The organism is Mesorhizobium sp. M0960, from assembly GCF_040319055.1.
Taxonomy (GTDB): domain Bacteria; phylum Pseudomonadota; class Alphaproteobacteria; order Rhizobiales; family Rhizobiaceae; genus Mesorhizobium.
This window is the reverse complement of record NZ_JAMYNN010000012.1, coordinates 114,422-170,332: the sequence shown is the minus strand read 5'-3', so window position 1 is coordinate 170,332 and position 55,911 is coordinate 114,422. Positions and strand designations below refer to the sequence as shown.

Below are 55,911 nucleotides of genomic sequence, written 5' to 3'. Positions count from 1 at the left end.
GCGTGGAGACCCAAATCATCTCGGGCCGTTCGTAACCCTGAATGAAAGGAGGTTGGGGAAAAACAAGAAAGCGTGTTCCAAGGCGCGAAGCCGCGGATCCAATACCCGACTGCCATCTTGCACTGGCGCCCATGCAGGCAGTCCCACCCCTCTCCTGAAAGGACAGTCTGAAGTATTCCTGTTAGATCAAAATCCATCCCGTTCCGCAAGAACAGACCCAATGTCGTCGTCCCACAGCCCGGCCGCGCCGAGGTCATAGGCCCAAGCTTCGGTCAGGGTGAAAGGCGGGGTCATCGGCGCATGCGCCAGAAGTTCAGGGCAGCATGCAAGTTTCGCCAGCAAGCCGGTTGCGTCTTCGCGTTTGCGGTCGATCGCCGATCGGGGGAGCCAGTCAGCAAGCCGATCCAGGGCCGTTGCGGATTTGCTGGGCAGAGAAGATCGCGCCTCCGCGAGCAGCCTCGGATAGCTGCGATCGACGAAGTGCGTGTCCCGCGCCAGCACTTCCAGAGATCGCCTTTCCACGGCGTTGATGATGCCTGCTCGCAATGCCCGCTTTAGCGTAAGGCGTATGTTGATAAGCGCTTCGCTCAGGGCCGCCGCGCCGAGTTCAGTAGGACACATCGCTACCGCGACTTCATCGTCGTCGGCGAGCGGCGTCAACGCGTACCATCGGTAGATGAAGCCATGGCCCTGCATGCCGAACGCCGCCAGTTCAGCGGCGCGGAGCGCGCCCATGCTTGCCGCCCCGAACACCGGAATTCCGTTTCCCAACGCCCACAGGATTTCCTTGTGACGAACTGCCGGTACCTTCCCGAACGAACCGTCGATGAGGATTATCGCTTTCGGTTGATAGGCTCTCATTGCGCGGACGATCGAACCCTGTTCGGCGGGCGGTAGATAAACGGCGTCGAGGATGGCTGCCGCTTGGGCACGCGGCAGTGTCGGTCCGAGGAAAATGACCGGCTTGTCCGCCATCCCTATCCTCCGATGAGGTCTTTGAGCGGAGGGGCGACGAGACGGACAATCTCGATATCGGGATCCGTGCTGCTATGGAGCGGCACGACAAGGGCCGCCTGCGCTCCGGCGCGCCTTAGCGATTTGAGAACGGCGTCGAGCTTGCTGGCGCCTGAGGTCGGTCCGACGCTATCGGCGGGAAGCGTGGTGGCGTTCCCTGGCACCCGGAACGAGCGTCGACGCGTGTCCAGGTCCACTCGGTCGTACCACTCGGGATAAGCGGCACGTGTAATATCTTCACGGGCACCGGCGAGCGCGGTTACCCGGGCCTGTGCCGCCTCCATCAGTGCCTTGGCCAAGGCGCCATCATGGGTAAAGTCGCACGCAAACCCCTCGCCCGGCAGCGGCGCAATCTCCTGATGCGCTTCCGATTCCATTACGGCGCAGCGAAAGACCGGCAAATCATGATCGCCTGGGACGAGCCATATTCCGGCAACGAGATCCGCGGCTGCGAGGCTTGCCAGAATTCGCGACGAACACGGACCGCCAATACGGGCGGGGTCGATACGAATTTCCGGAAAGGAACGTGGATACCGCTTGGCGCCTGCGATGCTCGCGCGCTCGATGATTTCTAGCGCTGCATGGGTGATCGCGGAAACTAGCGTTTGCCCGGCGGCGAGTCCGCGCGTGGATCGGGGAAACGCCACGGGATGCGGGGACGGAAGCGCGTAGATGGTATCGACCAGGGGGAGAGGAACTGGCAGCACCCGGCCGGTGAAAATATCATAACCGTCGGTCCACCGGAGTTGCAGTTGATCCCAGCCGGCGTCGAAGTCATGGACTCGGCAGCCGGCATAGAGGGCCCGAATCTCTTCTCCCAGAACGCGCGCGCTTGCGATCCTGATGCGCTCATGCGAGACCTGCTCCGCTGCCCATCCTTCGAGCGCTTCCATCAGTGCCCCGGCCGCTGCCTCTATGAGGGTTTCACCCTTGCCCTGGGAGACAGCGTTGGAGAGCGACAATGGCCGCACGGCTTGAGCAACCGCCACGCCGGCGCGATCAAGGCGGGTCAACGATCCGATCCGCGTTATGCCAAAACGTCTCCGGACGGAGAAAAGCCCGCGGGCGAGCTTCTCGGTGGCTGCGGAGTCTGTGCACTGGGCATCGCCAAGGGCGGAGAGTTCGCGGTCGAGCCTAAGACCGATCTCATTCGCAGGAATGGCAAGCGCCTGCGCAAAGCCGGTGTCGGACTTCACAGCCGGAGCCGATCGAGGTCCAGCCGCACGCGTGACGCCAGGGGTGCGGCCCGCTGTTCGGTGCTGACTTCGAGCGCTCGACGAAGGTCGGCCATCACCGCCTCCTGCGATTCGCCAAGGGTATGACGGAGCACACCGCGCTGCCGTAGCAACTCAGCAAGCCAGAACACTTGCCCACTGCTGGTCGAAGCCGCGATGATGCTATCCAGTATCGACAAGGCCTCGTCGTTGCGTCCAGCGCGTTCTAACAACTCCGAACGCATGCCCTCAAAAACGGGGGCACCCTCGTAGGTCGCGATCTCGCGCCAGCGTGTCAGCTCGGTTTCGAATGCCACTACGCCAGCTGCCGCGTCCCCGCTCATACCCTGCGCCCAGGCACGGAACAGCGCCGCCTTGGCGAGTACACCCGGCGTTGCCCGCCCGAGTTCTCCGATCCTTTCGGAGACCGCAATCACACCGGGATGGTCGTTTCGATATCGTTTCAGCTCGATCTCGAACTCCAGTGCATGCAACATGCTGTTCGGATGATTGATGTGCTCGGCCCATCGTTTGGCAGCGATTATACTTTCGGAAGCCCCATTGTCGTCGCCTACGAACCACAGGGAGAACGCACGTTCGCCCAGGCCGCAGACCTTGGCGTCATGACCTCCGTAACGGCCGCGGTTGAAACATGCGCGATCCTCGTCGTAAAGAACGAGACCCTGCTCGACGCATTTTAGGCAGTGCGAATGCAGCCCGGCATCAATGTTGGTCGCCCATGCGCAATGCAGCGACTGAAGCCGGACCTCAGGATCTGCAGAGCCTTCAAGGTCCTGCACGAGGATGTCGGATCTTGCGCGCTGTGTCTGGTAGTCGGGCGCAGTGAACCACCAACCCCAGTAAAGCGGGAACCATTCTGCACGATCCCGATCCTTAACCGTGGCGCACAGCGATACGCCGCGCTCATAGATCGCACGCGCTTGCTTGCTGCCTCTACCGAAAAGCGCTGCAACGACCGGCCCGCGAACTGTGAGGAGGCGAAGCAGCTGCTCATTCGACTCGGCATTCCTGCCGGCCTGAGCGAGTTGTTTCTCAGCGAAATCCAGCAGGTTTTCTGCCTCCTGCATTGCTGACCGAACATCGCAAGCCTCTGCCGCCTGAATAGCGTGGCGCGCCGCCTGCACAGGCTGTCCGGCCTGCCCGAAATGCCATGCCATCGTCTCGTCGGAGAGCGGCGGAACAACACCTGATTGAATGAGATTTACAACGCTTGTGTGGATTTCCTGCCGCTCGGATTTCAGGAGGCTTTCGTAGGCCGCTTCCTGGATCAGCACGTGGCGGAAGCGAATTTCCATACCGCCAGACTTCCGACGGACAATCCCGGCTTGGACAAGACCTTCGATTGCTTCGTCCAGAGGTATGGCAAGAGGCCCAAGTTCAAGCACACAAGCCAGCAGTTTCCGTCGGAACTGTCGCCCTAGGACGCTTGCGATTTGGGCGACACGTCTCAATGGCCCCAAGCTGGCGAGGCGGGCTGCGAGAAGATCCCGGAGATCCAGAATGCTATCCGCACGAAGCAACGCCTCCAATCCGGCCCGATCTGGCAAGCCAGCCTTCGCTCGTTCACGGATCCAAAGCGCCAGCTGTTCGGCAAACAGGGGCACGCCATCGCTCTTCTCGTAGATAAAGGCGACCAGTTCATCTGGTGGCGAATAATCCTCCCAGATCGTGCTGAGCAGCTCCGCGGTAGCTTGAGCAGTCAGGCCAGACAAGGCGACGGCAAGCACGTTTGGATCGCCGAAACCGTCCGGCGCGATAGCCTCGCGCGACGTTACTGCGGCAAGAATCGGCCGTGTTTCGATCCACCGGCTCAGCTTGGCGACAAGTGCTTTGGTGAGCGTGTCTGCCCAGTGAACGTCCTCGATTATCAGGAGGAGCGGTCCAAGAACGGACGGCGACGTCAGAAGTGACAGCATGGCCTCGACAACACGCGCCCTGATCTCCTCGTTCGAGAGATCGACCTGCCAGGCTTGGCCAGCGCCCCCCTCCGTCTCGCCCGCGACAAGGAATGTGATGATCTCGGCATTCAACGCGCCAAGTTCCGAGCCATGTGACCGCAGGTAGCGCGTGACCGCATCCCGATCCGGGTCGGCGTTGCCGGTCGCGTCTGCGATTGCCTTTCTGAGAGGTTCTAGAAACGGGTGCAGCGGTTCCGAATTGCCGCGCGGCTGACATTGAAACACCAGGGTCCGCACACCCTTAGCGGCAAGATCACGGCGGAACTCGGCGATCAGCCGGGATTTTCCGATCCCGGGGTCGCCATGGAGAAGAATGAACTGGCCATTGCCGTTTGCGGCTCTAACCCAACGCCGGCCACACAATTCAAGCTCGTCTTCGCGACCGATTAGCGGCGCGGAAACGCGCCGATACGCTGTGAAGCGGTCGAACTGCTGCCGGCGAGTTAATGGCCGCCACAAAAGTACCGGTTCGCCAAATCCTTTCAGGTGCCTTGGACCGATCTCCTCGAATTCGAACGCGCCCATGGTAAGCCGATAGGTGGCTTCTGCGACAGCAACACTGTTCGGCGCTGCTTCGGACTGGATGCGCGCAGCCAGTGCCGGCGCGACGCCAATAATCTCGGTGGCGCCCGGAAGGTTCGTTTTCGAAGCGTCAGCGATGACGACCACACCTGTGGTGATGCCGACCCTTACCTTGAGGCTGGATTCGGACTGTCTCGCCAGCTTCTCGCACCACTCGACAATTTCGATTGCCGACGCGACCGCACATTCGGCGGCATCTTCCCTGGACTCGGGAAAGCCGAAATAGGCGCAGCCGCCGTCGCCATGAACCCGCTCGAGGTAGCCATTGTAGTCGCTGATCAATGCAGCCGCTCCATTGTGGAGCGAACGTTGCATAGCGCCGAATTCTTCGGGGTCCAGCTGATTTAGCAGAGTGGTCGAACCAACAATGTCATAGTACAGCGCGGTCACATGCCTGCGCTCCCCTGCAAGCGACCCGGTCTGAACTCGTTCCCTGGTGGTCATCGGACGTCCTGCAACACGCTGAGAGAGCCACGCGGCTTTCTCGGATGTTATCGAAGCTCCATCGTGAGCACTAAGGCTTAGAATAGTCCCATTGGCAACGGCATAATGGGTTCCTAGCCCACCCGTCTGCTATCCGTTCGCAATCCAGTCGTGATCATCAACGCGGGCTTTCAGTTCGCTGCAACGACAGGAATGGGGTGCCTCTAGCCTAACAGGAGTGTCGGCTGGAGGAGCGCGCGTGCGGTCCACGTTTGGCGCAATCACGTCTCCAGCGCGCTCACTGGCAACGTCCGCTTCCGGGATAGGGCCGCGTCTCCGGAATGTCTTAGATTAGGCGCAAACCGGTCGTCCACAGCTCAAATCATGAAGTCGGCTTGGGGTCATGAGCGTGACTTCGGCCGCTGGCCAACGAAACTTCCGCCAAAGGGTCATCTTCCGCCATGCCACACCGATACCAAGTGTCGGATTTTTCCACTGGCCCACGCCCGCAAGGTCAAAGCGCTCCAGCATTCTTTGCGCGTCCAAGGCATGCGCGGCTCTGTAGACCAACGGCTTTGTCCCCCGAACTGTCCGCTTTGAACGCTTGAAGGGGCACTGTGGCTGTGCGATAGGCACTCCACAAAGTAGAGAACCTTGCGGAGAGCGCTGACATGGCGGGTGGACGGGGCCTTATGGCCGGCAAGCGCGGCCTTATCCTTGGCATCGCCAACAATCGCTCGATCGCTTACGGCATCGCCAAGGCCTGTGTCGACCATGGCGCCGAGATCGCGCTGACCTATCAGGGCGAGGCGTTCAAGAAACGCGTCGAGCCGCTTGCCGCGGAACTGGGCGCGCATGTCGCCGGCCATTGCGACGTGACCGACCCGGCCAGCCTTGATGCGGTGTTCGCCGATATCGCCAGCCATTGGGGCAAGCTCGATTTCCTCGTCCACGCCATCGCCTTTTCCGACAAGGACGAGCTGACCGGCCGCTATGTCGAGACGACGCGCGACAATTTCCTGCGCACCATGGATATTTCGGTCTATTCCTTCACCACCATCGCCAAACGTGCCGAGGCGCTGATGACCGACGGCGGCTCGCTGCTGACGCTGACCTATTACGGCGCGGAAAAGGTGATGCCGCACTACAACGTCATGGGTGTCGCCAAGGCGGCACTCGAAGCCAGCGTGCGCTATCTGGCCGTCGATCTCGGCGCCAAGAAGATCCGTGTCAACGCGATCTCCGCCGGCCCGATCAAGACGCTTGCCGCATCCGGCATCGGCGATTTCCGCTACATCCTGAAGTGGAACGAATACAATTCCCCGTTGAAGCAGACGGTGACGCAGGAGGAGGTTGGCGATTCCGGCGTCTATTTCCTGTCCGACCTTTCGCGCGGTGTCACCGGCGAGATCCATCATGTCGATTCCGGCTATCATGTCGTCGGCATGAAGGCGGTCGACGCGCCGGATATTTCTACCGTCAAGGACTGACGCCGCCGCCTGACCTCTTCCGGAAGACCTGATGTACCCGCTCGTCTATATCGTGCGCCACGGCCAGACGGCGTGGAACGCCGAGGCCCGGCTGCAGGGGCAGGCCGATACCGACCTCAACGAGCTTGGCCGCGAGCAGGCTAGCCGCAACGGGCGTAGGCTGGCCGAACTCATCGACAAGCCCGAAGATTTCGACTTTGTCGCCAGCCCGATGCGGCGCACGCGCGAGACGATGGAGCGCCTGCGCGCGGCGATGAAGCTCGATCCGCACGCCTATCGTACCGAGCCGCTACTCGTAGAATTGAGCTTTGGCGACTGGCAGGGTTTCACCTTTGCCGAACTCGAGGCGAACGATCCCGGTTCGACCAGGCACCGCCGCCTCGATAAATGGAATTTCCAGCCGCCCGGCGAAGGCGCCGAAAGCTATCAGATGCTGCTCGAACGGGTGAAGCCGTGGTTCGACGCTCTCGATCGCCAGACGGTCTGCGTGACCCATGGTGGCGTCATGCGCGCGCTGTTCCGCCTGGTGCTGGGGATGTCTGAACAAGAGGCGGTCAGCATGGAAGTGCCGCAGGACCGCCTGCTCAGGCTGGACGGCCGGCGCCTGGAGTGGCTTTGAGACCGATGAGGTAGCGTATGTTGAGACCAGGTCGGGCCGGCACCGACGCGCCCTACTCGGTCGATCCGGTGTCCGGCAGTTCCATGTCGGTGACGACGTTCTCGCCATTCGTCACGTCATACGCGAGGACGATGTCCATGCCCGGTTTCAGCGCATCGAGATCGGTTTCGGCGTTCAGCTTGTAGGACTTGCCGTCGTCCAGCGTCAGCGTCAGCGCGTCCTTGTCGACCTTCTTGATCAGGCCTTCGGTCTGGCCGGCGAAGGCGGCGGTGGAAATCAACAGCGTGGCGGCAACAGCGCCAATCAGGATACGCATCATCGTCCTCTTTAATCATTGCCGGTACAGCGGCTCGGTCCAACGGAACGGAACTGAGCAGAAACCAATCGAATGTGTCAAAACTAAATCCGCCGGATCACAGTTTGACCACTGTGGAAAACGCCAATAGAAGGCAAGCTGCAGCGCCGCGTCCTCCTGGGCGCGCAACGAACGCTGTAGCACTTTTGATTTTTTTTGCGCATGATCCTTTCCGAAAATCGCGCCGATTTTCGAGGTCATGCGCTAGGCCGGCTCCGACGCCGGCAGGGCTGGTTCCATGTCGCACAACACGTTCGGCCATCTCTTCCGCGTCACCACCTGGGGCGAAAGCCACGGGCCGGCGCTGGGCTGCGTCGTCGATGGCTGTCCGCCCGGCATCCGCTTCACTCGCGACGAGATCCAGGCCGAACTCGACAAGCGTCGCCCCGGCCAGTCACGTTTTGTGACCCAGCGTCGCGAACCTGACGAGGTCAAGGTCCTGTCCGGCTTTATTGTCGATGAGGACGGGGAGACGATGATCACCACCGGCACGCCGGTGTCGATGCTGATCGAGAATGTCGACCAGCGCTCCAAGGACTATGGCGACATCGCCCGCCAGTTCCGGCCGGGCCATGCCGACTACACTTACGAGGTCAAATACGGCCTGCGCGATTACCGCGGCGGCGGTCGCTCCTCGGCGCGTGAGACTGCGGCGCGAGTGGCGGCCGGGGCGCTTGCCCGCAAAATCGTGCCAGGCATGGTGGTGCGCGGCGCGCTGGTGTCGATGGGCGAAAGATCGATCGATCGCGCCAACTGGAACTGGAATTTCGTCGGTGACGCCGAAAACCCGTTCTTCACTCCCGATCCGGCGTCGGTCGCCGTCTTCACCAAATATCTGGACGGTATCCGCAAGGCGGGCTCCTCGGTCGGTGCGGTCATCGAGATCGTCGCCGACGGCGTGCCGGCGGGGCTTGGCGCGCCGATCTATGCCAAGCTCGACCAGGACATCGCCTCCGGCCTGATGTCTATCAACGCCGTCAAGGGCGTCGAGATCGGCAACGGTTTCGAGGCCGCCCGCATCACCGGCGAGGAGAATGCCGACGAGATGCGCATGGGCAATGACGGCAAACCGGTCTTCCTGTCCAACAATGCCGGCGGCATCCTCGGTGGCATCTCGACCGGCCAGGCGATCGTCGCGCGTTTCGCCGTCAAGCCGACCTCGTCGATCCTGATGCCGCGAAAGTCGATCGACAAGGACGGCAACGACGTCGAGATCATGACCAAGGGCCGGCACGATCCATGCGTCGGCATCCGCGCCGTGCCGATCGGCGAGGCGATGGTTGCCTGCGCCATTGCCGATCATTATCTGCGGCATCGGGGACAGACAGGGAGGGGAGTAGGGGAGTAGGGGAGTATGTTGGTGCACGCCAAGCAGCCAATTTTTTCCTTTTCCCTACTGCCGTACTGCCCTATTCCCCTACTCCCCTGCGAGTGAAGCGAGCGCTTATGCCTTACGACCAGAAGAAGATCGTTGAAGCCCTGCGCGCCTTCGAGCGCGGCGAGATCGTCGTCGTCATGGACGATGACGGGCGCGAGAACGAGGGCGACCTGATCGTCGCCGCCGTCCATTGCACGCCGGAAAAGATGGCGTTCATCGTCCGCAACACGTCAGGCATCGTCTGCACGCCGATGCCGCGCGAGGAAGCCAAGCGGCTCAACCTGTCGCCGATGGTGGCCGACAATGATTCTGCCCACACCACTGCCTTTACCGTCAGCGTCGACTTCAAGCACGGCACCACGACTGGCATTTCGGCGGACGACCGCACGCTGACGGTGCGCAATCTCGCCAATGACAATGTCGGCGCGTCCGATTTCGTGCGCCCCGGCCACATCTTTCCGCTGATCGCGCGCGAGGGCGGCGTACTGATGCGTTCGGGCCATACCGAAGCCGCTGTCGACCTTTGCAAGCTCGCCGGCCTGCCGCCGGTCGGCGTCATTTCCGAGCTGGTCAACGATGACGGCACCGTGATGCGCGGCCCGCAGGTGCAGGCCTTCGCCGAAAAGCACGGGTTGAAGCAGATCTCGGTTGCCGACCTCATCGCCTACCGGCAACGCAAGGAAACGCTGGTCGAACGCGTCGCCTGTTCCGACATCGAGACGCCCGGCGGCAAGGCGCAGGTCTTTACCTATACGCTGCCCTGGGATTCCATGCATCACGTGGCGGTCGTCTTCGGCGATATCCGCGACGGCGTCGAGGTGCCGGTGCGCCTTCATTCCGAGGACGTGGTGAGTGACGTCTTCGGCACCAGCCACAGGCTGGACGCCATCATGAAGGCGATGGGTGAGCGCAAGCGCGGCGTCATCGTCTATCTGCGCGAAGGGTCGGTCGGCGTCGCCCATCAGGAGCGCAAGCGGCCGGCTGCCGGCGACCGCGAGGACCATGAAGAGGCGCGCCGGCGCGAGAACGAATGGCGCGAGATCGGCCTCGGCGCGCAAATCCTCAAGGATCTCGGCATTTCCTCGATCAATCTGATCGCCTCGCGCGAGCGCCATTATGTCGGCCTCGAAGGTTTTGGCATCCACATCGCCAAGACCGAGATTCTTTAGACCGTTCTCACGATGCTGGTATGCGTCCGGCCCCCGCCTCGGGCCGGACGCACCGGAAGCTATTCCGCAGCGACCGCAGCAGCGTCGCAGGCTGCAATGTCGCAATCCGGCGCGGCAAGGCTGCGCTGGCCGGCAAGCACGATGACCAATGCGATTGTGCCCGACGCCACCGATACCCAGAACCCGTTCTGCGCGCCGAAAGCGTCCACCACCCAGCCGGCGGCGAATGAGCCGAGCGCCATGCCGATGCCAATGCCGGTCATCACCCAGGTCACGCCTTCGGTCAGCACCGCCTCGGGCACGCGCCGCTCGATCAGACCGAATGCCGTGATGAAGGTCGGCGAGATCGCCACGCCGCTGACGAAGACGGCCAGTGCCAGCAGCGGCACGGTGTCGGCGACGAGCAGCGGCAGCGTGGTAAGCGCAATGATGGCGATTGCGATGGCAAGTTGAATTTGCAGCGGCACTTTCAGGTTCAGGGCGCCGATAATGATGCCGACGACGAACGATCCGAGCGCGTAGACGCCGATAACGAAGCTGGCGGCGCCCGGCTGGCCAAGCTCCTTGGTGATCGCCACTGTGCTCACCTCCGTGGTTGCAAAGGTCGCGCCAATGAAGATCAGCGCCAAGGTGAGGATCTGGACAGGCCGCAGGCGGATTGCCGAACCGCCCGAAGCATGTTCCACCGGTCTGGCTCGCGGTTCGGTCGAACGCTGCAGGATGAAAGCCGTCGAACCGAGGGCGAGGAACAATGTGCTCGCGAGCACTCCCGCTTCCGGGAAAAGCGCGACGCTCAGCCCCACCGACAGCGATGCCCCGGCGATGTAGACCAGTTCGTCCGCCGCCGATTCAAAGGCGAACGCGGTGTTCAGCTCGGGACGGTTGCGGAAGATCTCAGTCCAGCGCGCGCGCACCATTGCCGGGATGCTGGGCATGACAGCAGCCAGCAGCGATGACACGAACAGCGTCCATATCGGCCAATGCTGATTGGCCGCCGCAATCAGGATCGCGAAAGCGAGCGTGGAAATCACGGTGGTCGGCACCACAATCCGCGTCTGGCCGAGGCGATCCACCAGTCGCGATACCTGTGGCGCGACGAAAGCGTTGGCAAGCGCATATGTCGCGGAGACAGCGCCGGCCAGCCAGTATTCGCCATCAGTCTGTGACAGCATCGCAACGATCCCGATCGGAGCCATGGCCATCGGCAGCCGGGCAACGAACCCGGCTGCGGCGAAGCCTATGGCGCCAGGCGCGCGAAAGATCTGGGTATAGGGATTTTGCATGGTCTGGCTCCTCGACAACGGACGGTTCGACGATTACATACGTAACGTATGAATTTAAATAGATCATACGCCGCGTATGTCAATTGGCATACGAAGCGTATGTTAATAGGGCCAGAGCATGCACAGACCACGCAAGGAGATGATTGCCGAGACCCGCGCCAAGCTGATTGCCGCGGCACGCCAGGCCTTCGGGACGCTCGGCTATGCCGAAGCCTCGATGGATGATTTCACGGCATCGGCCGGGCTGACGCGCGGTGCGCTCTATCATCACTTCGGCGACAAGAAGGGCCTTCTCCAGGCGGTCATCGCCGAGATCGACGCCGAAATGTCGGCCCGGCTGAAGGTGGTTTCGGCCAAGCCGGACAATCTCTGGCAGGGCTTCGTCGACGAATGCACCGCCTATATTGAGATGGCGCTGGAGCCGGAGATCCAGCGTATTGTGCTTCGCGACGGCCCGGCGGTGCTCGGCGATCCATCGCAATGGCCAAGCCAGAGCACATGCATCCGCTCGATGACGGAGAGCCTGCAAAGACTGAGCGACGAGGGGACCATTCTTGCCATCGATCCCGAAGCCGCGGCAAGGCTGGTCAGCGGCGCCTCGTTGCATGCGGCGCAGTGGATCGCAAATTCGAACGATCCCGAAGCGACGTCGAAGAAGGCAGTGAAGGCGTTCAAGGTTCTTCTGGAAGGGCTGCTCAATCTCACCGGCAGGCTGCACCAGCCTGATCGACTATCGTCGATGCACCCCGAGATTGACCAGTCACCGGCCTGAGGTTGTTCTTTCCAGCAATCTGGCGGCTCGCGCTGGAACCAGCCGGCCCCGCCCGCTTAAACCCTGTTGAACATCACACCAGCGAGACGCTAAAACATGGCCAAAGCGTCGAGGCGCGCCTATATCGGGGCATGGTCACGAGACTTTACACCCATCCGATTTTCCTCGAGCACATAACCCCGCCCGGTCACCCGGAGCGGCCGGACCGTTTGCGCGCCATAGAGCGTGTGCTTGACGACGAGGCCTTCGCGGCGCTCGATCGCGTCCAGGCGCCGGAAGGCGACGAGGCAACCATCCTTTACGCGCATCCGCCCGAATTCGTCGAACGTGTCCGCACAGCGATACCGGACACCGGCATCGCCCGTATCGACGCCGATACCACCGCCAGCCCAAAGAGCTGGCAGGCGGCCGTGACTGCGATCGGGGCTGCCAACGCTGCTGTTGACGACGTCTTCACCGGCCGTGCCGACAATGTCTTCGTCGCCGCACGGCCGCCTGGCCATCATGCCGAAAAGACCACCTCCATGGGTTTTTGCCTGTTCAACACCGCGGCGATCGCGGCACGCTACGCGCAGAAGAACCATGGCGCCGACCGCGTTGCCGTCGTCGACTGGGATGTGCATCATGGCAACGGCACGCAGGACATCTTCTGGGACGATCCGTCCGTGCTCTATTGCTCGACGCACCAGATGCCGCTTTACCCCGGCACCGGGGCCGTGAGCGAAACCGGCGCCGGCAACATCGTCAACGCGCCGCTGGCGCCGCAGAGCGGCAGCGATGTTTTCCGCGACGCCTTTCTGTCGCGCATCCTGCCGGCGCTCGACAATTTTGTGCCCGATCTTATCATCATCTCCGCCGGTTTCGACGCCCACCACCGCGATCCGCTGGCCGAGATCAACCTGACCGAGGATGATTTCGACTGGGCGACCGGTCAGTTGCTCGAACGCGCCGGGCGCCTTAGCGGCAATCGGGTCGTCAGCCTGCTCGAGGGCGGCTACGATCTGCAGGGATTGGCATTTTCAGTCGCCGCCCATGTCGGGCGGCTGATGAAGGGATAGACGATGGCTGGTGAGATCAACGAGGACGTCAAGGCGATGAGCTTCGAGCAGGCGCTCGACGCGCTAGAGAGGATCGTCGACGATCTGGAGCGCGGCGACGTGCCGCTCGACCAGTCGATCCGCATCTACGAGCGCGGCGAGGCGCTGAAGGCGCATTGCGACCGGCTGTTGAAGGCGGCCGAGGACAAGGTCGAGAAAATCAGGCTGTCGCGTGACGGCAAGCCGGTGGGGACAGAGCCGTTGGACGCGGATTGAGGCGGCCTCGAACGACGATTGTGCTTGCCGGCTTTGGACATCACCATGATTGAGGATAAAACTCATCCCGTTTGAAACGGCTCCAGGACGAGAGGAGATTGCGAACGATGTGCAGAAACATCAAAACCCTGTTCAATTTCGATCCGCCGGCAACCAATGACGAGGTCCGCGATGCCGCACTTCAGTTTGTCCGCAAGCTGAGCGGAACGACGCGACCGTCAAAACAGAACCAGCATGCGTTCGACCATGCCGTCGAGGCCATTGCCGCCTCGGCGCGCGAATTGCTCGACAGCCTCGAGACGACGCAGCATCCGCGCAATCGCGAAGAGGTGGCGGCCAAGGCGAAGGCCAAATCTGCACTTCGCTTCGCCTGAGGGGACCGCGTGAGCTTCTTTCCCGGAAACGATCCGCAGATGGGCGATGCCTTCGCCAGCGATCAGATCGAGCTGATGGTCATTCCGAACGCCAAGGATATTGGCGGATTTCAGGTTCGCCGCGCCTTGCCGACGGCCAGGCGCCGGCTGGTCGGACCTTTCATCTTCTTCGATCGTATGGGTCCGGCAGTTCTTCGGGCCGGCCAGGCGCTCGACGTCCGTCCACATCCGCATATCGGACTGTCGACGGTGACTTACCTGTTCGACGGCAAGATCAGGCACCGTGATTCGCTCGGCACCGAGATGGTGATCCAGCCCGGCGACGTGAATCTGATGACCGCCGGCCGCGGCATCGTCCATTCGGAGCGCACGCCAGAAGAACTGCGCGGCGCGCCGATGTCGGTTTCCGGCCTGCAGACATGGTTGGCGCTGCCGGACGGCAAGGAGGAGGTCGCGCCGATCTTCGAAAACACCGCGGCGCTGCGCCTGCCCGAAATCGATGCCGAGGGGGTCAGCGGCCATATCGTCATCGGTGCGTTTTCCGGAATGCGCTCCCCGGTTGCGACCGCTTCGGACACACTGTACGCCGATCTCAGGCTGGCGCCGGGTGCCAGCGTGAAGATCCCGGCCGATGCCGAGGAGCGCGCCATCTATACGCTGGAAGGCGAGGTTTCGATATCCGGTGACCGCTTCCCGGCCGAGCGGCTGCTGGTTTTCCGGCCCGGCGATGAGATCGTTGTTTTATCGGAGAGCGGCGCCCATTTCATGCTGTTTGGCGGCGCTTCGCTCGGTTCGAAACGTTATATCTGGTGGAATTTCGTATCGTCCTCAAAGGAACGCATCGAACAGGCGAAAGAAGAATGGAAGACGGGCCGCTTCGATATCGTTCCCGGAGACGAGCAAGAGTTCATCCCGCTGCCCGAAAGCTGATGCGCGTTACCGCCACATTTACATTCGCCGGCCAGCGGCATATTTCACGATGAACAGAAAATCTGACCAGGCTCGCAAACAGTGAACGCAAAGCCCGATACGCCGCTTCTCGACAAGGTCCGCGTCCCGGCCGATTTGCGCACGCTTGCCGAAGGCGACCTGCCGCAGCTGGCTTCCGAGCTTCGCGCCGAACTGATCGACGTCGTCTCCCACACCGGCGGGCATCTCGGCGCCGGCCTTGGCGTGGTCGAGTTGACCGTCGCGCTGCACTACGTCTTCAACACGCCGGACGATCGGCTGATCTGGGACGTCGGCCACCAGGCCTATCCGCACAAGATCCTGACCGGCCGCCGCGACCGCATCCGCACGCTGCGGCAGGAGGGGGGGCTGTCCGGTTTCACCCGTCGCGTCGAGAGCGAATACGATCCGTTCGGCGCAGCCCACTCCTCGACCTCGATTTCAGCCGGCCTCGGCATGGCGATGGCGCGCGATCTGTCCGATGGCCGCAACAATGTCATTGCCGTCATCGGCGACGGCGCCATGTCGGCCGGCATGGCTTATGAGGCGATGAACAATGCCGGCGCACTCGATGCCCGGCTAATCGTCATCTTGAACGACAACGATATGTCGATCGCTCCACCGACCGGCGCAATGAGCGCCTATCTGGCCCGTCTGGCGTCTGGCAAGACCTATCTGGGGTTGCGCGATTTCGGCAAGAAGCTGACGTCCTATCTCGGCGAGCGCGCCGATCGCGCCATCAAGCGGGCGGTCGAGCACGCGCGCGGCTACGTCACCGGCGGCACGCTGTTCGAGGAAATGGGTTTCTACCACATCGGCCCAATCGACGGCCACAACCTCGAGCACCTGATCCCGGTGCTGAAGAACGTCCGCGACAATGCCGACGGCCCGGTGCTGATCCACGTCGTGACCCAGAAGGGCAAGGGCTACGCCCCGGCCGAGGCGGCCGCCGACAAATATCACGGCGTCAACAAATTCGACGTCATTACCGGCGCCCAGGCCAAGGCGCCCGCCAACGCGCCGAGCTACACCAAGGTGTTTGCCGACAGTCTGATCCAGGAGGCCCGAGAGGACGACCGCATCGTCGCCATCACCGCCGCCATGCCGAACGGCACCGGGCTTGACCTCTTCGGCGAAGCGTTTCCGGCGAGGACCTTCGATGTCGGCATTGCCGAGCAGCATGCGGTGACCTTCGCCGCCGGCCTTGCCACGGAAGGCTTCAAGCCTTTCGCGGCGATCTACTCGACCTTCCTGCAGCGCGCCTACGACCAGGTCGTCCACGACGTGGCGATCCAGAAATTGCCGGTGCGCTTTCCGATCGACCGCGCCGGCTTCGTCGGCGCCGATGGTGCCACCCATTGCGGCGCTTTCGACACCACCTTCCTGGCGACGCTGCCCGGTTTCGTCGTCATGGCGGCGGCCGATGAGGCCGAGCTGCGCCACATGGTACGCACCGCTGCAAGCTACGATGACGGCCCGATCGCCTTCCGCTATCCGCGCGGCAACGGCGTTGGCGTCGAGATGCCGCAGCGCGGCTCGGTATTGGAGATCGGCAAGGGCCGGATCGTCAGGGAAGGCACCAAGGTTGCGCTGCTTTCCTTCGGCACCAGGCTGCAGGATTGCCTGGCCGCGGCCGAGGAGCTTGGCGCGGCGGGGCTTTCGACCACGGTCGCCGATGCCCGTTTTGCCAAGCCGCTCGACGAGGATCTGATCCGGCGGCTGGCCCGTTCGCACGAGATACTGGTGACGGTGGAAGAGGGCGCGGTCGGCGGCTTCGCCAGCCATGTGCTGCAGTTCCTGGCCCACGAAGGGCTGCTGGAGAGCGGCCTGAAGGTGCGCCCGCTGGTGCTGCCCGACACTTTCGTCGACCATGCCAAGCCGGAAAAGATGTATGCCGATGCCGGGCTGGACAGCGCCGGCATCGTGCGCACAGTGTTCGTGGCGTTGGGGCATACCGCGCAGGCCCAGCGCGCCTAGTTGTTTCCGCGTTTCTGCAACGCCAAAAGATTCTGCTTGGCTGCAAATGCCAGTCTGAATCAAAATCTCAACTGCTTGAATCAAATTACCGGCGAACAGTCGTAAGATACTGTTTACGCTGCCATTTGGCGATTTGCTTGCCGTGTCCTTTGGCCGTTTTTCAACGCCGCCCTGCTAGAAAGCGACCGGCAGGGGAAAGAAGACCAATGAGATCGCTTTTGGGCGGCATCGCGCTAACGGCCATCTTCGCCGCGTCGGCCGTGGCCGAAACGCGCTACGACCGCAAACTCGAAGAGGCGGTGATGGGCATCGTCGCCGGCAAGATCGGCCAAATCCGTGGCGGCTTCTCCTACAAGGAGGCGCCGCAATTCGTCGTCGTGCCAGATACCTTGCCGAAGGCGTCCATTTCCGTTGACCGGCCGCGCCCGCAGGTGTCCGGCGACAGCAGCGACGGTCTGACGCCGGCCGTTGAACGGCGGGTTTCGCGGACCATATTCTAGAAACTAGAACCACATATCCCGCACACAGCGACCATCCCTCGGCAAATCCTCGAATGTGTCGAGACCGTCGAAATGATCGATCGGGAGGTCGGCGACAGCCTCCGGCGGCGCAAGCCTCATATTGACGGCGATGCGGTGGCGACCGGCGGTATCGGCACGCAATCCGCGCCAGGCCAGGACGCAAGCGCACGTTGGACAGAAGAGAATCTCAAGCGAAGGGTGAGCCCTTCCAACGCGCGTATAGGCACTCACGGGCCCCGCAAGGCGGATGCGTTCGTCGACATAGTCATACGCCCAGAGCGTGCCGTAGCGACGGCAAAGCGTACAGTTGCAGGCAGTGATCGAACCGGGATCGCCCTCCAGGGTCCAGTGGGCTGCGCCGCAGTGGCAGGTTCCCGTCAGGATGTTCCTCCTCCACGTTTCGACGGCTAAACGGCATCTCTTCTTAGCATTGCGTCGGGTGTCGTGCGAGGTTCGACAAACAGCGGAGCGGCTGATGAGTTCACTCGCTTTTCCAACTATGCCTTGTCTCATCGCCAATATCCTTGCCATCATCGTTGGCATTCGCCATGAAGGCCGATGACTTCCCTTCCGCCAGCCAGCATTCGCCAGCGGCTCGACGAATTACTCGTCCAGCGCGGCCTGTTTGCCAGCCGCTCGCGTGCTCGCGATGCGGTGGCGCGCGGCACCGTGACGGTCGACGGCATCGTCGCCCACAAGCCGGGCCAGGCCGTTCTGCCTGAGTGCAACATCGTCGTTGACGATCCGGCGCAAGGTTACGTCTCGCGCGCCGCACTGAAGCTGAAGGCTGGTCTCGACCATTTCGGCCTCAACCCCACCGGTAGCGAAGCGCTCGATGTCGGCGCCTCGACCGGCGGCTTCACGCAGGTACTTCTCGAACGCGGCGCGGCGCATGTCACGGCGATCGATGTCGGGCACGGCCAGATCCACTCCGACATTGCCGGCGATCCGCGCGTGACGGTGATTGAAGGCCTGAATGCGCGCGAACTGTCGGCCGCCGATCTCGGCGGCCGTGTGCCGGATTTCATCGTCTCGGATGTCAGCTTCATATCGCTGAAACTGGCGCTGCCGCCGGCGCTTGCCTTGGCCAGGAACGGCGCAAAAGCCGTGTTTCTGGTCAAGCCGCAATTCGAGGCCGGCCGCGAGGCGATCGGCAAGGGCGGCCTGCTGAAGGACCCCTATGATGCGGCGCGCATTGCCGGCCTGATGCAGGACTGGCTCGATGCCATTCCCGGCTGGCGCTCGTTGGGACTTCATCTGTCGCCGATAGAGGGCGGCGACGGCAACCGCGAGTTCCTGCTCGGCGGCATCAAGGCCGTCGCGACCAAGCCTGCCAAGATCGGGCGGGCCGGGATTGAGAAGCGATGAGCACGCGTTTCACAATCGCAAAATTGGGCTCGCAGGGCGACGGCATCGCCGAGACCGAGACCGGCGAGGTTTTCATTCCGTTTACGCTGCCGGGAGAGGTCGTCACCGCCGGGCGGGAGAAAGATCGCGCTACCTTGATGTCGGTGCTTGAGGCCTCGCCGCTGCGAGTCGATCCGCCGTGCCGCCATTTCGGCGAATGCGGCGGCTGCGCCGTCCAGCATCTCGAGACTGAAGCCTATCACCAATGGAAGCGCGAAAGGGTCGTGCATGCGCTGAAGAGCAAGGGCATCGCCTGCGATGTCGGCCCGCTGGTGCCGTGCGCGCCGCACACGCGCCGCCGCGTCGTCTTCACTGCCCGGCGGAGCGAGGCGGGAATGCAGTTCGGCTTCGTTCGCGCGCTGTCGTCCGAAATTATCTCCATCGAGGAATGCCAGATCTCGCTGCCGCAGATCGTCGCTGCGCTCGACCGTTTGAGGATGCTTGCCGGACTGATCTGCACCACGACCAAATCGTTCCACATGGCGGTGACGGTGACCGGTTCCGGCCTCGATGTCGCGGTTCACGATTCCGGTAAGCTCGGCGAGAACCAGCGCCGCGTCGCCTCGAACTTTGTCATTGCCGAGAGGCTAGCCAGGCTGTCGGTCGACGGCGAGATCATTATCGAACCAAAGAAACCGGTCGTCCTGTTTGGTGGCGTCGCTGTCGCAGTGCCGCCGGGCGCTTTCCTGCAGGCGACCGAGGCCGCCGAAGAAGCGATGGCCGACATTGTCGGCCAGCATCTCGCGCGCGCCAAAAAGGTCGCCGATCTCTTCGCCGGCTGCGGAAGCTTCGCACTGCGTCTGGCCTCAAGATCGGAGGTTCATGCGGTGGAAGGCGATGCGGCAGCACTCTCGGCGCTTGACCGGGCCTTCCGTTTCGCCAGCGGCCTGAAGCGGGTGACCGGCGAACGTCGCGACCTGTTCCGGCGGCCGCTCACATTCAAGGAGTTGAATGCCTTTGACGGCGTAGTCTTCGACCCGCCCCGCGCCGGCGCCGAGGACCAGTCGAAGCAGATCGCGCGCTCCGACGTGCCGCTCGTCGCCGCGGTGTCCTGCAATCCGGTGACGCTGGCGCGGGATCTTCGCATCCTCCTCGATGGCGGTTACGCCTTGAAGAGCGTAATCCCGATCGACCAGTTCCTGTGGTCGCCGCATGTCGAGGCCGTCGCGCTGTTGGAGAAGCCGAGACGAAGGCGCTAGCAGCTAGGGCTTGAAATGCGCACCAAAAAAGCACATTTTGAGTGTACGTCGTTCAAACTGGGCTAGGAAATTGCCATGAGCACCGCAGCCTTTGAAAATTCGGCATCGCGCTTCGGCGAGGAGCGGGCGCCGTTTCTCTCGCCGAGGCGGGTAGCCGCACTGCTAGGGGTCAATATGACTGAACTGGCCGGCCTGACCGGTCTCGCGCGCAACACGCTTGCCGCCAAGTCCGGTGCGCGCAAGGTCGACGCCGCATTGAGTCCCATCGTCCGCATCCTGGCGATGGCCGGCGAGATGGCCGGTGATGAACAGCGTGCCGCGATCTGGTTCAAACATCAGCCGATCCCCGGCTGGGCGGGAAAGACCGCCTACGATCTCGTTCGCGAAGGCAAGACTGACAAGGTGCTTGCCTATCTGGAGGCAGTCCGCTCCGGCATCTATGCCTGAACCCAGGCTGACTCTATGGCGCGCTTTTGTGCCGCGCTGGGCCCATCTGCCGCTTTCCGGTGAGGGCGCGGCCCGCTTCGGCGGCCGCTGGAATCCGATTGGCACGCCGGCGATCTACGCCGCCCGGGAACTGTCCACGGCTTGGGCCGAGTACAATCAGGGTTTTGTCCAGCACCCGGCGCTGATTGCACAATTGAAACTGTCAGGCGCCCGGCTGGCCGACCTGACAGAGGCTGATACGCTGTCGAAGCTCGGTGTAACGGCCGACATTCACCGGTGCGAATGGCGTGACATCGTGGATGGAGGCTTTGTGCCCGAGACGCACCAACTGAGAGACCGCTTGCTTGGCGACGGGCTGCACGGCGTGATCTACCCGTCCTTCATGTCGCCTGGCGGCACATGCGTCGCGCTGTGGCGCTGGAACGAAAACGATGCTCCGGATCTTGAAATCATCGATCCCGACCATCGCCTGCCGAAAACAGCGGCATCATGGCTTTAGGGCAGTTCGAGCTGCGGCGGGCACACCCGCCTCCATCTCTTCCAACGTCTTCGGCTTGCCTATGTGGGGCAGGGATCCAAATACGTCCTCTGGCCGTGTTAAAGGCAAGACTGGAACAGGCAGTGCGACTTGATCGTCGGTCGAACTGGTGACTTCTAGCTTTTCTCCGGCAGCGATCACAGTTTCCTCTCCCGACATAACAAAGATGCTGATCGCGCGCTGAATTCAAGGCTGCATAGCCAGACGGTGCTAGCCTGCGCCTGAAAGGACGCGCTCGACGAAGGCGGGCACCACTTGTGTCGCCGGCCCTTCCAGCTGCTCGTCGAAACGGGAGGCCCAGCCGGCGCATTTCAGATTGAGTTCGGCTGTTACGGCTCCGGCCGCGTGCCTCCTCCACGAAACCTGCTGCCGGGTAGACACTCCCGCTGGTGCCGATGGCCACGAATAGGTCGCAGCGCGTCAGCGCCTCGCCGACCTCCTCCATGCGGTAAGGCATTTTCGCCGAACCAGACCACGTCAGGCCTCAATTGACCTTTTGCGCCACACGCTGGACAGGCCGAATGGGCAGCGATGTCGTCGGCCCAGGTGCTGCTTTGCCCGCAGCTCAGGCAAAGGGCATGGCCCAGTTCTCCATGCATATGGATCAGTTTGCGCGAACCGGCGCGCTCATGCAGGTCGTCGATATTCTGCGTGACGACGAGGACGTCGCCTGGGAATTTCTGCTCGAGCTTGGCCAGCGCGGCGTGCGCCGCATTCGGCTCGACGCTGCCCATCTGCCGCCGGCGCATATTGTAGAAATCCTGCACCTTTACGCGGTCGCGCGCAAAACCTTGCGGCGTGGCCACGTCCTGCAGGTCGTATTTCGCCCAGACCCCGTCGGGATCCCGGAACGTGGCGACGCCCGATTCCGCCGAAATGCCGGCGCCTGTCAGGATGACGATTTTGGCTTTGGACATGGTCGAAGACACCGGCATCCGGAAACATCATTTGGAAGGCGATGTTACCGGAAGGCGGCAGCCGCATCAAACCCTGGTGCCGCCGACCGTCATCTGGTTCATCCTGAGATGCGGCTGGCCGACGCCGACCGGCACGCCCTGTCCGGCCTTGCCGCACATGCCGATGCCGGTGTCGAGCTTCATGTCGTTGCCGACCATCGAAACCCGATGCATGGCATCCGGCCCATTGCCGATCAGCATGGCGCCCTTGATCGGTTGCGTCACCTTGCCGTTCTCGATCATGTAGGCCTCGGTGCAGCCGAACACGAACTTGCCCGAAGTGATGTCGACCTGGCCGCCACCGAACGACACGGCATAGATGCCGTTCTTGACCGAGGCTATGATTTCCTCCGGCTCCATGTCGCCTGCCGTCATGTAGGTGTTGGTCATGCGCGGCATCGGCTCATGCGCGTAATCTTGGCGCCGCCCGTTGCCGGTGGCCTTCATGCCCATCAGCCGTGCATTCTGGCGGTCCTGCATGTAGCCGACCAGCTTGCCATCATCGATCAGCACGTTATGGGCCGAAGGCGTGCCTTCGTCGTCGACGGTCAGCGAACCTCGCCGCTCGGGCATGGTGCCGTCGTCAACGACGGTGACGCCTTTCGCCGCCACCTGCTGGCCAAGCAGGCCGGCAAAGGCCGACGTCTTTTTGCGGTTGAAATCGCCTTCCAGCCCGTGGCCGACGGCCTCGTGCAACATGACGCCCGGCCAGCCGCTCGACAGCACGATGTCGAAAGTGCCGGCAGGTGCTGGAACCGCTTCGAGATTGACGAGCGCCTGCCGCAGTGCCTCCTTGGCCGCGTGCCGCCAGCTGTCCTCGACCAGGAATTCGCCAAAATCCTTGCGGCCTCCCATGCCGTAGGAGCCGCTCTCCTGGCGGTCGCCGTCGCCGACCACCACCGATACGTTGATCCTGACCAGCGGGCGGATGTCGCGGACCATCTGGCCATCGGCGCGCACGATCTCGACATGCTGCCAGGAGGCGGCGAGCGACGCCGTCACCTGCCTGACGCGCGGATCTTCGGCCCGCAGCCATGCATCGATTTCCTGAAGCAACTTGGCCTTGGTCTCGAAGGAAGGCGAGGGGATCGGGTTTCCGTCGCCGTAGAGATGGCGGTTGGTGCGGACGGGCGCTGCGGCAAGCGTGCCGGAATAGCCGCTCTTCACCGTCGAAACGGCATCGGCGGCGCGCCGCAGCGAGGCTTCGGAGAGATCACTGGAATGGGCGTAGCCGCTGGCCTCGCCAGCGACGGCGCGCAGGCCGAAACCCTGGTCGGTGTTGAAATTCGCGGTCTTCAGCTTGCCATTGTCGAACATCAGCGCTTCGCTTTCGCTGTATTCGAGAAACAGTTCGCCGTCGTCGGCGCCGTTGATGGTCTCGGCGACGATCTGCTTGATGCGATCGTCGGAAATGTCGAATTGGCCGATCAGGCTGTTCATGGCAGGTCCATTCGCAGGAGGATTGTTTCCCACGATGTAGGCGCGAAGGCCTGCACAGACAATCTGAAATGAGATTTGCCGTGACCGCGGCCGGTCAACAATCACTGGATCGTGCTACAAGACCGCGTTCAAGGCAGGGCGGCGAAGCCGTCGGCAAAACCCTTGAGGTCGACGGGAATGCCGATGCCTTCTTCGGGCGTCTGGAAGACGATAAAGGTCGCCGACGTACCGGTCTTCAGCGTGTCGAGCAGCGGCTTTTCCAGGATGACCTCGGCATAGCAGCCGTCCTGGAAACAGCGCACGAAATAGGCGCGGCCGATATCCTTGCCGTCGACATTGAGGCCGAGGCCGTTGGGCAACAGCACGCCGAGCGGCGCCAGCACACGAAGGATTTCGGCCTTGTTGTCGGCTGTACGCAGCACGACAACGGAAAGACCCATTTCCGGGCGGTCCTCGGCGACGACGTTCTGCATCATCACGCATTGTTCGGACGTAGCACCGGCCGGCGTATCGCAGATGATCGACCACGCCCCATGCGTCGACTTCACCGTGCCGCTTGGCTGCGCGGCATTGGCCAGGCCGCCGCCTGACAAGGCTATTGCGGCGGCAACAAGGATGACCTCCGCCAAGGTTCTCGAAAGCCAAGCGTTCATGACGGCTCCATTGCGAATCACGGCACTTTAAGCCGCACTAAACCCAAGTAAAGGACGAGACCCCCGCGGTCTGCCCCGACATAGGCGACAATGCGCTTTTCCGTGCCAATTTCGCCCTAATTGCGACGGTTTCGCGCGCCGCGCGGCTCATTCTGCCGGGATGCCGCTCCGGTGATTCGCGACGAGCGGTCACCGCACGAAGCTACAGCCGCGCTTGCGCGCAAAAATGCCGCACGGGTTCCGCCGCTCCTTTCTTGCGGAGGCAAATAGAGTATGGTTTGAACCAGCCTTGAATTGTCCGGGATTCCCGTCCCGGCATTATTCGGCATTCTTGCGGTCCGATCGCGAGGAACTGGGAGATGACGAGGGCGATGAGAAAATTCCTGGCAACCGCCAAAATCGTAGCTAGTGCCGCCGCCACGTTGTTTGCCGCTGCATCCGCTCATGCAGCCCAGCCTCAACCCTGGGAAACCAGTTTTCAGCCTCCGGCGACCGATATTATGAGGCAGATCGAGTGGTTCGGAAACTATTCGTTCGCGTTCATCATTGTGATCACCGCCTTGGTGCTTTTTCTGATCGCCTACTGCATTTTGAAATTCCGGGCGAGCGTCAACCCGACCCCGTCGCGCACCAGCCACAACACGCTGATCGAGGTCATCTGGACTGTCGGTCCCGTCGTCATCCTGCTCTGTCTCGCCATTCCTTCGTTCCAACTGCTGACCGCGCAATACACGCCGCCGGAAGAAGCCAAGCTGACCGTCAAGGCGACGGGCAATCAGTGGAACTGGGATTACGAATACCAGGTCGACAACACGCTTTCCTTCAATTCCGCGATCCTTCAGGATGCCGACAGGGCTGCTGCCGGCAAGGAAGATCGCGCCGCCTATCCGCGCCTGCTCGCCGTCGACAATGAGATGGTGGTGCCTGTCAACACCATGACCCGCGTGCTGGTGACGGCGACCGACGTCATTCACGCCTTTGCCATGCCGTCCTTCGGCATCAAGACCGACGCGGTGCCGGGCCGCATCAACGAGGTGTGGTTCAAGGCCGACAAGGAAGGCCTCTATTACGGCCAGTGCTCGGAACTCTGCGGCAAGGACCACGCCTTCATGCCGATCGCCATTCGCGTCGTCTCCGATGCGCAATACAAGACCTGGCTGGCGGCAGCCAAGACCGATCTTTCCGGCGCCAACAAGGCGCTGATGGCCGAGGTCGATGGCACGAACAAGGTAGCGGCCGCCGGCAACTGATGCCGCGACCAGAAAAGATTCAGGGAACGGAGCCGACCATGGCAGACGCTGCAGCTCACGACGACCACGACCACAAGCCGTATCATGGCTGGGTCCGGTGGGTGTATTCGACCAACCACAAGGACATCGGTACGCTTTATCTGATCTTCGCGATCATGGCGGGCTGCATCGGTGGCGCCTTATCGGTCGTCATGCGCATGGAATTGCAGGAGCCGGGCATCCAGATATTCACTGGCCTGGCACAGATGGTCTACGGCATGAACGGTGACGCCGCCATCGACGGCGGCAAGAGCATGTACAATGCCTTCACCACCGCGCATGCGCTGATCATGATCTTCTTCATGGTGATGCCGGCGCTGATCGGCGGCTTTGCCAACTGGATGGTGCCGATCATGATCGGCGCGCCGGACATGGCGTTCCCGCGCATGAACAACGTCTCGTTCTGGCTGCTGCCGCCGGCTTTCATCCTGCTGATTATCTCGGCCTTCGTCCCGAGTGCGCCGGGCGCCTATGGCGTCGGTGGCGGCTGGACGCTTTATCCGCCGCTCTCGACATCGGGCCAGCCTGGACCGGCCATGGACCTGGCGATCCTTTCAATCCACATCGCCGGCGCCTCCTCGATTCTTGGCGCCATCAACTTCATCACCACCATCTTCAACATGCGCGCGCCCGGCATGACCATGCACAAGATGCCGCTGTTCGCGTGGTCGGTGTTGATCACCGCCTTCCTGCTGCTGCTGTCGTTGCCGGTGCTGGCCGGCGGCATCACCATGCTTTTGACCGACCGCAATTTCGGCACCACCTTCTTCGCCCCGGACGGCGGCGGCGACCCGATCCTGTTCCAGCACCTGTTCTGGTTCTTCGGCCATCCAGAAGTCTATATCCTGATCCTGCCGGGCTTCGGCATCATCAGCCATATCATCTCGACCTTTTCGAGGAAGCCGGTGTTCGGCTATCTCGGCATGGCCTATGCGATGGTTGCCATCGGCGCGGTGGGCTTCATCGTCTGGGCCCACCACATGTACACGACGGGCCTGTCGCTCGACACCCAGCGCTATTTCGTCTTCGCCACCATGGTCATCGCGGTGCCGACGGGCGTGAAGATCTTCTCGTGGATCGCCACTATGTGGGGCGGGTCGATTTCGCTTAAGACCCCGATGCTGTGGGCGATCGGCTTCATCTTCCTGTTCACAGTTGGTGGCGTCACCGGCGTGCAATTGGCCAATGCCGGCCTCGACCGCCCGCTGCACGACACCTATTTCGTGGTTGCGCACTTCCACTACGTGCTGTCACTGGGCGCGGTCTTCGCCATCTTCGCCGGCTGGTACTACTGGTTCCCGAAGATGACCGGCTACATGTATTCGCCGGTGATCGCCAACACCCACTTTTGGGTCACTTTCGTCGGCGTCAACCTGGTCTTTTTCCCGCAGCATTTCCTCGGTCTCTCCGGAATGCCGCGTCGCTATATCGACTATCCCGATGCCTTCGCCGGCTGGAATATGGTGTCTTCCTACGGCTCGTACATCTCGGCTGTCGGCGTCGTCATCTTCCTGTTCGGCGTCTTCGAGGCGTTCCAGAAGAAGCGGGTCGCCGGCGCCAATCCTTGGGGTGAGGGTGCGACCACGCTGGAATGGCAGCTGCCTTCGCCGCCGCCGTTCCACCAATGGGAACAGCTGCCGAAGATCAAGTAGGCGGTTGCCTCCTTTAATACGGAACCGCCGGCCGTCCGGCGGTTTTGGCCAACGGAATGATGGACTCTAAGTACGCATGGCCCTTGCCGAAGACAGACTGATTGACGAGCCGGGCTTCCGCATGTCGGAAGCGACGGCGGGCGATTTCTTCGCCCTGCTGAAGCCGCGCGTCATGTCGCTGGTGGTGTTCACAGCGTTTGTCGGCATGGTCGCCGCCCCGGTGACCATCAATCCGCTGCTGGCGGTGATCGCGATCCTGGCTATTGCCATTGGTGCCGGCGCGTCCGGTGCGCTCAACATGTGGTATGACGCAGACATCGATGCGGTGATGACGCGCACCGCCGGCCGTCCCGTGCCGGCCGGCCGCATACGGCCTGGCGAGGCATTGAGCTTCGGGCTGGTGCTGTCGGTTCTGTCGGTGATGACGCTCGGCGTGCTGGTCAACTGGTTGGCCGCATCGCTTCTGGCCTTCACCATCTTTTTCTATGCCGTCATCTACACGATGTGGCTGAAGCGCTGGACGCCACAGAACATTGTCATCGGCGGTGCTGCCGGTGCCATTCCGCCGGTCATCGGCTGGGCGGCGGTAACCGGATCGGTCAGCCTCGAAAGCTTGGTGCTGTTCCTGATCATCTTCCTGTGGACGCCGCCGCATTTCTGGGCGCTCGCGCTCTTCAAGTCGGAGGACTATGCCAAGGCAGGCATTCCGATGATGCCGAATGTCGCCGGCCAGGCTTCGACCAGACGCCAGATCTTTGCCTATGCGCTGGTCCTCGCACCGGTTGGCGTGCTGCCATGGGGTCTCGGCTTCACCACGCCAGCCTATGGCGTCGTTGCATTGCTGCTCGGCGCCGGCTTCGTCTGGTATGCGTGGAAGGTGCTGCAAATGGCCGATGACGACCGGGCGATGAAGCCGGCCAAGGCCCTGTTCGGCTATTCGCTGCTCTATCTCTTCGCCATCTTCGCCGCCTACCTTGGCGATTGCGTCGTCGCGCGCGCGCTGACCATCGGTGGAGCATGAGCATGGCCGAAAAGAAGCTTGAACTGGTCACGCTGACCGACCGTCAGCAGAAGGCCCGCCGCAATCGCTCGGCCGCAATCGGCTTCGCGCTGGCGGCGCTGGTCGTCATATTCTACGTCGCGACCATCGTGAAATTTGGTCACAGCGTCACCGGTTCGATGTGAGCTGAACATGACCAGGCAAACAGTCACCGATCCTACGAAGAAGAATACGAACCGCGTCGTCGCCGGCGTCTGCATCGCGTTCTTCGGCGGCATGATCGGCATGGCCTATGCCGCAGTGCCGCTCTACGCGATGTTCTGCCAGGCGACAGGCTACGGCGGCACCGTTAAACGGGCGACCCAGCAATATGCCGATCGGGTGCTCGACCGTGACATCACCATCCGCTTCGATGCCAACACTGTCGGCATTCCCTGGCAATTCCAGCCGGTCGCCCGCTCGATCACCATCAAGATCGGCGAAACAGCCGAGGCGCATTTCAGCGCGACCAACAAATTCAGCCGGCCCATCACCGGACGCGCCACCTTCAATGTACAGCCTGAACTGGCCGGACCTTACTTCAACAAGGTCGAGTGTTTCTGCTTCACCGACACGACGCTGAAGCCGGGCGAGACGTTGGACATGCCGGTCGTGTTCTATGTCGATCCCGACATCGTCAACGCGCCGGAATTGAAGGATTTGAAGACGATTACCCTGTCCTACACGATGTTCCCGGTCGACAAGACCAAGCCGGTCGCATCATCGGTGCCGGCCGACGGCCGCCGCAACAAGAGTTCAGATACCGAAGCAAGCCTCGGGGGTTGATATGGCAGACGCACACGCAAAACCGCAACATGACTACCACCTCGTCGACCCGAGCCCATGGCCTTTCCTGGGCTCCGTCGGGGCGCTGGTGACCGCGATCGGCGGCGTCTGTTACATGCAATATCTCAAGGGCGGCGATTTCCCCATCTTCGGTTTCAACATCGCCAATCCATGGTTGTTCTTCATCGGCCTGCTGATCGTCATCTACACGATGTTCGCCTGGTGGTCGGATACGATCAAGGAAGCGCATGAGGGGCACCACACCCGTGTCGTGTCGCTGCATCTGCGCTACGGCATGATCATGTTCATCGCCTCCGAGGTGATGTTCTTCGTCGCCTGGTTCTGGGCGTTCTTCGACGCCAGCCTGTTCCCCGGCGAGGTCCATCAATACGCCCGTACCGCCTTCACCGGTGGCGTCTGGCCGCCCAAGGGCCTCGAAGTTCTCGACCCTTTCCATCTGCCGCTTTACAACACCGTCATCCTGCTTTTGTCGGGTACCACGGTGACCTGGGCGCACCACTCGCTCATCCATGGCGACCGCAAGGGGCTGATCAATGGCTTGGTGCTGACCGTCGGCCTCGGTATGCTGTTCACGATGGTGCAGGCCTACGAGTACATGCACGCGCCATTCGGCTTCCGGGATTCAATCTACGGCGCCACCTTCTTCATGGCGACCGGCTTCCATGGTTTCCACGTCATCATCGGCACTATCTTCCTGCTGGTCTGCCTGATCCGCGCCATGAAGGGCGACTTCACGCCCAAGCAGCATTTCGGCTTCGAGGCCGCCGCCTGGTACTGGCATTTCGTCGACGTGGTGTGGCTATTCCTGTTTGCCTCGATCTATGTCTGGGCATCGAACGGCGCAATGATCGAACCGCACTGACATTGGCCCGAGGAAATGGGCCCCAGGAAAATGGGGCCGAGGAAATAGACAAGGCGGCTGCGGCGACGTGGCCGCCTTATCTTTTGCGGCAAATGCTCCTAGGATGACCCCATGAGCGACGACAAGGCGATCTGGCCACCAATCGATCCGATCTCGGCCGGCCTGCATGGCCGCTGCCCCCGCTGTGGCGAGGGCAAGCTGTTCTCCGGGTTCCTCACAGTCGGCGATCGCTGTACCAATTGCGGCCTCGATTATTCCTTCGCCGATGCCGGCGACGGGCCGGCGGTGTTCGTTATTCTGATCATCGGCTTCATCGTCGTCGGCCTGGCGCTGTGGATGGAGGTGACGCTCAATCCGCCGCTCTGGCTGCATCTGTTGCTGTGGATTCCGCTGACGCTGGTGCTGTGCCTGGCGGCGCTCAGGCTGATCAAGGGCGTGCTGCTGACGCTGCAATACCGCAACAAGGCGGCCGAGGGCCGGCTGGACCGCGGCGAATGAGCGAGGCATCAGGTTTGGTGGCCGGCCGGTCGCGGCCGAAACGCGCATTGGCGCTCGGCCTGGGTATCGTCGTGTCTTTGATCCTGCTGGCGCTCGGCACCTGGCAGGTTCAGCGCCTGCACTGGAAAGAGGGCCTTCTCCAGACGATCGACCAGCGCACGCATTCGGCGCCTGTGCCATTGGCCGAGGTCGAAAAGCGGTTTGCTGCCACCGGCGACGTGGACTACACGCCGGTGATAGTGACCGGCACTTTCCTGCATCAAGGCGAACGGCATTTCCTCGCCACCTGGGAAGGCCAGTCCGGCTTCGATGTCTTCACGCCGCTGCAACTCGAGGATGGCCGTTTCGTGCTGATCAACCGCGGCTTCGTGCCCTACGATTTCAAGGACCCCGCCAAGCGGCCGCAGGGGCAGGTGACGGGCAAAGTGACGGTGACGGGGCTCGCCCGCAACCCGCTGCCGGCCAAGCCCTCGATGATGCTTCCCGACAATGATCCGCAGAAGAACATCTTCTACTGGAAAGATCGTGACGCGATGGCCTCGAGCGCCGGCCTGACGGCAGGTGCGGCGCTGGTGCCGATCTTCATCGATGCGAACGCCGCCGCCAACCCCGGCGGGCTGCCCGTCGGCGGCGTCACCGTCATCGACCTGCCGAACAGCCATCTGCAATATGCGATAACCTGGTACGGCCTTGCCGTCGCCCTTGCCGGTGTCCTGATCTCCTGGCTCCGCCGCCCGGCGAAAGACCAATGATCGCCGCCACTACCCTTGACAGGGCAGGGCCGCACACCTCATTTCGCGCCTTGAGCTCAGAAGTCATAGTCCGATCAACCGGCCTACAATCAGCGTAAGATGCAATCATGCTTCAGACAAAGCCACCGCTGACCATCCGGCTCTGCCAGCCGCGCGGTTTCTGTGCGGGCGTTGACCGTGCCATCCAGATCGTCGTGCTGGCGCTCAAGAAATATGGCGCGCCGGTTTATGTCCGCCACGAGATCGTGCACAACCGCTACGTCGTCGAAGGGCTGCAAAGCCTCGGCGCGGTGTTCATCGAGGAGCTCTCCGAGATCCCGCCCGAGCATCGCCAGAGCCCGGTCGTCTTTTCGGCGCATGGCGTGCCGAAATCGGTGCCGGCCGACGCCCGGTCCCGCAACCTGTTCTATCTCGACGCGACGTGCCCGCTGGTCTCGAAAGTCCACAAGCAGGCAATGCGCCATCAGCGGCTTGGCCGCCACGTGCTTTTGATCGGCCATGCCGGGCATCCTGAGGTGATCGGCACAATGGGCCAGTTGCCGGATGGCGCGGTCACTCTGATCGAGACCGAAGCCGACGCCGCAAGCTTCGTGCCCGCAGACCCGCGAGCGCTCGGTTTCGTCACCCAGACGACGCTGTCGGTCGAGGACACCGCCGGCATCATCCGCGCCCTGCAGCAACGTTTTCCCGAGTTGCACGCGCCGGCGGCGGAATCGATCTGCTATGCCACCACCAATCGCCAGGAGGCGGTCAAGGAAACAGCGGCCGGCGCCGATCTCTTCCTGGTCGTCGGTGCGCCTAACTCCTCCAACTCACGGCGGCTTGTCGAAGTGGCCGAACGCGCCGGCGCCTCGATGTCGCTTCTCGTGCAGCGCGCCTCCGAAATTCCGTGGAATGACATTGCCGGCATCTCGACACTCGGCCTGTCGGCGGGCGCCTCGGCGCCGGAGATCATCGTCGACGAGATTGTCGATGCCTTCCGGCAGCGCTTCGACGTAACCATCGAGTTGGCCGTGACGGCGACGGAGACGGAGGATTTCCCGGTGATGCGGGTGTTGCGCGATGTCGAACTGACGGCAGCCGACATGGCCTTCGTCAACGGGGCTGCGTAGCAACGATGGCGGTCTACACCGACGTCAATGAGGGCGAGCTCGGCGCGTTCCTCAGGAACTATCCGGTCGGCGATCTCTTGTCCTACAAGGGCATCGCCGAAGGCACCGAAAATTCGAATTTTCTCCTGCACACCAGCAGCGGCTCCTACATACTGACGCTTTACGAGAAGCGCGTCGACAAGGCTGACCTGCCGTTCTTTCTGGGCCTCATGGCCCACCTCGCCAGAAAGGGCATTTCGTGCCCGCTCCCGGTCACCGCGCAGGATGGCGGTGTGATCGGAACGCTTGCCGGCCGGCCGGCGGTCATCATCACCTTCCTTGAGGGTCTATCGCTGCGGCGGCCGACAGCTGGGCATTGCGGCGAGGTCGGCAAGGCTCTGGCGGCACTGCATCTCGCCGGCGCGGATTTCCCGATGACCCGCCCCAACGCCCTTGCCATCGATGGCTGGCGCAAGCTGTGGAACGCCGCCCACGCCCGCGCCGATGAGGTCGAGCCGGGATTGGCGGCCGAGGTCGATGCCGATTTCGCCGATTTCGAGCGGAACTGGCCGAACGGTCTGCCGCAGGGCATCATCCATGCCGATCTTTTCCCGGACAATGTATTCTTCCTCGGCGAGAAACTGTCCGGGCTGATCGACTTCTATTTCGCCTGCAACGACCTCTACGCTTATGATGTTGCCACGTGCCTCAACGCCTGGTGCTTCGAGAAGGATTTTTCCTTCAATCTGACCAAGGGCACGGCGTTGCTTGCCGGCTACCAAAGCGTGCGGCCGCTGAGCAGCGACGAGAAAGCGGCGCTGCCGATGCTGGCGCGCGGTTCGGCGCTGCGCTTCATGCTGACCCGGCTCTACGACTGGCTGACGGTCCCGGACGGCGGGCTTGTGATGAAACGCGACCCGACCGAATATATCCGCCGGATGCGCTTCCATCGGGCGATCAACTCTCCTTCCGAATATGGACTAACATGACCAAGCGCGTTGAAATCTTCACCGATGGTGCCTGTTCGGGCAATCCCGGGCCTGGCGGCTGGGGCGCGGTCTTGCGCTTCAACGGTGTCACGAAAGAACTGTCGGGCGGCGAGGCTGCCACCACCAACAACCGTATGGAACTGTTGGCGGCCATCTCGGCGCTTAATGCGCTCAAGGAGCCCTGCGCCGTCGATCTTTATACCGACAGCAACTATGTCAAGGACGGTATTTTCAGCTGGATCGACGGCTGGAAGCGCAACGGCTGGAAGACGGCCGCCAGGCAGCCGGTGAAGAATGCCGAGCTGTGGCAGCAGCTCGATGCAGCGCGTAACCGCCATCAGGTCACCTGGCATTGGGTCAAGGGCCATGCCGGCCATCCCGAGAACGAGCGCGCCGACGAATTGGCGCGGCTCGGCATGGCGCCATTCAAGAAAGGGCTCGTCAAGACTGTGGCACCAGTACCAGGTTCGCAGTCAAAGCAGCCGACGACCACAAAGGCGCGGCGCTCGACCCAAAGCTATTGAATTCCGGCTGCGGGTCCGCTCTCTGGCAGGAAGAGCTCTATCATGCCGATCGCATACTACATCACGCATCCCCAGGTTCAGGTCGATGCCAACGTTCCAGTGGCGGAATGGGGACTATCCGACGTCGGGCGAGCGAGAACATCGGCAATGCTCAATCAGCCGTGGGTTGGGTCGATTCGGCGGATCGTGTCATCGGGTGAACGCAAGGCGATAGAAACCGCCGAGATACTCGGAAGGCATCTCCGCCTTGCGATCGAGGTGAGGGAAGGGATGCATGAGAATGACCGATCGGCAACCGGTTTCCTGCCGCCTTCCGAGTTCGAAGCGGTCGCCGACCAATTCTTCGCCAATCCAAACAGCAGCATTCGTGGATGGGAGCGAGCTATCGATGCCCGGCGTCGTATTCTAAGCGAGGTAGACACTGTGCTAGGCACCGACGCCGCTGTCGACGTCGCATTCATAGGTCACGGAGGTGTCGGAACGCTCCTGCTGCTCTCTTTGAGCGGTCGGGAAATCAGCCGCGAGGCGGATCAGCCAGCGGGCGGCGGGAACTACTTCGCATACGATACCGGTGCGCGTCGCGTTATCCATGGATGGCAGCCGATCGACAGGCCGGCGCAGCGCCGCGACGGCTGACTTGGCTATCGGATGAGCAGGGCGGTGCCGAACAGTCCGAGCGCGAACACCGTGTGCGACACCAGATTGAGGGCGCGGACCTGCATTGGATTGGGGCGCTTCGAAGCGGCCCAGCCGGCACCCATGCCGGGCGCCAGCAGAAACCAACCGGCGCCGACGGTGACGATGCCGAGGATAAAGGCCGGCAGGAAGGTCGGCGCGGTGAGCCAGGCCGTTCCGGCCAGCACGACCAGTATGATGCCGTAGACGATGCCGACAGCATAATGAAAGGCCCAGCCAAGTGCAGATTCATGCGCATAGGGCGAGGCCTCGCCAATGTCGTCATGGAAGACCTTGCCTTCCCTGAGATGCCAGACCCAGCGGCCGACCAGCCCCCAGTTCGGCCGCGGCTGAGCAAACGCCTTGTTCAGGAAAATCGCCCAGATATCCATAAGCGCGGTTGCGCCGATACCGATCGCGACAGCGCGCCAAAAGATGTCAGACATAACCGAGGTCCCCAAAAGCAAGCAGTCCCGAAGCGCCGACGCATGGCCCCGAAAACCGGGTCGGCTTTCGGAAGGATCATGCGCCGGTGAAAAGGCGGCATCCTTTGAACGCGTAGCGCTCGAAGGCGCCCTTTGTCATCCCTGGCCTAGGCTGTCGCCAAGACGGAAAGCTGTCCGAGAATGTGAGCCGCACCGGACTCGTCGACGCCGGGCTTTGTCTCGACATTGAGTGCGGTGACCTTGCCGTCATCGACGATCATCGAAAAACGCCTCGAGCGCAGCCCCATGCCGCCGCTGGAGAGGTCGGCGTCGAGGCCGACCGATTTGGCGAAATCGCCATTGCCATCGGCAAGATAAAGTATTTTGCCTTCACCGCCGCTGAAGCGAGCCCAGGCTCCCATGACGTGAACATCGTTGACCGAGACGACGGCGATAGTGTCGACGCCGCGCGCCAGGATGGCGTCGTAATTATCCAGGTAGCCCGGCAGGTGATTATTGCTGCAGGTCGGCGTGAAAGCGCCTGGAACGCCAAACAGCACGACCGTCTTTCCTGAGAATATCTCGCCCGTCGTGATCGGCTTTGCACCGTCGGCGGTCATTGTCTTGAAGGTCGCACCCGGCAGTTTGTCGCCAACGGAGATCGTCATGATGGTCCTCGCTTGAGAATGGAAAGGGAGTGTCCTTGCGATAGCGAACTAAGGCGCGCCCGGCAACCGTCCAGACGTTGGCATCACGGAAAAGGCAGCAGGCCTTCGACCGCGCCAGCGGCACTTGTCAGTGTGTAGTGAAGGCCGCCATCGGTTGGCGTTGTCGACGGCCTGTCGAGGATCGGCACCGTAAAGATCAGCTTGCCATCCTTTTCGCTGCGGGTCGGGGCACCGAACATGTAGTCGCGTTCGCCGGCAACGAAGAAGTCGGCGGCCTCGGGAGTGCCCGGAAAGCTCGCTTCGACAATCAGGGTTTCGTGATCGCCCGGCAGTACGTTTATTCCGAAATCGGGCGTTGCCGTGGCGGGCAGAGTTGCAAGGCCTGCCTTGACCAGTGCCGCATCCTCGGCGTTGTCGGGATCGGCGCCGGGATCGATGGTCAGCCTTGTCTGCACCGGGATGCAGATGGTTTCGCAAATGCCGAGGAAGATGTCCGCATCGATGACGGCCGGCTGGCCGGGTGCAGCAAGCGTGAACGTCACCGGCAATGAAACCGGGTGGTCGTAGCCGGCCCATTTGCCATAGCCGTCATCGTGGCGCTGCGGCGGCGGAAACGAAAGCGTCGCGTCGGCAATGTTGGTGCTGGCCGAGATGTCGATCTGTGGCGGCACGCCCGCATCGCCCGGATCGCGCCAATAGGTCTTCCAGCCTGGCTTCAGCGCAATGTCGAGGACACCTTGGAGACGCCCGGCCTCGTCGGCTTTGCCGCTCGTCACCAGCCGCACCCGGCCGCCTTCGCTATTGTACCAGGCCGACGAGGAGGCTGAGGCGGGGAGGCAGGTCGCCGACCCAATGGCCACGCCAAGCAGCAGGATTTTCAAGCTTTGCATGGCAATGATTTGATCGTCTGTTGATGGCCGCACAATGATTTCATGACGCCGCCGGCATCATATTTGCGTGACCTTTGACTTATGAGCCTGATCAAATCGGGCGCCGCCCATCTTTTCGGCGCCCTGGAAACGCGTTACGCTGTGGTCATGGATTTGTTGCGTCATAAAAAGACGGCCGCAGGACCCGGCTTTCTCGACGACCAGTTCCTGATTGCCATGCCCGGCATGAAGGACGACCGCTTCACGCGCTCCGTCATCTACATTTGCGCGCACAGCGACGAAGGCGCGATGGGGTTGATCATCAACCAGACGCAGCAGATGCTGTTTCCGGACCTGCTCGTGCAACTCGGGATCATGAACGAACTGGAGGCAATTCGCCTGCCGCCGCCGGCGCGCGACTTCGTCGTGCGCAATGGCGGACCGGTGGATCGCAGCCGCGGCTTCGTCCTGCATTCGGGCGACTACCGGGTGGAATCCTCGCTCGCCGTGTCCGACGACGTCTGCCTGACTGCGACCGTCGACATATTGCGCGCCATCTCCTCCGGCCGCGGACCCCGGCGGGCTCTGATGGCGCTCGGCTATGCCGGCTGGGGTGCGGGTCAGCTTGAAAACGAGATCGTCGAGAATGGCTGGCTGACTTGCCCGGCTAGTGCCGAGCTTCTGTTCGACGCCGACATCGACCGCAAATACGACCGGATCCTTGCCTCGATCGGCATCGATCTCGCGCATCTCAGCCTGGCTGCCGGTCACGCCTGAACCTCATTACGTCCCGAAATTTGTCACGCCTGAGTGAGCGGATACTGTTCCTTCAGCGTCTTCAGCACCTGGTCGCCCGGCATCGGCGCTCCGAACATGAAACTCTGCACGTATTCGCAGCCCATCTGCCGCAACTCCAGCGCATCGCTCTCGTCCGAAATGCCTTCGGCGACAACCGACAGGCCGAGTTCATGCGCCATGTTGACCATGGATTTGAGCAGCACCGCGCGTTTCGGCGTCGCGTCGTCGACGAAGCTCTTGTCGATCTTGATGGTGTCGAACGGAAAGCGCGTCAGATAGGCCAGCGATGAATAGCCGGTGCCGAAATCGTCCAGCGACAGGCCGATGCCAAGCTGCTTCAGCTTGGTCAGCACATGGGCGGTCTGCTCGGGATTGTCCATCACCAGCGATTCGGTGAGTTCGAGCCGGAAGCAGCGCGGTTTCAGATTGGCCCGCGCGATCACCGAGCGGACGTCGCTGACCAGGTCGCGGCGGATGAGCTGACGGCTGGACAGATTGACCGAGACCGACAGCGGCGCATCGCCGATCTGCTTTTGCCATCCTGCCAGGTCTTCGGCAGCCTGTTGCATGGCAAACAGGCCAAGCTGCACGATCAGGCCGCAGTTTTCGGCGACCGGGATGAAATCCGCCGGCGGGATCATGCCGCGACGCGGATGGTCCCAGCGCAGCAGCGCTTCGAAGCCGGCAACGCTGCCGTCCTCCAGCCGCACGATTGGCTGGTAGGCAAGCGTGAATTCGCGTCGTTCGATAGCGCGGCGCAGATCGGACTCGAACTGCAGCCGGTCGGTGCCGACGGTGCGGAAGGCTGGCCGGAACGGCTCGATCCTGTCGCCGCCGAAGCGCTTGGCCTGATGCATGGCAAGCTCGGCATCCTTGACCATGTCCTCGGCCGAGGTCTGCGTGGAGGTCCAGGTGATCAGCCCGATCGAGGCAGTCAGCACGATCTCGCGCTTAGCGAAGGTGATCGGGTTGTTGATGGCGTGCTTGATGGCATCGGCAATGGCCGCGATGCGAGCCGGATCCTGCTCCGACAAAAGCATCAGCGCGAACTGGTCGCCGGCAAATCGCGACAGCGAATCCTTCGGCTTGAGCAGCCGGTGCAGCCGCCGCGCGATGGTCAAAAGGATGGTGTCGCCGGCCGAGATGCCGAGCCCGTCATTGACCTGCTTGAAGCGGTCGATGTCGATGACGAAGACGGTCGGGCGCACCTTCTCTTCGGTGCGGGCGATCGAGATGATCGCCTCCAGCCGGTTCATGAACAACTCGCGGTTGGGCAGGCCGGTCAGATTGTCATGTACGGCGTCATGCAGCAGCCGTTCCTCGGACTTCTTCTGCTCCGTCACGTCGACCATGGTGCCGACGCAGCGGATGACCTCGCCGTCCGAGCCGATCACCGGCCGGGCGCGCAGCGAAAACCAGTGATAGTGCCCGTCGGCGCCGCGCAGGCGGAAGTTTTGCGACACCCGGCCGCGCCGGTGCTCGAGCACCACGTCGAGTGTCGTACGAAACGTGTCGCGGTCGTCGGCATGCAGCACCGGCAGCCAGTTGCGGGCAGGGCCGCCGAGGCTGTTGGGCGCAAGGCCGAGCTGAATGCTGACGTCGGGACGAGTGACGACACGGTCGCGCAGCACGTCCCAGTCCCACACGGTATCGCCCGATCCGGCAACCGCCAACGCCTGCCGCTCGAGGTCGGAGAACAGGCCCTGATGCAGGGCGCCGCCGGCAAAAGCGTGCTGCATCACGGTGAAGCCGATCAGCAGGATGATGAGGATCAGCCCACCGCCCAGCGCCGGCTGGGCGATATCGTTGTCCAGCATGCCGGTGATTGCCATCCACGATCCGCATAGCCACAGCAGAACCATCACCCAACTGGGCACCAGCATGATGGCGCGGTCGTAACCGCGTATACCGAGGAAGATGATCAGGCCGAGCCCGGTCAGCGCGGTGGCTGCGAAGGACAGCCTGGCAATGCCGGCGGCAACCGCCGGATCGACGATGGCAACGCCGGCGATCAGCACCAGCCCGAGGATCCAGACCAGTGCGCCGTAGCTGAAATGGCCGTGCCATCGGTTGAGGTTGAGATAGGCAAACAGGAACACCACGAAGGTCGCCGCAAGCGCCACCTCCGTTCCGGCGCGCCACATCTGCTCATTGCCCGGGGATATTTCTATGATCTTGTTGAGAAAGCCGAAATCGACGCAGATATAGGCAAGCACCGCCCAGGCTAGGGCCGCCGTCGCCGGGAACATCGAGGTCCCCTTGACGACGAAAAGAATGGTCAGGAACAGCGCCAGCAGGCCGGCGATGCCGATGACGATGCCACGAAACAGCGTGTAGGAATTGACCGAGTCCTTGTAGGATTCGGGGTCCCACAGATAGACCTGCGGCAGCTTGGGCGAGGCGAGCTCGGCGATGAAGGTAATCACCGTTCCGGGGTTCAGCGTCACCCGGAACACGTCGGCGTCGGGGCTGGTCTGGCGGTCGAGCGCAAAGCCTTCGCTGGGCGTGATCGCGGCGATACGGGTCGAGCCGAGATCCGGCCAGAACAGGCCGGAATTCACCAGCCGGAAATGCGGTGCGACAATCAGCCTGTCGAGCTGCTGATCGGTGGTATTGGCGAGCGCGAACACCGCCCAGTCGCCGGTCGAGCGCGCGTCATTGGCCTCGACCTCGATTCGCCGCACGATGCCGTCCGGGCCGGGTGCCGTTGAGACTTGGAAATTCTCGCCCTGGTTGCGGTAGATTTCAACGGCACCCGAAAGGTCGAGCGCCACGTCGTCGCGGGCAATCTTGATCGGTTCGACCGCAAACGCCGAGGATGCCGCGCAGAGCGTGACGATTGCCGCCAGCATAAGGGCAAGCAGCGACCCGTTGCGCAGAAAATTCGTCAAAATCAGCCCTTTGTTCCAACGCCCGGCGGATCGTCCGCGATTCGGGCGTATAGGTAATGGTCCTGCCAGATGCCGTTGATCCTGAGATAGGATCGTAGCAGTCCTTCGCGCCGGAATCCGGCTTTTTCAAGCACGCGGATCGACCGGGCGTTATCGGGGATACAGGCAGCTTCGATCCGGTGCAACCGCAGCGTTTCGAAGGCGAAACGCGTCACCACCTTGACGGCATCGGTCATCAGGCCGCGTCCGCTGAAGCGCTCGCCGATCCAGTAGCCGATATGGCCGCTTTGGGCGACCCCGTGGCGGATATTGCCGAGGGTGATACCGCCGGCAAGCTTGCCGCTGCTTTTCTCGAAGATGAAGAAGGCGATCGCCGTCCCCTGCGCATAGTCCTCGCGGTAGCGGCCGATACGATGCCGCCATGCGGTGCGGTCGAGCTCGTCAGGGGTCCATCGCGGCTCCCACGGCTCAAGGAAGGCACGGCTTTCGCCGCGCAGCACCGACCACTCGCGATAGTCGTTGGTCAGCGGCACACGCAGCGTGACAAGGTCGCCCTTCAGTGCCGGCAGGTCGCGGCGAAAGAAAGGGAGCGCGAACACGACGCTCGAATAAGCTTAGACGGCAAGCTTACGGGCAGTGGTCTGCGAGCCCGAAAGCGAATCGAGGATCGCTTCATAGGGCGCGAGCGTACCCACCGGCCCGACGGCTGTAAGCGTCGGCTTCGTCGAAAAAAGCCGCGACGACAGATCCGTCAGCCGCTTGACCGTCAGCGCCGACAGCCGCTCCATCAGCTCTTCCTTGGCGATCGGCCTGCCGAACAGAAGCAACTGCCTGGCGATCTGCGAGGCGCGGCTGGCCGGGCTCTCGGCCGACATGATCAGCCCGGCGCGGTATTGGGCACGCGCCCGGTCGAGCTCCTCCTGCAGGATGTTTTCGCCGGCCTTTTGTAGCTCGTCGATGATCACAGGCACCAGCTCGGCGATATCGCTTTGTCCGGTTGCCGCATGGACCCCGAAGACGCCGGTGTCGGAAAAACCCCAATGGAAGGCATAGACCGAATAGCACAGGCCGCGTTTTTCGCGGACTTCCTGGAAAAGCCGCGACGACATGCCGCCGCCGAGGATCATCGACAGGACCTGAGAGGCATAGAAATCGCGGACGTGATAGGCACGGCCCTCGAAACCCAGCACGATCTGGGCGTCCATCAGGTCGCGGTCTTCGCGAAAATCGCCGCCGACATATTGCGCATATTGCGGGATGGTGCCGTCGGCCTTGCCGCGGAAGCCGCCGAGACGCTTTTCGACCTCGCGCACGAAATCGTCGTGCTTGATGTCGCCGGCTGCCACCATCACCATGTTCTCGGCGCCGTACTGCCGTTCGATGAAGTCGTGCAGTTGCTTCGAAGTGAAGGATTTGACGGTTTCCGGCGTGCCGAGAATCGAGCGGCCGATAGTCTGGTGGCGGAAGGCGGTCTCGGTAAAGTGATCGAAAACGACATCGTCGGGCGTATCGTGCGCGGCGCCGATCTCCTGCAGAATCACATGCTGTTCGCGCTCCAGCTCCTGCGGATCGAATTCGGAGTCCTGCAGGATGTCGGAAAGGATATCGACCGCCAGCGGCACATCGTCGCTCAGAACCCTTGCATAATAGGAGGTCGTCTCGACGCTGGTCGCGGCATTGATCTCGCCGCCGACGTCCTCGATCTCCGAGGCGATCTCGAAGGCGCTTCGCCGCCTGGTGCCCTTGAAAGCCATGTGCTCGAGCAAATGCGCCATTCCGTGCTCTTCGTCACGCTCGTTGCGTGCGCCCGACTTGACCCAGGCACCAAGGGCAACAGATTCGAGGCTTGGAAGGGTTTCGGTGGCGACTGTCAGGCCGTTCGACAGACGGCTTACCTCAACACCCATATGGCAATTACTCCCTAACGCGCCGCCCGCGTGTGGCGGCCGACATAATCTTCCACCATTTTCAGGTCGGATGGAAGTACCGTGTATTTTTCCTCGGCGCTCATCAACCCGCCCAGCCATGCGGGGAGGGCAGGCGACACGCCGCTGGCGGCTTCGACGGCCGCCGGAAACTTTGCCGGGTGCGCAGTGCCCAGCACCACCATTGGCACCTCACCGGCGGCTTTGCCAGTGGCCACATGCACGGCTGCGGCGGTATGCGGGTCGAGCAGGTAGCCACTCGCCGCAAGTGTGGTGCGGATTGTGGCGGCGACCTCGCCCATGGTGGCGCGGCCGGCGTCGAATTCGGAGCGGATCTTGGCGATTTCGCCGGCCTCGATGGTGAAGGCGCCGGACTGCTTGAGCCCGTCCATGTAGCGCCGCACGGTCGAGGCATCGCGGCCGGACGCCTCGAACAGCAAGCGTTCGAAGTTCGAAGACACCTGGATGTCCATCGAGGGCGACGTGGTCGAAAAGACCCCTTTCATGCGGTATTCGCCGGTCGCCAGCATGCGCGCCAGAATATCGTTGTCGTTCGTGGCTATGATCAGCCGCTCGATCGGCAATCCCATCTTCTTGGCGGCGTAGCCGGCGAAAATGTCGCCGAAATTGCCGGTCGGCACCGTGAAGGAAACCGGCCTGTCGGGCGCGCCAAGCGACAGCGCGGAGGAGAAATAATAGACGATCTGGGCCATGATGCGGGCCCAATTGATCGAATTGACGCCGGATAGCGACACCCGGTCGCGAAAACCGTGGTCGTTGAACATGTCCTTCACCAGGCCTTGGCAGTCGTCGAAATTGCCTTCGATCGCCAATGCGTGGACGTTTGCGGCGGTCGAGGTCGTCATCTGCCGCTGCTGCACCGGCGAGACGCGGCCGTGCGGGAAAAGCACGAAGATGTCGGTGCGGTTGCGCCCGGCAAAGGCATCGATGGCGGCCCCTCCGGTGTCGCCGGAAGTGGCGCCGACAATGGTGGCGCGCTGGTCGCGCTCGGCCAGCACATGGTCCATCAGCCGCGCAAGAAGCTGCATCGCCACGTCCTTGAACGCGAGCGTCGGGCCGTGGAACAACTCGAGCACGAAGCTGTTCGGCCCGCTCTGCACCAGCGGGCAGACGGCCTCATGGCGGAAGGTCGCATAGGCTTCGCGCACCAGCCGTTCGAACACCGGCGCCGCGATCTCGCCACCGAGGAACGGCGACAGCACGCGGATTGCAAGATCGGGATAGGCAAGGCCGCGCATGGCGCGGACCTCTGCTGCGGAAAAATGCGGCCAGGCGCTCGGCAGATAGAGCCCGCCGTCGCGGGCCAGCCCGGCCAGCACCGCGTCGGAGAATCCAAGCGCGGGCGCTTCCCCGCGGGTACTCACATATTGCATCGTCACGTTTCCATTGCTGCGGGAATCTTCGCCCGCCGTAAGGTGGTGGATTTCTGCGCTGGCTCAGTCGCATTTTTGCCGCGCGGTTGATATACGTCACCGGCTTTGCGAGAGGGAAGTGCAGTTCATGGCGTTTCATTCATTCAACGGTCGTTTTGTCGCGGGTCTGGCGCTCACCGGCTTTATGCTTGCTGCCGCAGGCTGCCAATCGAGCGACAATGGCATTCTCGGCTTCGGCAAGAAGGATACGACGCCACCACCGCCACCCGACCCCAAGGTGCTTTCCAGCCAGCTGCAGGCCTATTGCCCGAAAGTGACGTTGCGTGACGGCACCGCCTTCTTCAATATCTACGCCAAGAGCGGTCCGAAGCCGAAGAAAAAAACCGATGTTGCCGCCGAGGATGCCCAAGCCGCCCAGCCGGCAGCGGACGCGGCAGGCGTCGATCAGCCGGACGATTCCGCCAAGATCATCTATCAGGCTTCGATCACCGATGTGACCCGCGACTGCAGCCGCGCCAACGGCTCCTTGTCGATGAAGATAGCCGTTGCCGGCAAGGTCGTGCCTGGTCCGATGTTCGCCCCCGGTACCATCACCATGCCGATCCGTATCGCGGTGATGCACGGCACCGAAGTTCTCTATTCGCAGCTTCACTCCTATCAGGTCCAGGTTACCGATCCCTCGAGTGCCACGCAGTTCGTCTTCACCGATTCCAACGTCGTCGTTCCGGAGCCGACGGCGCGGGACTACCAGGCATTTGCCGGGTATGACGAGGGCGCTCCGAAAGGGGCGTCGGACAAGCCGAAGAAGAAGAAAGCCGCCGCGACCAACTGAGCCGGTGCATTCGCGCCACGGCGGTTGGAGGGGGCCTCTCAGGCGTCCGCCGACCATTCCGACAGCGCGGCGATCACGCTTTTCAGTTCCGCCCAGCGGCGGATGACCGTTTCGGCACCGGCTTCGGTCAGCGCATCGGCGTGGCCGGGATAGCTGTGCGCCGCGCCGGTGAAGCCGATGACGCGCATTCCCGCCGTCTTGGCGCCGGTGACGCCATGCACGGAATCCTCGATGACGAAGGTGTTCGCAGGATCGGCCTTGAGCTTTTCCGCGGCGAACCGGAACACGTCCGGCGCCGGCTTGGTTTTCCCGGTCGGCGTTTCCAGCGACGAAAAGATACGGCCGGCAAAGAACGGCAAAAGCTGCACCTTCTCCAGCATGAATTCGATCCGCTCCGAACGCGAATTCGAACAGACGCAGCGCGGCACCGTTACCGCGGCGACAGCCTCGTGCGCCCCGTCGATGGCACGCACGTCGCTGCGCAGCCGGCGATCGACCAGCTGTTCCTCCTTGTCGATCAGGGAGGCCTGGAACGGGATCCGGGACTTTTCCTCGACCCGCATCATGATGTCCTTGAAAGTCAGCCCGGCATAGACCTCGGAAATCTCCTCCGCCGATATCTCATAGCCGGCCGAGGTCAAAAGCTCGGCATCGATGCGTGCGGCGATGATTTCGGAATCGACGAGCACGCCGTCGCAATCGAAGATGACAAGGTCTGGCTGGGGCATGGTGATCCGGAAAGCGGGATGAAGGGAATGCCAAGAGGCCTTTGGTCCAAACGGCTCAGGCGGCGCGGCATACACCAACAGGCCGGGCTTCGCAAATTCGGCAGTATGCTTCACTGAATATTTACGCTGATCGGTAACCATAACGGACAGTAAACAGTAACGCGTGCCTTGGGTGTCATAATGTCTGCCGTGCGTCTTCTCGACGAGCTTTCCGATGCTCCCCAGCAATCCGAGTGGCTGGATACGATCCTGAAGGGCGACTGCGTCGCCGCGCTGGAACGGCTGCCGGAAAAATCGATCGACGTGATCTTTGCCGATCCGCCTTACAATCTGCAGCTCGATGGCGATCTGCACCGGCCCGACCAATCCAAGGTCGATGCCGTCGACGACCATTGGGACCAGTTCGACAGTTTTGAGGCCTACGACGCCTTCACCCGCGCCTGGCTGCTGGCGGCGCGCCGCGTGTTGAAGCCCAACGGCACGATCTGGGTCATCGGCTCCTACCACAATATTTTCAGGGTCGGCGCCAAGATGCAGGACCTGGGCTTCTGGATCCTCAATGACGTCGTCTGGCGCAAGACCAATCCAATGCCCAATTTCCGTGGCCGTCGCTTCCAGAACGCGCATGAGACGATGATCTGGGCATCGCGCGACCAGAAGGGCAAAGGTTACACCTTCAACTACGAGGCGCTGAAGGCATCGAACGACGACATTCAGATGCGCTCCGACTGGCTGTTTCCGATCTGCACCGGCGGCGAGCGCCTGAAGAACGACAATGGCGACAAATTGCATCCGACGCAGAAGCCGGAAGCGTTGCTTGCCCGCGTCATGACGGCATCGACCAGGCCCGGCGACATCGTGCTCGATCCCTTCTTCGGTTCAGGAACCACCGGTGCGGTGGCCAAACGGCTTGGCCGCCACTTCGTCGGCATCGAGCGTGAGCAAGCCTATATCGATGCCGCCATGGAACGCATCGATGCGGTCCGGCCGCTGGACGGCGCCAATTTGACAGTGCTGACCGGCAAGCGCGCCGAGCCGCGCGTCGCCTTCGTCACCCTGCTCGACAATGGCCTGGTGGCACCCGGCGCCACGCTCTACGACGCCAAGAAGCGCTGGGCGGCCAAGGTGCGTGCCGACGGCACGCTGGCGATCGGCGACAGTGCCGGGTCGATCCACAAGATCGGCGCCGAGGTACAGGGGCTGGACGCCTGCAACGGATGGACCTTCTGGCATTATGAGCGCAGCGGAGGACTGACCCCGATCGACGAGCTTCGCCGCATTGCGCGGCTAGGCATGGAACGGGCAGGGGCCTGACGGTTTCTGAGTTGCGACAGATCAGTTAATGCGAAGGCTCAGCCAGTCCCTGGAAGCGATTCAAATCACACCTTGATCCCAAGACGCGCAAGGTCCGCCCTGAGCGTCTTTGCATCGGTGAACAGCACCGACTGCCAGCCGGCCGCCTTGGCGCCGTCGACATTTTTCTGGCTGTCGTCGATGAATAGCGTGGCTGACGGTTCGAGGCCGAACGCGGTGACGTGGTGATCATAGATGGCGCGATCCGGCTTGATTAGCCCGATCTCGGCTGACACGGTGATGCCGCGCGGGCGCTCCAGGAACGGAAAGCGGTCGCGCGCTTCGCGGAACGTATCGTCAGCCCAGTTGGTCAGCAGCGTCACGTCATGGCCCGTGTCGATCAGGCGCTCCATGATGGCTACGCTGTCAGTATAGGCATGCGGTGCCATTTCGTGCCAATGGCGGCGGAAATTGCGGATATTCTGTTCGTGATCCGGGTACTGGGCGATCAGGAGCGTCTCTGCCTCTTCCCAGGTCCGGCCGCGATCCTGCTCGATGTTCCAATCATGCGTGCAGACATTGTCGAAGAACCATTTCCGTTGGTCGGGATCGGGGATCAAGCGGCTGAAGGGCAGGTTCGGATCATAGTGGATCAGCACTTTGCCAATGTCGAAAACGATGTGGCGGATTTCGGACATTCTTCTCTCTTTCTTTCAATGCGGACGCTGCTTCTTCGTCGCGCCCGGTATCGCCGCTTCGATTACCTTTTTCATGACGGTCGGCAGCGCCTCCCCGGAAATTTCATGGGCCAGCGACCAAAAATGCCCGGCCGGGGCGACGCTGTCGGTCTCCGCCTTGAACACGTCGAGTTCGAGCGCAAAATGGGTAAAGACATGGCCGATGCGTCCGGCCTGCCGCCAGTCGCCGGGGAACGGGGCTGCCGCTTCCGTTGTGGCGCCGTCGATGCGCGCGGTCCAGCCGGTCGTCGGCACTTCGGTCATGCCGCCCAGCAGGCCTTTTTCGACGCGCTTGCGCAAAAGCACGGCGCCGTCGCCCCTGACGGCGACGAAAGCGGCGCCGCGGCGCAAGGGTTTCTCGGCCTTGGGCAGGCGGACCGGAAAGCGCTCGGGATCGCCCGAGATTGTGGCGCTGCAATCCTGCCTGACGGGGCAAAGCATGCAGCGGGGCCGGCGCGGCGTGCAGATCGTCGCGCCCAGGTCCATCATCGCCTGCGCGAAGTCGCCGGGCCTTGTCCCGGGAACCATGTGCTCGACGTGGCTGCGTATCTCGCCCTTGGCTTCGCCCAGCGGCGTGGCGATCGAAAACAGCCGTGAGACGACCCGTTCGACATTGCCGTCGACGACCGCGGCTGGTCGGTCGAAGGCGATCGCCGCGATCGCCGCTGCCGTATAGGCGCCGATACCGGGCAGTTCCTTCAAGCCGGTCTCACTGTCCGGAAAGCGGCCGCCTAGCCGCGCGACGAGATCGGCGCAAGCCTTGAGGTTGCGGGCGCGAGAATAATAGCCGAGCCCGGCCCAGGCCTTCATGACGTCTTCGATCGGTGCCGCCGCCAGTGCCTCGACAGTTGGCCACTTCTGCACGAACGCCCGGAAATAGGATTTTACCGCCTCGACCGTGGTTTGCTGCAGCATCACCTCGGAAAGCCAGACCAGATAGGGATCGGGCTGCGCGCCGCCTGCCAGCGCGCGCGGCGGAACGCGCCAGGGCAGGTCGCGGTGATGCGCGTCGTACCAGCCAAGCAGCCGGAACGCGATCTCGCCATTGTCTCCGGATACGGCCTTGCGGGTCTGGTCGTGCAGTGCCATTGATCGAGGGTCGGCCCTAATCCACTGGTGCTGAAGCTGGTGACTGGAGAACGCACATGGCAGGGAAAAGGCCCTTCGGCAATCCCGTTCCGGTGAGCGATCTCGCAACCGAGATCCTCGACCCGGTGCTGCGCAAGCGGGCCGGCATGTCGATCGGGCTGGTTCAGTCGTGGGAAGAGATTGCCGGCCCGCGGCTTGCCGGCCGCTCGCGCCCGGAAAAGATCCAGTGGCCACGCCGCATGCACGAGGACGATCCGTTCGAGCCGGCGGTGCTGGTGATTGCCTGCGAGGGTGTGGCGGCACTGCATCTGCAGCACGAGACCGGCGAGATCATCAACCGGGTCAATGCGTTTCTCGGCTTCAATGCGATCGGCCGGATCAGGATCGTGCAGAAACCGGTAATGACTGGCAAGGAAAAGCCGAAACCCAGTTTGCGGCCGCTGACCGTGGCCGAGAAGGCGAAGCTGTCGGGCACTGTCGGTTTGATCGAGGACGACGGGCTGCGCGCCTCGCTGGAGCGGCTTGGCGCCACCATTCTAGGCCAAAGGAAGCCGTAATCTCGCGCTATCGTGATGGCATGCTCGAATTTGCCGATTGGAATAGGGGTGGCAATGCCTTAATTCGCGCCAACTCTCGCTTTTTGTAGCCTTTGCATTGCAAAATCCAACTATTGCCAGGTGATTCGTATGATCCGTTCCTTGTCCCGCAGAAATCTCTTGTCGTCGCTCGCCGCCATACCAGCGGTGGCGCTGCTTGCCGCCTGCAGCGATTCCGGCGAGAAAGCCGAGGCGCAGGATGTGAAGCCTGCGGCTCCGGCGGAACCTGCGAAGCCGGCCGCTCCAGCCGCCGCCAAGGCGCCTGAAGCTCAGGGCACGGTGGATATGGCAGCCTTGTTGAAGCCCGGCGCGCTGCCCGACATGCAGCTCGGCAAGGACGACGCAAAGGTCACCATCGTTGAATATGCATCGATGACCTGCCCGCATTGCGCGCATTTCGCCGAGACCACTTTTCCGGAGCTGAAGACGAAATATATCGACACCGGCAAGGCCCGTTACATCCTGCGCGAATTTCCGTTCGACCCCAGCGCCGAGGCCGGTTTCATGCTGGCGCGCTGCTCCAAGGACAACTATTTCCCGATGGTCGACGTGCTGTTCAGGCAGCAGGCGAACTGGGTTGGTGTGAACAATACCAAGGACGCACTGCTGCAAATCGCCAAGCTTGCCGGTTTTACACAGGAGTCCTTCGAGGCCTGCTTGACGGACCAGAAGCTTCTGGACGATGTGAGATCCGTCCAGAAGCGCGGCGCCGACGAATTCAAGGTCGATTCCACACCGACCTTTTTCATCAACGGAAAGACCTACAAAGGGGCGATGTCGATTGCGGAAATGTCGGCCATCATCGACCCTCTGCTCTGACGTTTCGGCAGCGCCGAAGCGGCTGCGCTTCGGCGTGCGCACTTCTTTGTCTTGCCGCTGGTTCTCCTTGCAAAACCGCGGAACAGTTTTGCGAAACTTGGCTATGGGTCGGCGCGAATGAAGTTCTCGCGCCTTCGCCTCCTCGGCTTCAAATCCTTCGTCGAACCCGGCGAGTTCGTCATCGAACGCGGCCTGACCGGCATCGTCGGGCCGAACGGCTGCGGCAAGTCGAACCTGGTCGAGGCGCTACGCTGGGTTATGGGCGAAAGCTCTTACAAGAACATGCGTGCGTCCGGCATGGACGACGTCATCTTTTCCGGCTCGGGAACGCGTCCGGCCCGCAACACCGCCGAAGTCACGCTGTTCCTCGACAATAGCGACCGGACTGCGCCGTCTGCCTTCAACGACGCCGATGAGTTGCAGGTCTCGCGCCGCATCGAGCGCGAGGCCGGCTCGCTCTACCGCATCAATGGCAAGGAAGCCCGTGCCAAGGATGTCCAGCTGCTGTTCGCCGACCAGTCGACCGGCGCCCGCTCGCCCTCGATGGTTGGCCAGGGCCGCATCGGCGAGCTGATCCAGGCAAAGCCGCAGGCGCGCCGCGCACTGCTGGAAGAGGCGGCCGGCATTTCCGGCCTGCACACACGGCGCCACGAAGCCGAGCTGCGGCTGAAGGCGGCCGAACAGAACCTCGAACGGCTGGACGACGTCGTCGGCGAGCTGGAAAGCCAGATCGAAAGCCTGAAACGCCAGGCCCGCCAGGCCTCGCGCTTCAAGAACCTGTCGGCCGACATCCGCAAGGCCGAAGCGACGCTGCTGCATCTGCGTTGGACGCTGGCCAAGACGCAGGAAGGCGAAGCGCGTTCGGCGCTGGCGATTGCCACCGCGCTGGTCGGCGACCGTGCTGCCGCCCAGATGGCTGCCGCAAGGGAACAAGGTATCAACGCCCACCGGCTGCCGGACCTGCGCGATGCGGAAGCCGCCGCCGCCGCCGCCTTCCAGCGCCTGTCGATCGCCAAGGCACAGATCGAGGAAGAGGCAGGCCGCATCCGCGCCCGCCAGGCTGAGCTCGACCGCCGACTGCAACAGCTCGATGGCGACCTTGCCCGCGAGGAGCGCATGGTCCGCGACAATGCGGATATCCTCGAACGCCTCGCCGCCGAAGAAGCCGCGCTCAATATCGAAAACGCCGGCGCCGCCGAGCGCGAGGCCAGCACCCGCGCGGCTTTCGAGCAGGCGGCATCGACGCTTGCTTCGAGCGAGGCCAAGCTGGCCTCGCTGACCGCCGAACGGGCGGAGGCGGCCGCCTCGCGCAACCAGATTGAACGGACGCTGCGCGATACCGCTGAGCGCCGCGACCGCTTTGCCCGCCAGCTTGCCGATGTCGACCGCGAACTGTCGGAGATCGTCTCCAGGGTCGCCGGCCTGCCCGACCCCGCCGAGAAGCGGCTGCTGGTCGAACAGGCGCAGGCGCTGCTCGAAGGGGCCGAACGAGCCGCGATTGCCACGGAACAGGCGGTCGCCGAGGCACGCGCAAGCGAAAGTGCCGCCCGCCCACCGGTTCAGGACGCAAAGGCCGAACTGGCGCGGATCGAAACCGAGGCCCGCACGCTCGCCAAGATCCTGAACGCCGCGAGCGGCGATTTGTTTCCCTCGGTGCTGGAGCAGATCAGCGTCGAGCGTGGCTACGAGACGGCGCTGGGTGCCGCGCTTGGCGAAGATCTTGACGTGCCGCTTGATCGTAGCGCGCCTGTGCATTGGGGCCAGAGCGAAATCCAGCCCGGCGATGTCGCTTTGCCGGAACGCATAAAGAGCCTCGCTAGCGTGGTGCGCGCGCCGGCGCAACTGGCCCGCCGGCTGGCCCAGATCGGCATTGTCGATGCCGCCGACGGAAGAAAGTTGCAGACGCTGCTTGCTCCCGGTCAACGATTGGTCAGCCGCGAAGGCGCGCTCTGGCGTTGGGATGGCTTCACCGCCAGCGCCGATGCGCCGACCGCCGCCGCGCAGCGGCTGGCGCAGAAAAACCGGCTGGCCGAACTCGATGCCGAAGCGGTTCATGCCACGCGCATCCTGCGCGAAGCCGAACAGGCGCTTGCGACGGCCGAACAGGCGCTTGCCCAGGCGAGCGAGGCCGAACGCAATGCCCGACAGGCCGGGCGCGACGCCCAGCATGGGCTGGATGCTGCCCGCAATACGCTGGCTGAGGCCGAAAAAGCCGGCGGCGAACTGTCGAGCCGGCGTGCAGCACTTGACGAGGCGCGCGCGCGTATCGTCGACAGCCATGAGGAGACGGCGGCAGCATTCGTCGAAGCGGAAATGCTGCTGCAAGACGCTCCCGATCTCGGCGATCTGCAACTGCAGCTCGAGCAGTCGGCGGCCAACGTCGCCCACGACCGCGCCGCCCTTGCCGATGCGCGTGCCGTTCACGAGGGTCTGAGGCGAGAAGCCGAGGCACGTACGCGCCGGCTCGACGCGATCGGCGCGGAACGGCGCAATTGGGTGGAGCGCGCCGAAAACGCCTCGACGCAGATCGCGGCACTCGGCGAACGCAAGGCAGAGGCTGAGGCCGAGCGCGAGCAACTGGCCGACGCACCCGACGAGATCGACGCCAAACGGCGCGCCCTGCTGTCGCAACTCGCCGAGGCCGAAAGCCTGCGAAAAGCTGCAGGTGACCGCTTGCAGGAAGCGGAGAACCGGCAGTCCGAGCTGGACAAGGCTGCGACCGCTGCCATTCAGTCGCTCGCCGAAGCGCGCGAAACGCGTGTTCGCGCCGAAGAGCGGCTGACCGCTGCCGACGAGCGGCGGCTGGAAGTCGAGGCGCGCATCCAGGAAACGCTGAACACGCCGCCGCATCTGGTGATCCGCCACACTGGCCTCGAACCCGACAGCCCGATGCCCGAAATGGCCGAGGTCGAGCGTCAGCTCGACCGGCTGAAGGTCGAGCGCGAACGGTTGGGCGCTGTCAATTTGCGCGCCGAGGAAGAGCAGAAAGAACTATCGGGTCGGCTGGAGACCATCGTCTCCGAGCGCGACGACATCATCGAGGCGATCCGCAAGCTGCGGCAGGCGATCCACAGCCTGAACCGCGAAGGCCGCGAGCGGCTGCTCGCCGCCTTCGAGGTGGTCAACGGCCATTTTCAGCGGCTGTTTTCGCATTTGTTCGGCGGCGGCACCGCCGAGCTGCAACTGATCGAGTCCGACGATCCGCTCGAAGCCGGGCTCGAGATCCTGGCGCGCCCGCCTGGCAAGAAACCGCAGACGATGACGCTGCTGTCCGGCGGTGAGCAGGCATTGACGGCGATGTCGCTGATCTTCGCCGTGTTCCTGACCAACCCGGCGCCGATCTGCGTGCTCGACGAAGTCGACGCCCCGCTCGACGACCACAATGTCGAACGCTTCTGCAATTTGATGGACGAAATGGCCGCAACCACCGAAACGCGCTTCGTCATCATCACACACAACCCGATCACCATGGCGCGCATGGACCGGCTGTTCGGGGTAACCATGGCCGAGCAAGGCGTTAGCCAACTGGTGTCGGTCGACCTGCAGGCTGCCGAAGCCATGCGCGAGGCAAGCTGAAGCATCAGCTTAGTGGTGGTCTCCACCTCGGCTTTCGACTATAGCACGACGAAATGGGCTGGATCTGCCTCTCCAGATACCCGCCCGGCTGTGCGCGTGGAGAAGCTTGTTGCCTATACTTGTCACCGGAGCCGCGGGGTTCATTGGCAGTCATGTTTGCCACCATCTGCTCAACCGGGGAGAAGCGGTCGTCGGCGTCGACAACATGAACGACTATTACGACCTGGCGCTCAAAAAGGGGCGGCTTGCCCGCCTTCTGCCCCGTAAGGATTTTTCGTTCCACCAGATCGATATTGCCGAACAGGGCGCGCTTGCGGCCGCTTTGGCCGGGAAAGGCATCGTCAGGATCGTGCATCTCGCAGCGCAGGCCGGCGTGCGTCACTCACTCGACAATCCACGGCTCTATATCCGTTCCAATGTCATGGGCCACCTCGAAGTGCTCGAATTCTGTCGCGCCGAACCGGCATTCGAGCATCTGGTCTATGCCTCGTCGAGCTCGGTCTATGGCGGCAACCGCAGCGTGCCGTTCAGCGAGGCCGATCAGGTCGACAAGCCCGTCTCGCTTTACGCCGCCACCAAGAAAACCGATGAACTGATGAGCCACACCTACGCCCATCTGTTCGGCATACCGCAGACCGGCCTGCGGTTTTTCACGGTCTATGGTCCCTGGGGCCGCCCCGACATGGCCTATTGGATGTTCAGCAAGGCGATGCTCGAGGGCAATCCGATCCGGGTCTTCAACAATGGCGAAATGTGGCGCGATTTCACCTACATAGACGATGTTGTGAAGGCGGTTGTCGCTGTGCTCGACAAGCCGCCGGCGGCTGACGTTCCGCCGAACAGGCTTTACAATGTCGGCAACAACCGGCCGGTGCGGCTGGGCGACTTCATCGACATTCTGGAAAGATTGCTCGAGGTCAAGGCAATCCGCCACAACGAGCCGATGCAGGCGAGCGACGTCGAGAAGACTTATGCCGACATGACCGCGCTGGAGCGGGATTTCGGCTTCAGGCCTAGCGTTTCGATAGAGGACGGGCTGAAGAAGTTTGTCGATTGGTACCGGCCGTACTCGAAGCAGTAATTTGCACTGCTCGCCGTGACATCGCTATCTCGATGCGAACCGGTATCACTGGCATTCGGCCCAATCCGCAACTGATCCGGCGCGAAGCTTTGAAGAACCTGGCCCATGGTGCTCGTGCGACAGTAGCTCACCGTCAAGCGTGACCTGGAGTGGGTACAAGTCGGACTGCAAAAAGCATCATACTGTCCTAACATCCTGTTAACCACATGCTCGCTGAAAAGTATCCGATTAACCTTTGAGGCGCTTATGAACGCTATGTTCTGTGGCTTGCTGTTCAGTATGAGCTGTGTAGATGTGCGGATTCGGGGGCTATTTCGGTTCAGTCCGGGATGCGGAAGCTTTGCTTGCGCGCATGACGTCTGCGATCGCCCATCGCGGGCCGGATGAACGAGGGAAATTCGTAGCGCCCGAAGCTGGACTTGGGCATGCGCGGCTGTCGGTGATCGGGATTGGTGATGGCCAGCAACCGATGTCCGACGAGACCGGCAATTTGACGATTGCGTTCAACGGCGAGATTTTCAATTACGTGGAATTGCGCGAAGGACTGCTGGCCAAGGGCCGACGCTTCCGCACGTCGAGCGACACAGAAGTTCTCCTGCAGCTGTATGACGAGATGGGCGAAGACTGCCTGTCGCTCCTGAACGGTGATTTCGCCTTCGCGATATGGGATAATCGGCGTCGGCGGATGGTGCTTGCAAGAGACCGCATGGGTGTTCGGCCGCTGTTCTACACCAGCAGGGACGGGGTGCTCTACTTTGCGTCGGAGATAAAAGCCCTGCTGAAGGTGCCCGGCGTCTCGGCCGAAATCGATCCGATCGCACTCGACCAGATCTTTACGCTGTGGGCGCCGATCGCTCCACGCACGGCTTTCCGCAACATCCACGAGCTGGAGCCGGGAAGCGTGATGATCGCGACACAGGGGCAAGTCACGGTCAAACCATATTGGCACCTAGACTACCCGTATCTCGACGCGCCATCAAAAATCAGCAATGAGGACGATGCGGCCGAAGAACTGCAGGCCCTTTTGACCGACGCGGTGAGGCTTCGCATGCGCGCCGACGTTCCGGTCGGTTCTTACCTTTCGGGCGGGCTCGATTCATCCCTCGTTTCGGCAATCGCGGCCGGCATGACTCCTCTTAAGCTGCAGACATTTTCCGTGACGTTCGACAGCGCCGAGCATGACGAAAGCGCCTTCCAGACCGAAATGGCGTTGGCGCTTGGCACCTATCATCGAACCATCGCCTGCCGTGCGGGCGATATCGCCGGTGTGTTTCCCGAAGTCATCCGCTTTGCCGAACGGCCGATCATCCGTACCGCCCCCGCCCCCCTCTATCAACTGTCCGGCCTCGTTCGCCAGGCCGGTTTGAAAGTGGTGCTGACAGGCGAAGGCGCCGACGAGGTCTTTGCCGGCTATGATGTCTTCAAGGAAGCGCGGGTTCGCCGTTTCTGCGGACGACAGCCGGCATCGCGCATCAGGCCACAGCTGTTCCGCAAGCTTTATCCCTATCTGCCGGGGCTGCAACAGCAGTCCGTGGAGTACCTGGCTGCGTTCTTCGGCACCGGCAGCGCTGCCCTGGACGATCCCCTATTCTCGCATCGGCCGCGTTTCAAGACCACATCAGCGGCGAAGATGTTCTTTTCCGGTGACCTGCGCGCGACATTGAAGGGCTATGACGCAGCCGAGGAACTGGCCAGCCGGTTGCCTGAGGCGTTTTCCCGGTGGCATCCGCTACATCAGGGGCAATATCTCGAAACCCGCTTTCTCCTGCCGGGCTACATCCTCTCGAGCCAGGGCGACCGGATGGCCATGGCGCACGGTATTGAAGGGCGTTTCCCCTTCCTCGATCATCGTTTGGTGGAGTTTGCAGCAAGACTTCCGCCGGAAATGAAGCTGAAGGGGCTGGTGGAAAAACACATACTGCGCAAAGTTGCCAAGCACTTGCTCCCGACGGCCATCGGGG

At 62.5% G+C, this 55,911-nt stretch carries 55 protein-coding genes and 1 pseudogene (2 of these 56 only partly in view); 35 read left to right on the top strand and 21 right to left on the bottom strand.

Going from position 1 to position 55,911, the window contains the following annotated elements; all coding sequences use genetic code 11:
• The 4 genes in view from NKH63_RS21360 to NKH63_RS21345 are tightly spaced (at most 53 nt apart) and all read right to left on the bottom strand, a layout consistent with a single transcriptional unit that may run on beyond the window.
• Positions 1-133: the 5' portion of a gluzincin family metallopeptidase gene (locus NKH63_RS21360; RefSeq protein ID WP_023716889.1), read on the bottom strand. 1,064 nt of this gene lie to the left of the window's left edge; 133 of the gene's 1,197 nt are visible here — the first part of the coding sequence; the start codon lies at positions 131-133; the stop codon falls past the left edge of the window.
• A 53-nt stretch (positions 134-186) separates the two neighbouring features.
• On the bottom strand, positions 187-975 hold the full coding sequence (locus NKH63_RS21355) for a TfuA-like protein (protein WP_023716890.1): 789 nt from the start codon (positions 973-975) through the stop codon (positions 187-189).
• A 2-nt stretch (positions 976-977) separates the two neighbouring features.
• On the bottom strand, positions 978-2,210 hold the full coding sequence (locus tag NKH63_RS21350; RefSeq protein WP_352918654.1) for a YcaO-like family protein: 1,233 nt from the start codon (positions 2,208-2,210) through the stop codon (positions 978-980).
• Positions 2,207-5,233: an ATP-binding protein gene (locus NKH63_RS21345; RefSeq protein WP_031193359.1), complete on the bottom strand. Its 3,027-nt coding sequence runs from the start codon at positions 5,231-5,233 to the stop codon at positions 2,207-2,209. The genes NKH63_RS21350 and NKH63_RS21345 overlap by 4 nt, the downstream gene beginning before the upstream one ends.
• 650 nt (positions 5,234-5,883) lie before the next feature.
• Between NKH63_RS21345 and fabI the strand changes: the two genes are divergently transcribed.
• Both fabI and NKH63_RS21335 read left to right on the top strand, forming a co-directional pair.
• Entirely contained in the window at positions 5,884-6,702 is an 819-nt protein-coding gene (fabI, locus tag NKH63_RS21340) for an enoyl-ACP reductase FabI (RefSeq protein WP_031211054.1), read from the top strand.
• Between the two features lie 31 nt (positions 6,703-6,733).
• Positions 6,734-7,321, top strand: coding sequence for a histidine phosphatase family protein (locus NKH63_RS21335; protein ID WP_352788386.1), 588 nt, complete (start codon positions 6,734-6,736; stop codon positions 7,319-7,321).
• A 52-nt stretch (positions 7,322-7,373) separates the two neighbouring features.
• Here the strand turns inward: NKH63_RS21335 and NKH63_RS21330 are convergent, their stop codons facing one another.
• Both NKH63_RS21330 and NKH63_RS21325 read right to left on the bottom strand, forming a co-directional pair.
• A complete protein-coding gene (locus tag NKH63_RS21330; protein ID WP_023716902.1) occupies positions 7,374-7,637 on the bottom strand; it encodes a DUF1344 domain-containing protein in 264 nt (87 codons plus the stop codon).
• Positions 7,638-7,652: 15 nt separating this feature from the next.
• Complete coding sequence (locus NKH63_RS21325; protein ID WP_352494383.1) at positions 7,653-7,877, bottom strand: hypothetical protein; 225 nt, start codon at positions 7,875-7,877, stop codon at positions 7,653-7,655.
• A gap of 37 nt (positions 7,878-7,914) precedes the next feature.
• Here NKH63_RS21325 and aroC point away from each other — a divergent pair, with 37 nt between their 5' ends.
• Positions 7,915-9,024, top strand: coding sequence for a chorismate synthase (gene aroC, locus NKH63_RS21320; RefSeq protein ID WP_352918651.1), 1,110 nt, complete (start codon positions 7,915-7,917; stop codon positions 9,022-9,024).
• 98 nt (positions 9,025-9,122) lie between these two features.
• Positions 9,123-10,223, top strand: coding sequence for a 3,4-dihydroxy-2-butanone-4-phosphate synthase (gene ribB / locus NKH63_RS21315; protein WP_352483720.1), 1,101 nt, complete (start codon positions 9,123-9,125; stop codon positions 10,221-10,223).
• 59 nt (positions 10,224-10,282) lie between these two features.
• Here ribB and NKH63_RS21310 read toward each other — a convergent pair whose 3' ends face one another.
• The gene (locus NKH63_RS21310) at positions 10,283-11,506 is read right to left on the bottom strand and encodes an MFS transporter (protein WP_352918649.1); all 1,224 of its coding nucleotides are present in this window, start codon (positions 11,504-11,506) and stop codon (positions 10,283-10,285) included.
• A gap of 118 nt (positions 11,507-11,624) precedes the next feature.
• On the opposite strand from NKH63_RS21310, the gene NKH63_RS21305 reads away from it, so the two are divergent.
• The 7 genes from NKH63_RS21305 (at position 11,625) to NKH63_RS21275 (ending at position 17,390) form a co-directional block, all read left to right on the top strand.
• The gene (locus NKH63_RS21305) at positions 11,625-12,278 is read left to right on the top strand and encodes a TetR/AcrR family transcriptional regulator (protein WP_352483718.1); all 654 of its coding nucleotides are present in this window, start codon (positions 11,625-11,627) and stop codon (positions 12,276-12,278) included.
• A 131-nt stretch (positions 12,279-12,409) separates the two neighbouring features.
• Positions 12,410-13,336, top strand: coding sequence for a histone deacetylase family protein (locus NKH63_RS21300; RefSeq protein ID WP_352483717.1), 927 nt, complete (start codon positions 12,410-12,412; stop codon positions 13,334-13,336).
• Between the two features lie 3 nt (positions 13,337-13,339).
• The gene (locus NKH63_RS21295) at positions 13,340-13,591 is read left to right on the top strand and encodes an exodeoxyribonuclease VII small subunit (RefSeq protein WP_023716907.1); all 252 of its coding nucleotides are present in this window, start codon (positions 13,340-13,342) and stop codon (positions 13,589-13,591) included.
• Positions 13,592-13,698: 107 nt separating this feature from the next.
• A complete protein-coding gene (locus NKH63_RS21290) occupies positions 13,699-13,965 on the top strand; it encodes a DUF2277 domain-containing protein (RefSeq protein ID WP_023716908.1) in 267 nt (88 codons plus the stop codon).
• Between the two features lie 9 nt (positions 13,966-13,974).
• A complete protein-coding gene (locus NKH63_RS21285; RefSeq protein ID WP_352483716.1) occupies positions 13,975-14,895 on the top strand; it encodes a pirin family protein in 921 nt (306 codons plus the stop codon).
• Between the two features lie 81 nt (positions 14,896-14,976).
• Positions 14,977-16,890 (top strand): 1-deoxy-D-xylulose-5-phosphate synthase, encoded by a 1,914-nt coding sequence (gene dxs, locus NKH63_RS21280; RefSeq protein WP_023716910.1) that lies wholly within the window; start codon positions 14,977-14,979, stop codon positions 16,888-16,890.
• Between the two features lie 206 nt (positions 16,891-17,096).
• Positions 17,097-17,390, top strand: a complete 294-nt coding sequence (locus NKH63_RS21275; RefSeq protein ID WP_023716911.1) for a hypothetical protein — start codon at positions 17,097-17,099, stop codon at positions 17,388-17,390.
• A 3-nt stretch (positions 17,391-17,393) separates the two neighbouring features.
• Here the strand turns inward: NKH63_RS21275 and NKH63_RS21270 are convergent, their stop codons facing one another.
• Positions 17,394-17,795, bottom strand: coding sequence for a GFA family protein (locus tag NKH63_RS21270; protein ID WP_352494381.1), 402 nt, complete (start codon positions 17,793-17,795; stop codon positions 17,394-17,396).
• 174 nt (positions 17,796-17,969) lie between these two features.
• Here NKH63_RS21270 and NKH63_RS21265 point away from each other — a divergent pair, with 174 nt between their 5' ends.
• The 4 genes from NKH63_RS21265 to NKH63_RS21250 all read left to right on the top strand — a co-directional run bounded on the left by NKH63_RS21265 (position 17,970) and on the right by NKH63_RS21250 (position 20,963).
• Positions 17,970-18,779, top strand: a complete 810-nt coding sequence (locus tag NKH63_RS21265) for a TlyA family RNA methyltransferase (RefSeq protein WP_023716912.1) — start codon at positions 17,970-17,972, stop codon at positions 18,777-18,779.
• Complete coding sequence (locus NKH63_RS21260) at positions 18,776-20,017, top strand: class I SAM-dependent RNA methyltransferase (protein ID WP_352918647.1); 1,242 nt, start codon at positions 18,776-18,778, stop codon at positions 20,015-20,017. The genes NKH63_RS21265 and NKH63_RS21260 overlap by 4 nt, the downstream gene beginning before the upstream one ends.
• 75 nt (positions 20,018-20,092) lie before the next feature.
• Positions 20,093-20,464 (top strand): antitoxin Xre/MbcA/ParS toxin-binding domain-containing protein, encoded by a 372-nt coding sequence (locus NKH63_RS21255; protein ID WP_023716914.1) that lies wholly within the window; start codon positions 20,093-20,095, stop codon positions 20,462-20,464.
• Positions 20,430-20,963, top strand: coding sequence for an RES family NAD+ phosphorylase (locus NKH63_RS21250; protein ID WP_502895932.1), 534 nt, complete (start codon positions 20,430-20,432; stop codon positions 20,961-20,963). Before NKH63_RS21255 ends, NKH63_RS21250 begins: the two co-directional genes overlap by 35 nt.
• A 249-nt stretch (positions 20,964-21,212) precedes the next feature.
• Here the strand turns inward: NKH63_RS21250 and NKH63_RS21245 are convergent.
• The 3 genes and pseudogenes from NKH63_RS21245 to NKH63_RS21235 all read right to left on the bottom strand — a co-directional run bounded on the left by NKH63_RS21245 (position 21,213) and on the right by NKH63_RS21235 (position 24,051).
• Positions 21,213-21,919 (bottom strand): annotated as a pseudogene (locus NKH63_RS21245) (NAD-dependent deacylase).
• Between the two features lie 66 nt (positions 21,920-21,985).
• A complete protein-coding gene (gene tldD, locus NKH63_RS21240; RefSeq protein ID WP_352918645.1) occupies positions 21,986-23,398 on the bottom strand; it encodes a metalloprotease TldD in 1,413 nt (470 codons plus the stop codon).
• Between the two features lie 128 nt (positions 23,399-23,526).
• Positions 23,527-24,051 (bottom strand): invasion associated locus B family protein, encoded by a 525-nt coding sequence (locus NKH63_RS21235; protein ID WP_023716918.1) that lies wholly within the window; start codon positions 24,049-24,051, stop codon positions 23,527-23,529.
• Between the two features lie 371 nt (positions 24,052-24,422).
• On the opposite strand from NKH63_RS21235, the gene coxB reads away from it, so the two are divergent.
• From coxB to NKH63_RS21175, 12 genes are all read left to right on the top strand, one after another.
• The gene (coxB, locus tag NKH63_RS21230) at positions 24,423-25,301 is read left to right on the top strand and encodes a cytochrome c oxidase subunit II (RefSeq protein ID WP_352483711.1); all 879 of its coding nucleotides are present in this window, start codon (positions 24,423-24,425) and stop codon (positions 25,299-25,301) included.
• Between the two features lie 38 nt (positions 25,302-25,339).
• Entirely contained in the window at positions 25,340-26,992 is a 1,653-nt protein-coding gene (gene ctaD / locus NKH63_RS21225) for a cytochrome c oxidase subunit I (RefSeq protein WP_023716920.1), read from the top strand.
• Between the two features lie 76 nt (positions 26,993-27,068).
• Positions 27,069-28,013, top strand: coding sequence for a heme o synthase (locus NKH63_RS21220; protein ID WP_352846075.1), 945 nt, complete (start codon positions 27,069-27,071; stop codon positions 28,011-28,013).
• Entirely contained in the window at positions 28,010-28,177 is a 168-nt protein-coding gene (locus NKH63_RS21215; RefSeq protein ID WP_023716922.1) for a cytochrome c oxidase system small membrane protein, read from the top strand. The genes NKH63_RS21220 and NKH63_RS21215 overlap by 4 nt, the downstream gene beginning before the upstream one ends.
• 7 nt (positions 28,178-28,184) lie before the next feature.
• Positions 28,185-28,817 (top strand): cytochrome c oxidase assembly protein, encoded by a 633-nt coding sequence (locus tag NKH63_RS21210; RefSeq protein ID WP_352547562.1) that lies wholly within the window; start codon positions 28,185-28,187, stop codon positions 28,815-28,817.
• Position 28,818: 1 nt separating this feature from the next.
• Complete coding sequence (locus NKH63_RS21205; RefSeq protein WP_023716924.1) at positions 28,819-29,700, top strand: cytochrome c oxidase subunit 3; 882 nt, start codon at positions 28,819-28,821, stop codon at positions 29,698-29,700.
• Positions 29,701-29,811: 111 nt separating this feature from the next.
• Positions 29,812-30,198 (top strand): DUF983 domain-containing protein, encoded by a 387-nt coding sequence (locus NKH63_RS21200; RefSeq protein ID WP_023716925.1) that lies wholly within the window; start codon positions 29,812-29,814, stop codon positions 30,196-30,198.
• Positions 30,195-30,950: an SURF1 family protein gene (locus NKH63_RS21195; RefSeq protein WP_352547565.1), complete on the top strand. Its 756-nt coding sequence runs from the start codon at positions 30,195-30,197 to the stop codon at positions 30,948-30,950. Before NKH63_RS21200 ends, NKH63_RS21195 begins: the two co-directional genes overlap by 4 nt.
• A 107-nt stretch (positions 30,951-31,057) precedes the next feature.
• A complete protein-coding gene (gene ispH, locus NKH63_RS21190; RefSeq protein WP_023716927.1) occupies positions 31,058-32,062 on the top strand; it encodes a 4-hydroxy-3-methylbut-2-enyl diphosphate reductase in 1,005 nt (334 codons plus the stop codon).
• Positions 32,063-32,067: 5 nt separating this feature from the next.
• Entirely contained in the window at positions 32,068-33,030 is a 963-nt protein-coding gene (locus tag NKH63_RS21185) for a homoserine kinase (RefSeq protein ID WP_023716928.1), read from the top strand.
• Positions 33,027-33,554: a ribonuclease HI gene (gene rnhA / locus NKH63_RS21180; RefSeq protein WP_352483707.1), complete on the top strand. Its 528-nt coding sequence runs from the start codon at positions 33,027-33,029 to the stop codon at positions 33,552-33,554. Before NKH63_RS21185 ends, rnhA begins: the two co-directional genes overlap by 4 nt.
• Positions 33,555-33,596: 42 nt before the next feature.
• On the top strand, positions 33,597-34,190 hold the full coding sequence (locus NKH63_RS21175) for a histidine phosphatase family protein (RefSeq protein ID WP_352846080.1): 594 nt from the start codon (positions 33,597-33,599) through the stop codon (positions 34,188-34,190).
• A 5-nt stretch (positions 34,191-34,195) separates the two neighbouring features.
• Here the strand turns inward: NKH63_RS21175 and NKH63_RS21170 are convergent, their stop codons facing one another.
• The 3 genes from NKH63_RS21170 to NKH63_RS21160 all read right to left on the bottom strand — a co-directional run bounded on the left by NKH63_RS21170 (position 34,196) and on the right by NKH63_RS21160 (position 36,212).
• Positions 34,196-34,675, bottom strand: coding sequence for a DUF2938 domain-containing protein (locus NKH63_RS21170; protein ID WP_352483706.1), 480 nt, complete (start codon positions 34,673-34,675; stop codon positions 34,196-34,198).
• A gap of 146 nt (positions 34,676-34,821) precedes the next feature.
• Positions 34,822-35,322, bottom strand: coding sequence for a peroxiredoxin (locus tag NKH63_RS21165; protein WP_023716932.1), 501 nt, complete (start codon positions 35,320-35,322; stop codon positions 34,822-34,824).
• 83 nt (positions 35,323-35,405) lie between these two features.
• The gene (locus NKH63_RS21160) at positions 35,406-36,212 is read right to left on the bottom strand and encodes a protein-disulfide reductase DsbD domain-containing protein (protein ID WP_023716933.1); all 807 of its coding nucleotides are present in this window, start codon (positions 36,210-36,212) and stop codon (positions 35,406-35,408) included.
• A gap of 147 nt (positions 36,213-36,359) precedes the next feature.
• Between NKH63_RS21160 and NKH63_RS21155 the strand changes: the two genes are divergently transcribed.
• Positions 36,360-36,968 (top strand): YqgE/AlgH family protein, encoded by a 609-nt coding sequence (locus NKH63_RS21155; protein ID WP_023716934.1) that lies wholly within the window; start codon positions 36,360-36,362, stop codon positions 36,966-36,968.
• A 23-nt stretch (positions 36,969-36,991) separates the two neighbouring features.
• On the opposite strand, the gene NKH63_RS21150 is transcribed toward NKH63_RS21155, so the two are convergent.
• Genes NKH63_RS21150 through thrC form a run of 4 tightly spaced genes read right to left on the bottom strand, consistent with a single transcriptional unit; the run spans position 36,992 to position 43,199 of the window.
• On the bottom strand, positions 36,992-39,880 hold the full coding sequence (locus NKH63_RS21150) for an EAL domain-containing protein (RefSeq protein ID WP_023716935.1): 2,889 nt from the start codon (positions 39,878-39,880) through the stop codon (positions 36,992-36,994).
• A 2-nt stretch (positions 39,881-39,882) separates the two neighbouring features.
• On the bottom strand, positions 39,883-40,479 hold the full coding sequence (locus tag NKH63_RS21145) for a GNAT family N-acetyltransferase (RefSeq protein WP_023716936.1): 597 nt from the start codon (positions 40,477-40,479) through the stop codon (positions 39,883-39,885).
• A gap of 15 nt (positions 40,480-40,494) precedes the next feature.
• Complete coding sequence (locus NKH63_RS21140; protein ID WP_023716937.1) at positions 40,495-41,787, bottom strand: M16 family metallopeptidase; 1,293 nt, start codon at positions 41,785-41,787, stop codon at positions 40,495-40,497.
• Positions 41,788-41,801: 14 nt separating this feature from the next.
• A complete protein-coding gene (gene thrC / locus NKH63_RS21135; protein ID WP_352846083.1) occupies positions 41,802-43,199 on the bottom strand; it encodes a threonine synthase in 1,398 nt (465 codons plus the stop codon).
• Positions 43,200-43,326: 127 nt separating this feature from the next.
• On the opposite strand from thrC, the gene NKH63_RS21130 reads away from it, so the two are divergent.
• Positions 43,327-44,031, top strand: coding sequence for a hypothetical protein (locus NKH63_RS21130; RefSeq protein WP_352639123.1), 705 nt, complete (start codon positions 43,327-43,329; stop codon positions 44,029-44,031).
• Between the two features lie 38 nt (positions 44,032-44,069).
• On the opposite strand, the gene NKH63_RS21125 is transcribed toward NKH63_RS21130, so the two are convergent.
• Positions 44,070-44,759 carry an HAD family hydrolase gene (locus tag NKH63_RS21125; protein ID WP_352639125.1) on the bottom strand — a complete coding sequence of 230 codons (690 nt, stop codon included), beginning with the start codon at positions 44,757-44,759 and terminating at the stop codon, positions 44,070-44,072.
• Positions 44,760-44,939: 180 nt separating this feature from the next.
• Here NKH63_RS21125 and NKH63_RS21120 point away from each other — a divergent pair, with 180 nt between their 5' ends.
• Positions 44,940-46,073, top strand: a complete 1,134-nt coding sequence (locus NKH63_RS21120) for a site-specific DNA-methyltransferase (protein WP_023716941.1) — start codon at positions 44,940-44,942, stop codon at positions 46,071-46,073.
• A 65-nt stretch (positions 46,074-46,138) separates the two neighbouring features.
• On the opposite strand, the gene NKH63_RS21115 is transcribed toward NKH63_RS21120, so the two are convergent.
• Positions 46,139-46,750, bottom strand: coding sequence for an HAD family hydrolase (locus NKH63_RS21115; protein ID WP_352918641.1), 612 nt, complete (start codon positions 46,748-46,750; stop codon positions 46,139-46,141).
• Positions 46,751-46,765: 15 nt separating this feature from the next.
• Complete coding sequence (mutY, locus tag NKH63_RS21110; protein WP_352918639.1) at positions 46,766-47,878, bottom strand: A/G-specific adenine glycosylase; 1,113 nt, start codon at positions 47,876-47,878, stop codon at positions 46,766-46,768.
• A 56-nt stretch (positions 47,879-47,934) separates the two neighbouring features.
• Here mutY and NKH63_RS21105 point away from each other — a divergent pair, with 56 nt between their 5' ends.
• The 5 genes from NKH63_RS21105 to asnB form a co-directional block, all read left to right on the top strand.
• Positions 47,935-48,435 (top strand): DUF721 domain-containing protein, encoded by a 501-nt coding sequence (locus tag NKH63_RS21105; protein ID WP_352918637.1) that lies wholly within the window; start codon positions 47,935-47,937, stop codon positions 48,433-48,435.
• 129 nt (positions 48,436-48,564) lie between these two features.
• Positions 48,565-49,293 carry a DsbA family protein gene (locus NKH63_RS21100; RefSeq protein WP_023716945.1) on the top strand — a complete coding sequence of 243 codons (729 nt, stop codon included), beginning with the start codon at positions 48,565-48,567 and terminating at the stop codon, positions 49,291-49,293.
• Between the two features lie 117 nt (positions 49,294-49,410).
• Entirely contained in the window at positions 49,411-52,869 is a 3,459-nt protein-coding gene (smc, locus tag NKH63_RS21095; protein WP_352918635.1) for a chromosome segregation protein SMC, read from the top strand.
• A 109-nt stretch (positions 52,870-52,978) separates the two neighbouring features.
• A complete protein-coding gene (locus NKH63_RS21090) occupies positions 52,979-53,950 on the top strand; it encodes an NAD-dependent epimerase/dehydratase family protein (RefSeq protein ID WP_352814242.1) in 972 nt (323 codons plus the stop codon).
• Positions 53,951-54,242: 292 nt separating this feature from the next.
• Positions 54,243-55,911: the 5' portion of an asparagine synthase (glutamine-hydrolyzing) gene (gene asnB / locus NKH63_RS21085; protein WP_352589032.1), read on the top strand. It continues 269 nt past the right edge of the window; only the first 1,669 of its 1,938 coding nucleotides appear in the window; it begins with the start codon at positions 54,243-54,245; the stop codon falls past the right edge of the window.

Excerpts from the sequence above, each read along its gene's own strand:
- NKH63_RS21355 (WP_023716890.1), bottom strand. The coding sequence starts at position 975 with ATGGCGGACAAGCCGGTCATTTTCCTCGGACCGACACTGCCGCGTGCC.
- NKH63_RS21125 (WP_352639125.1), bottom strand. The coding sequence starts at position 44,759 with ATGCCCCAGCCAGACCTTGTCATCTTCGATTGCGACGGCGTGCTCGTC.
- NKH63_RS21345 (WP_031193359.1), bottom strand. The coding sequence starts at position 5,233 with ATGACCACCAGGGAACGAGTTCAGACCGGGTCGCTTGCAGGGGAGCGC.
- NKH63_RS21155 (WP_023716934.1), top strand. The coding sequence starts at position 36,360 with ATGGATTTGTTGCGTCATAAAAAGACGGCCGCAGGACCCGGCTTTCTC.
- NKH63_RS21260 (WP_352918647.1), top strand. The coding sequence starts at position 18,776 with ATGAGCACGCGTTTCACAATCGCAAAATTGGGCTCGCAGGGCGACGGC.
- NKH63_RS21115 (WP_352918641.1), bottom strand. The coding sequence starts at position 46,750 with ATGTCCGAAATCCGCCACATCGTTTTCGACATTGGCAAAGTGCTGATC.
- ctaD (WP_023716920.1), top strand. The coding sequence starts at position 25,340 with ATGGCAGACGCTGCAGCTCACGACGACCACGACCACAAGCCGTATCAT.
- NKH63_RS21255 (WP_023716914.1), top strand. The coding sequence starts at position 20,093 with ATGAGCACCGCAGCCTTTGAAAATTCGGCATCGCGCTTCGGCGAGGAG.
- NKH63_RS21215 (WP_023716922.1), top strand. The coding sequence starts at position 28,010 with ATGAGCATGGCCGAAAAGAAGCTTGAACTGGTCACGCTGACCGACCGT.
- NKH63_RS21325 (WP_352494383.1), bottom strand. The coding sequence starts at position 7,877 with ATGACCTCGAAAATCGGCGCGATTTTCGGAAAGGATCATGCGCAAAAA.
- NKH63_RS21330 (WP_023716902.1), bottom strand. The coding sequence starts at position 7,637 with ATGCGTATCCTGATTGGCGCTGTTGCCGCCACGCTGTTGATTTCCACC.
- NKH63_RS21160 (WP_023716933.1), bottom strand. The coding sequence starts at position 36,212 with ATGCAAAGCTTGAAAATCCTGCTGCTTGGCGTGGCCATTGGGTCGGCG.
- NKH63_RS21120 (WP_023716941.1), top strand. The coding sequence starts at position 44,940 with ATGTCTGCCGTGCGTCTTCTCGACGAGCTTTCCGATGCTCCCCAGCAA.
- rnhA (WP_352483707.1), top strand. The coding sequence starts at position 33,027 with ATGACCAAGCGCGTTGAAATCTTCACCGATGGTGCCTGTTCGGGCAAT.
- NKH63_RS21185 (WP_023716928.1), top strand. The coding sequence starts at position 32,068 with ATGGCGGTCTACACCGACGTCAATGAGGGCGAGCTCGGCGCGTTCCTC.
- NKH63_RS21300 (WP_352483717.1), top strand. The coding sequence starts at position 12,410 with ATGGTCACGAGACTTTACACCCATCCGATTTTCCTCGAGCACATAACC.
- NKH63_RS21100 (WP_023716945.1), top strand. The coding sequence starts at position 48,565 with ATGATCCGTTCCTTGTCCCGCAGAAATCTCTTGTCGTCGCTCGCCGCC.
- NKH63_RS21205 (WP_023716924.1), top strand. The coding sequence starts at position 28,819 with ATGGCAGACGCACACGCAAAACCGCAACATGACTACCACCTCGTCGAC.
- NKH63_RS21235 (WP_023716918.1), bottom strand. The coding sequence starts at position 24,051 with ATGAACGCTTGGCTTTCGAGAACCTTGGCGGAGGTCATCCTTGTTGCC.
- thrC (WP_352846083.1), bottom strand. The coding sequence starts at position 43,199 with ATGCAATATGTGAGTACCCGCGGGGAAGCGCCCGCGCTTGGATTCTCC.
- smc (WP_352918635.1), top strand. The coding sequence starts at position 49,411 with ATGAAGTTCTCGCGCCTTCGCCTCCTCGGCTTCAAATCCTTCGTCGAA.
- ispH (WP_023716927.1), top strand. The coding sequence starts at position 31,058 with ATGCTTCAGACAAAGCCACCGCTGACCATCCGGCTCTGCCAGCCGCGC.
- NKH63_RS21305 (WP_352483718.1), top strand. The coding sequence starts at position 11,625 with ATGCACAGACCACGCAAGGAGATGATTGCCGAGACCCGCGCCAAGCTG.
- fabI (WP_031211054.1), top strand. The coding sequence starts at position 5,884 with ATGGCGGGTGGACGGGGCCTTATGGCCGGCAAGCGCGGCCTTATCCTT.
- NKH63_RS21130 (WP_352639123.1), top strand. The coding sequence starts at position 43,327 with ATGGCGTTTCATTCATTCAACGGTCGTTTTGTCGCGGGTCTGGCGCTC.
- mutY (WP_352918639.1), bottom strand. The coding sequence starts at position 47,878 with ATGGCACTGCACGACCAGACCCGCAAGGCCGTATCCGGAGACAATGGC.
- NKH63_RS21200 (WP_023716925.1), top strand. The coding sequence starts at position 29,812 with ATGAGCGACGACAAGGCGATCTGGCCACCAATCGATCCGATCTCGGCC.
- NKH63_RS21170 (WP_352483706.1), bottom strand. The coding sequence starts at position 34,675 with ATGTCTGACATCTTTTGGCGCGCTGTCGCGATCGGTATCGGCGCAACC.
- NKH63_RS21140 (WP_023716937.1), bottom strand. The coding sequence starts at position 41,787 with ATGGGTGTTGAGGTAAGCCGTCTGTCGAACGGCCTGACAGTCGCCACC.
- NKH63_RS21210 (WP_352547562.1), top strand. The coding sequence starts at position 28,185 with ATGACCAGGCAAACAGTCACCGATCCTACGAAGAAGAATACGAACCGC.
- coxB (WP_352483711.1), top strand. The coding sequence starts at position 24,423 with ATGAGAAAATTCCTGGCAACCGCCAAAATCGTAGCTAGTGCCGCCGCC.
- aroC (WP_352918651.1), top strand. The coding sequence starts at position 7,915 with ATGTCGCACAACACGTTCGGCCATCTCTTCCGCGTCACCACCTGGGGC.
- ribB (WP_352483720.1), top strand. The coding sequence starts at position 9,123 with ATGCCTTACGACCAGAAGAAGATCGTTGAAGCCCTGCGCGCCTTCGAG.
- NKH63_RS21290 (WP_023716908.1), top strand. The coding sequence starts at position 13,699 with ATGTGCAGAAACATCAAAACCCTGTTCAATTTCGATCCGCCGGCAACC.
- NKH63_RS21275 (WP_023716911.1), top strand. The coding sequence starts at position 17,097 with ATGAGATCGCTTTTGGGCGGCATCGCGCTAACGGCCATCTTCGCCGCG.
- NKH63_RS21165 (WP_023716932.1), bottom strand. The coding sequence starts at position 35,322 with ATGACGATCTCCGTTGGCGACAAACTGCCGGGTGCGACCTTCAAGACA.
- NKH63_RS21195 (WP_352547565.1), top strand. The coding sequence starts at position 30,195 with ATGAGCGAGGCATCAGGTTTGGTGGCCGGCCGGTCGCGGCCGAAACGC.
- tldD (WP_352918645.1), bottom strand. The coding sequence starts at position 23,398 with ATGAACAGCCTGATCGGCCAATTCGACATTTCCGACGATCGCATCAAG.
- NKH63_RS21310 (WP_352918649.1), bottom strand. The coding sequence starts at position 11,506 with ATGCAAAATCCCTATACCCAGATCTTTCGCGCGCCTGGCGCCATAGGC.
- NKH63_RS21265 (WP_023716912.1), top strand. The coding sequence starts at position 17,970 with ATGACTTCCCTTCCGCCAGCCAGCATTCGCCAGCGGCTCGACGAATTA.
- NKH63_RS21220 (WP_352846075.1), top strand. The coding sequence starts at position 27,069 with ATGGCCCTTGCCGAAGACAGACTGATTGACGAGCCGGGCTTCCGCATG.
- NKH63_RS21105 (WP_352918637.1), top strand. The coding sequence starts at position 47,935 with ATGGCAGGGAAAAGGCCCTTCGGCAATCCCGTTCCGGTGAGCGATCTC.
- NKH63_RS21295 (WP_023716907.1), top strand. The coding sequence starts at position 13,340 with ATGGCTGGTGAGATCAACGAGGACGTCAAGGCGATGAGCTTCGAGCAG.
- NKH63_RS21175 (WP_352846080.1), top strand. The coding sequence starts at position 33,597 with ATGCCGATCGCATACTACATCACGCATCCCCAGGTTCAGGTCGATGCC.
- NKH63_RS21335 (WP_352788386.1), top strand. The coding sequence starts at position 6,734 with ATGTACCCGCTCGTCTATATCGTGCGCCACGGCCAGACGGCGTGGAAC.